Origin of the sequence: Chromohalobacter beijerinckii, from assembly GCF_023061185.1 — a bacterium.
Lineage (GTDB): Bacteria > Pseudomonadota > Gammaproteobacteria > Pseudomonadales > Halomonadaceae > Chromohalobacter > Chromohalobacter beijerinckii.
The window spans coordinates 288358-346028 of sequence record NZ_JAKGAK010000001.1; the positions used below are offsets into that span (position 1 = coordinate 288358).

The following is a 57671-nucleotide window of genomic DNA, read 5'->3' on the forward strand; positions in this document are numbered from 1 at the left end:
TGCTGATACATCTCGTCCGGGAAGCGCTCGACCAGCGTCTGCGGGAAGGCCCGTGCCATATGCCGCTGGACATGCGGATTGTCCGGCAGGTCGGAGGCGATCATGTCGGTCTTCAGCGCGCTCTTGGCATAAGAAATCAGCACCGACAGCTCGGGAAGCGTCAGGCCGTTTTCCGCATTGGAGCGCTCGACCAGCATCTCGTCGGAGGGCAAGAACTCCAGTTCGCGATCCAGCCCGCCCGCGGCTTCCAGCTCATTGATGAAGCGGCGATAGGGCCCCATGCCTTGCTGGCTGAGAATCTCCGACAAGGAGAGTGCCTGGGTCTGGCGATAGTTATCGCGCAGGACCAGTTCACTCACTTCCTCGGTCATGCTCGCCAGCAACTCATTGCGCTGCTTGTCGGTCATGTCGCCGGCTTTGACGATATCGTCGAGCAGGATCTTGATATTGACTTCATGGTCGGAGCAATTGACCCCGCCAGCATTGTCGATGAAGTCGGTCGTGACGCGTACGCCCTGCTCTGCGGCTTCCATGCGCCCGAGTTGGGTAAAGCCGAGATTGCCGCCTTCACCGATCACCCGGCAGCGCAACTCATGACCATCGACACGCAAGGCATCGTTGGCCTTGTCACCCACCTCGGCATGCGTCTCGTCGGACGCCTTGACGTAGGTACCAATGCCGCCATTCCAGAGCAGATCGCAACGCGAGGTCAGAATCGCGCGAATCAACTCGTTGGGCGACAATTTGCCGGCCTTGATATCGAAGGCCTTTTTCATCTGCGGCGTGATATTGATGGACTTGGCATCGCGCGAGAACACGCCCCCACCTTCGGAGATCAGGGCGGTGTCGTAGTCCTCCCAGCTCGAGCGCGCCAGCTCGAACATGCGCTTGCGTTCCTTGAACGAAGCCGCGGTGTCTGGGTCGGGGTCGACGAAGATATGCCGGTGATTGAAGGCGGCAACGAGGCGAATCTTGTCCGACAACAGCATGCCGTTGCCGAACACGTCGCCCGCCATGTCGCCGATACCCACCACGCTGAACGGCGTTTCCTGGGTATTGAGGCCCATTTCGCGGAAGTGGCGCTTGACCGATTCCCAAGCACCCTTGGCGGTAATCCCCATTTTCTTGTGATCATAGCCGTGCTCGCCGCCGGAGGCGAAAGCGTCGCCCAGCCAATGGCCGTATTCCAGCGAAATGGCATTGGCGATGTCCGAGAAAGTCGCGGTGCCCTTGTCGGCAGCCACCACCAGGTAGGGATCGGCCTCGTCGTGACGCACCACGCGCTCGGGCGGCACGGTCTCGCCACCTTCCAGATTGTCCGTCACGTCAAGCAGCGCGCGGATGAATATCTGATAGCAGGCGATGCCTTCTTTCTGCACCGTGTCGCGGTCGGCACCATCGGGCATGCGCTTGCAGATGAAGCCGCCCTTGGCGCCTACCGGAACGATGACGGCGTTCTTGACCTGCTGCGCCTTGGCCAGCCCCAGGATCTCGGTACGGAAGTCCTCGTGACGATCGGACCAGCGCAGCCCGCCGCGCGCGACCTTGCCGCTGCGCAGGTGGACACCCTCGACGCGCGGCGAGTAGACGAATATCTCGAACATCGGCCGTGGTTTGGGCATGTCCGGCACTTGCGTCGGCTCGAGCTTGAGGGCGATGTAATCCTTGGCCTCGCCATCTTCGCGCCGTTGATAATAGTTGGTCCGCAATGTCGCCTGAATCAGCGCCATATAGCGGCGCAGCAACAGGTCGTCATTGAGACTGGCGACTTCATCGAGCAAGCCCTCGATGCGCGTCACGCATTCTTCGATCTCGCTGTCGCCGGCGGCATCGTCGGGATCGAAGCGTAGTTCGAACAGCGTCACCAGTTCACGCGTGATTTCCGGGTGGCTGGCAAACGTATTGGCGATATAGTCCTGCGACAGACCGAAGCGCAATTGCTTGAGATAACGCGCATAGGCACGTAGAACCGCCACTTCGCGCCACGCCAGGTTGGCACCGATGACCAGGCGATTGAAGGCATCGCTTTCGGCATCGCCGGTCCAGATGCGCGTGAATGCCTCGATGAAGACATCGCGCATTTCCTGAAGATTGACGACCCCGTCGCCACGGTGCTCAAGCGTGAAGTCATGAATCCAGTACGTCTGGTCAGGACATTCGACTTCGTAGGGACGCTCGCTGATTACGCGGAGCCCCAGGTTTTCGAGCACTGGCAGCACATCGGAGAGCGGGATCGGCTGGTCGGCATGGAAAAGCTTGAGATTGACCCCGTCGATGTTCTCCTCGACCAGTCGATAAAGACTCAAGCTGATCGGCGCGTTCCCACCCAACTCACCGAGATGGTGAATATCGTAAACGGCAGTGCGGGCCGAAAAGTCTTCGCGATAGCTGTTGGGGAACGCCTCGCGATAATCTTGCATCAGGCGGTTAGCCTGTTCTTCGCCGTAGCCCTCGACCATGGCGGTCTGCAGGTCATCCCGCCAACTACGCGAGAGCGCCGTAATCTTCTTCTCTAGGCGCCGTATATCGTATTCGGCCGGGCGCTCGCCGTTGAAACGCAGGATGAACTGGATTCTCGCCAGCACCGACTCGGACAAATATGTATTGAAATCACCGAAGGTAGCGTCGAGCTCTTCGCAGAGCAGGTTCTGGATACGCACGCGCAATTCGGTGGAGAACACATCGCGCGGTACGAATGCCAGGCACGAATAGAACTGACCGAAACGGTCCTCGCGAATGAACAAGCGCACCTTGCGCCGTTCGCGGATATTGAGGATGCCAAAGGCAGTCTGCGCCAGCTCGTCGGTGTCGATCTGGAACAGATCGTCACGCGGATAGACCTCGAGGATCTGCGTCAGTTGTTTACCGTTATGCCCCTTGGGATTGACGCCCGCGGCCTTGATGACGGCGTCGATCTTCTTGCGCAACACCGGTACGTTGCGCGGCGATTCGTTGTAGACCGTCGACGTATAGAGCCCTAGAAAGCGCCGCTCACCGATGACGCGACCGTCTTCGTCGTAACGGTCGATGGAGATGTAATCCGGGTAGGCGGGGCGATGCACGCGCGCGTGATAGGCGCTCTTGGCGAAGGACAGAAGCTCCGGCACCAATACATACTGATCGTCTTCGACGCCCTCATCGGTACTGATGCGTTCGCGGTAACGCGGCTGGTCGAGCCTGAACACGCCCAGCTCGCTCTTGGGTATCTGGCGTAGACGATCCTGACCGTCTTCCTGCAACACCTCGTACTCGTCATAACCCAGGAAGGTGAAATGATCGTCGAGCAGCCACTCGAGGAAAGCGATGGCTTCTTTATGATCGTCAGCCTTGATCTGCTTCGGGCGCTGCGCCTTGAGCTCCTTGATCGACTCGCGCACCCGCTCACGCATGGGATCGAAGTCTTCCACCGCCGCACGCACGTCGCACAGTACTTCTTTGAGGCTGTCGTGCAGGTCGTCCAGGGTCGCCGTATCGGAATGGCGGTCGACCTCCACCAGGATGATCGACTCGCGCGATGCCGGCGCGTTCTTGGCCTCGGTCGAGGTTACGCGCTTGAGATGATGCTTGGCATCGCGTTCCACCGCCAGAACGGAGTTATGAATCGCATGCACGGTCAGTCCGCGGCGATTGAGCTCGATACGCACCGAATCGACGAGAAACGGCATATCTTCGTGCAGCACGGCCACTACGGTGTGCGGCGACTGCCAGCCGTGTTCCTCGAAGTCGGCATTGAAGACGCGCACCTTCGCCTCGCTGGGATCATGCGTTTGCATGAAGTGCCACGCTGACAACGTCGCGCCGTAGATATCATCCAAACCGCGCTCAGCGGCTTCCTCGAACGGCGCCGAGGCATACAGGTCCTCGGCGAAAGCAGCGATCCGCTCCACTTTTTCCTGGGGAAGCCGCTTGGCCAGTTGTTCTTTGAGCTGGGCGAGAAAATCTTCCTTGCCCTCGATCGCAACGTGTTGCATCAAGCACCTCGTCTACGACCGGCCGCCCTTCATGGCGACCGATGAATGATCCTTCGGCGGCACGCACGCGTATCGCGTGAGCCACCACGGTGACACGAGCTTACTCCCATCGCACGTCAGACCCCACCAATGTGACGCTCCCTCATGGCATATGCCGGTTGTGCATGGGCTCGTCACGCGCGTACTGGCGCTTCCCGGCGCTCCAGCAACACGCCACATTCGCAGTGGTCGGTATACGGAAACTGATCGAACAGTGCGAAACGGGTCACGACATGCGTAGCGCTCAATTGCTCGAGATTCGCCTCGAGCGTGTTCGGGTTACAGGAAATATAGACGATGCGCGAATAGGCTTTTAGTTGCTCGCAGCTATGCGCATCGAGGCCGGCCCGCGGCGGGTCGACCAACGCGGTGGTGAAATCATGCTCATCGAGCGCCAGCGCTGCTACGCGCCGCCCACTTTTCTCTCCGGCCAGGGCTTCGCTGAACTCTTCGGCGGACATCCGCGCCACCACGGCGTTAGCCACGCCATTGGCCTCGAGATTGACGTTGGCCGAGGCTACCGAGGTCCGCGAGATCTCAGTGGCCACGACACGGCGGAAGTTCTCGGCCAGCGCAATCGTGAAGTTGCCATTACCGCAATAGAACTCCACCAGATCGCCGTCGCGGCTCTCTCGAGTCACGTCCCTAGCCCACCCTAGCATCGACCGACAAATGGCTGCATTGGGCTGGGTGAAGCTGTTCTCCACCTGCTGATAGACGAACTCGCGGCCTTCGACGTTCAACCGCTCCCAGACATGATCGCGCTCAAGAACGAGACGCTGCTTACGTGCCCGGCCGATGATCGACACGTTCAGAGATTCCTGTAACGCTCGCGCTTCTTGCTCCCAAGCCTCGTCGAGTTGGCGGTGATAGATCAAGGTCACCAACGCTTCGCCATTCAGCGTGGTCAAGAACTCGACCTGGAACAACTTGCGCCGCAGGGTATCGCTTGCCAACAACGCATCACGCAAGGCGGGCATGAGCGCGTTGATACGCTCCCCCGCCACCGGATATTCATCCAATCGAATGACCGCCTTGCGTTTGGGATCGGCAGGATCGACTTCGAACATGGCATAGAACAGGTCGTCGCCGTCATGCCAGATACGAAACTCGCAGCGCTGCCGGTAATGGCTCGACGGCGAGGGAAACACCTCCAGCGGCGGCGGAGAGAAACGCGCGAATTGCGCCGTGATACGCTCGCGCTTGGCGTCGAGCTGAGACTCGTAACGTTCGGGGTCGACGACGGGTACGGCCACGAAAACTCCTTTCAGCAAAAACTCGCGATGTCGCCGCAACGACACCATCTCATGGAAATCAGAAGGTTAAAACAGGGCCAGGCAATGCCAAAGAACGCGGTGCGCTGAAGCCATAGCTCGCCAGGGTGCGTGCCAGACCCGATTGTTGCGGAGCGCTGGCCCAGCTTGCATCGCTACCCGGCGCATCACGCGTGGCCTCTGATACGATCGGAGAAACGACCTGCGCCACGCGCCGCGCAATGGCGTCCCCGGAATCGATCCACACGATTTCGCGCGGCGCATGCCGCTCGAGTGCCTCGCGCAGCAGCGGAAAATGCGTGCATCCCAGCACCACGGTATCGAGACGCGACGCTTCCCATAACGGCGCTAGGCTCGCGGCGATGATCGCATCGTCCCACGGCATCCCGGTCAGGACGCGTTCGGCCTGCGCGACCAGCGGATCGGCGGCCAGTCTTACCACCGTGCAATCCGGCGCGAACTCACCGATCAAACGCTGCGTATAAGGACGCGACACCGTCGCCGAGGTCGCCAGCAGTCCGAACACACCACTGCGCGAGGCATGAGCGGCCGGCTTTATCGCCGGTACAGTACCGATCACCGGAATACTCAGGCACTCGCGCAAGGCCTGTAACGCCAACGTGCTGGCCGTATTGCAGGCCACTACCAAGGCGCGCGCGCCACTCGCTTCGACCGCCGCGCGACACACCGCGACGATCCGCGCGACCAACCAGGCACCGGGCTTGGTGCCATACGGCAACGCAGCGTTGTCACATACATACGCCAGCGGTGCGCCCGGCAGGCGTGTGCGCAAGGCACCCACCACCGAGAGCCCGCCGACACCGGAGTCGAAGATCAGAATCGGCGCCGTCATGCGCGGGTCTCCGCGAAGTGCGCCAGCAGCGTATCCACTAAGGCCCTCAGGCGCGCGGGGATGAACTCACGCTCGGCATACAACAGATGGACGCTGATCGGCGCCACGCTGAAATCGTCCAGCACGCGGACCAGTCGCCCGGCCTCGACTTCCGGCTCCCCCAGGAACGCCGGCTTGTAAACCAGCCCCATGCCACGTATCGCCGCCTCGGTCAGGGCGCGTCCGTTGTTACAGGCCATGACCGGGCGGATGCGCACCCGATACGCTGCTCCGTCGACCTGGAAGTGCCAATAGTGCCCTTCCCGCGCCAGGCTATAGTGCAGGCAACGATGCCCACGCAGCTCGGCGGGGTGCGTGGGCGTTCCATGCCGCGCCAGATACTCCGGCGCGGCGTATACGTGGCGCGGCATGTCCATCAACGGCCGCGCGATCAGACTGGAGTCCTCCAGCTCGCCGATACGTACTACCAGATCGAAATCCTCGGCCACCGGGTCGACACGGCGATCCTCGAGCACGACATCGAGCATCACCGCCGGATGACGGCGCTCGAACGCCTGCAAGGCGGGTATCAGCGCACGCACACCGAAATCCAACGGCGCGGAGAGCCGTAACCGGCCGCGTATCTCGCCGCGTTGTTCGCCGAGCCCGGTCTCTAGCTCCTGCAACTCATCGAGCAAGCGACTCGCTCCATTGAGATAGCGTTCGCCCTCTGCGGTTAGCTGCAAACGCCGCGTGGTACGCGTCAACAACCGCACCCCCAGACTGGCCTCAAGCTTGGAGATCTGCTTGCTGACCATGGCATTGGAGAATTCCAGCTTGCGCGCACCGCCAGCAAAACTGCCGGCCTCGACCACGGCGCGAAAGATGTGCATCGCCTGCAGGCGGTCCATACGGCTTCCTCGAAAATACGTGCGCTCATTCTACCTTACCCGCCCACGCGATGAGATGGCTCGACTTGCCTCGAGGCAAAATACTGTTTATTTTTACAGTATTCGTCATTTCGTTTTCGAGGTTCCGCCATGTCCATGACGCCTATCGCCCTCGCCGCGTCCACCTCGGCGCCAGCATCGAGCGACACCCTGCCACGCGGCGCCAGCGGCTTTCCGTCTCCGGCCGACGACTACCGAGAAGCACCGCTGGATCTACATCACCATCTGGTTCGCCGCCCGGCCTCGACGTTCTTCATGCGCTTGGAAGGCGATGACCATCGCCACGCCGGCCTGCACCACGGCGATTTATTGGTAATCGACCGCGCCATTTCACCGCGCCCTGGGCATTGGTTGGTCGCCGCCATCGATGGCGAACTGAGCGTGTTGCACCTCGAACGTCGCGAGGCGCAGCTGTATCTCGCGCCGTCACGCCCCGGTCTGGCGACGCTGCCCTTCGAGGCCGACGATGACCGCTTGTGGGGCGTCATCTGCTACGCCATTCACGCCTTGCCCGCCATGGGCGAGGAACCGGCCGAGCCGTCATGTTTGCGCTGATCGACTGCAACAACTTCTACGCCGCCTGCGAGCGTCTGTTCGAACCGCGTCTGGAGGGCGTCCCGGTGGGCGTGCTGTCCAACAACGACGGCTGTGTCATCGCGCGCTCCGAGGAGTTCAAGGCGCTCGATATTCCCATGGGCATCCCCACCCACAAGATCGATCCAGCACTGCGGCGTCGCGTGGTGCTGAAGTCCTCCAACTACACGCTTTATGGTGACCTCTCGGCACGCGTGCAACAGGTTCTGGCGCGCCAAGTACCGACGCTGGAACCTTATTCCATCGACGAGTGTTTTCTCGATCTACGCGGCATGCAGGAAGACTGGCACGCCTTGGGCGCACGCCTGGTGCGTAGCGTGGCGCGGGAAGTCGGGCTGCCGGTTTCCATCGGCATCGCCCCGACGCGAACTCTGGCCAAACTCGCCAACCGTCAGGCCAAGACCCAGCCAACACGCCCTCAGGTCTGCGTGTGGCAAAGCGCCGACGCGCCCGAATTGGCAGCCCACCTGGCTCGGCTGTCACCCCGCGAGGTATGGGGCGTGGGTGAACGACTCAACGCGCGCCTGGCCGGCATGGGCGTGCTCACCGCCGCCGCGCTTCGCGAGACACCCGACAGCGAGCTACGACGGCGTTTCAGCGTAGTGCTGGCGCGCACCGCCACCGAACTCAACGGCCACCCCTGCCTATCGATGAGCGACCTGGAGACCCCACGCCGTAGCATTCTCTGCTCGCGCTCGTTCGGGCGCCCCTTGCGCGACCACAACGCCCTCGCCGGTGCCTTACGCCATCACTGCCAACGCGCCGGCGAAAAGCTGCGACGTGATGCCATGCAAGCCTCAGCCATCGGCGTATACATGCGTACCAACCCGCATCACGCCGGCACGTTTCGTCATGCCTGCGAGTGGACGGCATTACCGTTCCCCAGTGCCGACACGCAGCAACTCAACCGCGCGGCGCAACGTCTGCTAGCACGCTTATGGCAACCGGCGGCCTATCAGAAACTGGGCGTGATGCTCACCGAACTGACGCCCCGCCAGCAGAGCCAAACGACGCTCTTCGATGGCGCCGAGCCCGCCCGGCGAGAGGCGTTGATGGAGGCTTGGGACGCGATCCGCGCCCGCTACGGCCGCCAGGCGCTGACCCTGGGCCCGCAACCTTCCGACGCCCCCTGGCAGATGAACAGCGCCTACCGCTCGGCCTGCTATACCACGCGCTGGGACGAGCTGCCCCGAGCACGCGCCCGATGACCACTATGCCGTTCACGTGGCGACACAGCTCAATTCAACGGCGAAGGCGCCTCGCGGAATTCGGCGTAAAGCTCCGGATAGCCTTCCTGCAGGCGTGCCAGTTCAGCTTCGGCCCCTTCCGGCAGCGCCTTGGCCAGCCGATCCAGATCGTCTTCGTCGAAGTGCTCGCGGATCAACGGAAACAACTCCTCGCGTTCACCGCGCAGATAGGCCCGATGCGCCTCGAGATAGGCCCGGAGGTCTTCACTGAAGCGGTCCATGGGCACTACCGCATCCATCAGGATCATGTCGAGATCCTGAGAGAGTTTCGCCAGGCGTTCATTGAGCGCCCGATAGTCTTCGGACAACCGCTGACACAGCGCGTCGGCTTGCGGTGCCCGCACATTCAACTGCTCGGTACACATGCGTTCCAGCGGCTCGGTGAACCCACTCATGTAGTCGAGGATGTAATCCACGACCTCGCGTATCAATTGGAAGTTGGGTCGCTCACCTTCCGCCAGGGTTTTCTGCTTGAGCTGCAACACATGCAGCAAACGCGCCATGTTGGCGTGATCTTGGCGCAGTTGAGTCAGCATGGGCATGTACAGGCCTCCTTTGCTGTCGAAGCGTGGCAGCGCGGGGTATCCGGCAGCCTATTTGCCAGTTTAGGCGAGAGTCTTCAGTGACTCCCATTCTCCCGATGGGAAACACCCTACCGGGGCTCGAATGTTTTACCCTAGCGGGTATGACAGGATTACGCCTGTTCACCGAAAGTCTAGACATGGTTTTTGGCGACTCGACGCAGAGGGTCTTTACAAAACAGGCGAGCGAAGGCAAGACAAGGCAAAATTGGCCGAAAACGCGGAGTTTACATGGGGTAAATGAGCATTTTGACCGGGCTCGCGTACGAGGCCGATTTTAACGCCGGATTGTCAAGTGCAGCTCTTTTGTAAACGCCCTCTCACCCACGGTGGCATACACATGGACCTGTTCGCTTCATCCCAATCCGATAACACACCGCTGGCCTATCGCATGCGGCCGCGCCGCCTCGACGACTACGTCGGCCAGGAGGCGCTGGTTGGCCCCGGCAAACCGCTGAGTCGCATGGCAGAAAGCGGCGCGGTACGCTCAATGATTTTGTGGGGGCCACCAGGCGTGGGCAAGACCACCCTGGCGGATATCCTCGCCGATGCGTCGGGCGCCATGCTTGAACGTCTATCGGCAGTGATGGCCGGCGTCAAGGACATCCGTGCCGCCGTCGAGCGTGCGCGCGAGGGGCAAATGCGCGGCCAGCCGACGCTCTTGTTCCTCGACGAGATCCATCGTCTCAACAAGAGCCAGCAGGACGCGCTGCTGCCACACGTCGAGTCCGGACTACTGACGCTGATCGGCGCGACTACCGAGAACCCCTCCTTCGAAGTCAATTCGGCACTGCTCTCGCGGGCACGCGTCTATGTGTTGCGCAAGCTGGAGGTCGACGACCTGCTGCGTGTGCTGCATCAGGCCCTGACGGATACCCAGCGCGGCCTTGGAGAGCGCCATATCGAGGCCGATGAGGACGTGCTGGAAACGCTCGCGCGCTCAGCCTCGGGCGATGCACGACGCGCACTGGGCCTGCTGGAGACAGCCTGTGACTTCGCCGAGCCCACTGAGGGCGGCGAACGCCTGACCCTGCAGGCGCTGCATGAAGTGCTGGGGCATCAGGCTAGCGCCTTCGACAAGCAAGGCGATCATTATTACGACCTGCTCTCGGCCATCCATAAATCGATACGCTCGTCACGCAGCGATGCCGCGCTTTTGTACATCGCGCAATTCGTACAAGGCGGCGGTGATCCGCTCGATGTGGTGCGTCGCCTTGCCGCCATCGCCTCGGAGGATGTCGGCAATGCCGAGCCACGCGCTCTGCCGCTGGTGATGGCCGCCTGGGACGCCTACCTGCGCCTGGGCGACTACGAAGGCCAGCGCGCCATCGCGCATGCCGCACTGCATCTCGCCATCGCTCCCAAGAGCAACGCCATCGATCAGGCCTGGAACGCCGCCAAGCAGTTCGTCGCCGCGCACCCCGACTTCGAGGTGCCCACCTATCTGCGCAACGCCCCGACCAAGTTGATGGAATCCCTCGGTCACGGCGAAGGCTATCGCTACGCGCACAACGAGCCTAACGGTTACCCCGCCGGTCGGGCACACGACTGTTGGCCCGCGGAACTCCCCGCAGCCACCTTCTTCGCGCCCACGGAATACGGGCAGGAAAAACGTTTCAAGCAGATGCAGGCCTGGCGCGCCGAACTCGACGTCCAAGCCGACGGGACGTCATGAGCACCCACCGCTTTTTCGGCCTTAACGCCGGCGGCACATCTCGGCAGGGTGGCGTAGCTGAGTCAGTAGATAGCGCTTGAGGTCGTCCGCTGCGCCGACTTCATCCAGTGCCGTCGCCATACATGACAGCCAAGCATCTCGCTCCTCGGGGCCGATATCCAGGTGGCGATGCGCCGCGGGGATGGCGATCGGCCCGAAACGCTCGCGGTAACGGCTCGGCCCGCCCATCCAACCGATCAGAAACGTCGTCAGCTTATCGCGGGATTCGTCTAGGTCGTCGGGATGCAGAGCGCGAATCCCTCGCGCCTCGGGCAAGCGCTCCATGGCATCATAGAAGCGATCCACCAGCTCGCGTACCGCCGCCTCCCCGCCCACGGCGCGCAGCGTGCTGTCACCGACGCCGAATACCGGCATACTCAATTCGTCTCCTCTGCGCCCACGATACGCGCAATCCACTGCTGCTCCTGATCGAACTCGAGCGTTTCCCCCGCCAGCCGCTCGATATCACAATCACTTACCCACTCCTGATCGATACCCCGTGTCCAACCTTGCCCTTGACGCTGCCCTGCCTTACCCGTGGCCTGACTCAATGGGTGGCCGCCCCTTCCCTCCAACCGTTCCATCATCGGACCATAAAGTGCTGACAGGCGCATGGCCGGCAGATGCGTTTTCATGCGCAGATAAATCCGTAGCCCTTCGGGATCAAGGTCGCCCCAGTAGGTGATATTCGGTAGCTCCAGCAAATCCGCCAACACCATGGGGGACGGCATCTTGCCCACCAGACTAATATGCTGGGCATCCGAGAGCGCCTGACTCAGCGCGAGGCCATAACCAAACTCGCAGACCAGCGCAAAATGCATATCCAGTCCTACACGACAGGCAGCGGTAAAGCTTTGCGCATTTTCGATCAAGAGCACGCCCTGCGGCTCTACAGGAACATGCGCCAGTACCCGCGAATCCGATTGGGCAAAACGCGACGGCTCTATCCCGAAAGCACGTAACAGCTCATTGGGCAATACGGACAGCAATTTACTGCTTTCCAGTAAATAACGTGAACTGACCGTGTAACTCGTCAACGTATAGGCCGCGGGCAGAGCCCTCGCTAACGTCTTGAGCCCATCCACCAAACGCTGCTGGTCTTCACGTGACCATCCGGCCAAACATCCGTCCAGTGCCTGTCGCCAATGGCGCGCTTGTCTTTCGTTGAGTGCCAAACCAGCATCGACATTGGGCAATGTCTCCAACACCTGCTGAACATAGCGCTCCGCCAACCCCACACGTGGGTTCAAGCCGAGGCGAGGGTCGAGCATCGCCTCTCCACCCTCGCCTTTGACGCTAAGAATGCCCGCACGATAAAGCTCCAATAGCGTCCGCTGTGCATACAGTTCGGCTTCGCACCAGCCATTCTTGACCATACGCTTTCTCAGCGTTGCTGCCTGCTGACTCGGAGGATGGGCTTTTCCCTGAAGCGCCTGTCGACGCCAATCGGCACTCATCTTGTCAAAGACATGCCGAGCCGCCTCACTCAATTCAGTCATTTTCGAATGCATTCATGGGCTCCTTCACGTGAATGCCGAACAGGCTGGCCTCGCCGGGCGCACGGCCGAGTGCTTCGGGCGCAGTGACCTGGCCGTCGCGCACCATGACGTGCCCGCCCTGCCCCTGGACACCACCGATCACGCTCCCCACCAGATAGGTGGGGAAGATCGCCGGGTCGTTTTCGTAGTTGGGGTTGTGAATCAGGCCGATCATCTGGAAGCGCCCGCGGGTGTTGCGCAGCGACTCCAGGGAGTCCTGGATGAGCCGGCGATGGGAGAGCTTCGAGAACAGGCCATCGAGCAGGATCACGCTCTCGCGGCTGGCCCGCGCACGGCGCTTGTGATGGCCGGGCAGCTCGCGCAACTCGCGCTCGATGGCAAACTCGGAGAGCTTGACCAGCCACATCAGCGACACTGCCTCGCGCTGCCCTTCCGACATGTCCTCGTTGAGCGAGAACAGTCGCCCGTGCGGACGAATGGCGTCGTGCTTGAGGCGAATCGACACCTCATGGAACAGGCCACGATAGATGCGCCGACGAATCTGACGCACCAGGTCGTCGTCACGGCGTCGGCTATCGCCTTCGCTCATGCCGCCATCGCGCTCGGCACGGCGCTTGAGCGCGGCCTGATGCTCGTCGATATCGGCCAGCAGCGTGGTGATCAGTTCACGCAGCGACTCGCCGTCGATCAGCGCGGCCTTGACCTCGAAGTAGGCACCGCCCTCGCCATGGCTACGCGCCACGCGCTTGAGAATGTCCAGGTTGCCGGCAGCATCCGAGATGATCGAGCTCAGCCGCTCGACCAGCGTGCCTTCGATCTGCTCGCGCGAGGCATGCAGACGCGCCACGCGCTGGCGGTGCTCCTCGAGCTGCGTATCGAGCTGACCATGCAGTCCGGCCAGGTCGTCGAGGGCGTCGGCCGTCACGCCTTTCAGGGCCGCCAGACGAGCACGTTCGGTCTCGCTGAAGGCGCGACTTTCGGCGGCGGCTTCCAGCGCCTGGGCGAGGCGCCGCTCGAGACCGCGCACCGTCTTGTCCTGACGTTCGCGATTGCGCGCGCGCTCGCCCAGGTTGAGCTCCGCCAGGGCGTCGAGCAGAGTTTGCTGACAGGCCTCCAGGTCGGAAAGCGACAACGTCGCCGACATGCCCGCCTGGGCATGCCATGTCGCCAACGCGGCCTCGCGCGTCTCGTGCCGTGGGTCGTCGAGCGGCCAGTGACTCGCGGCGGCGAGATCGTCCAGAGCCGCCAGCCGCCGCGCCCATCCCTCGGGTAGTTCGCGCATCACGCCCAGCCAGGCGATGGCCAGCTGGTCGACCCACTCCATGGCCCGGCGCTGCTCGGCCAGCCGCGCTTCCACCTCATCACGTTCGCGGCGCTGTGCCTTGAGTCCCTCGCGGGCCTCGAGATATGCCCGTTTGGCCGCGGCGATGTCGCGCTCGAGCTTCTGGCTGCCGCCGCTGGCGTCGCGCACGTCGAGATAGGCACGCAGGCGCGAGAAATCGAAGCGCGCACGTCGGCTCGCCGTTTCCAGCGCGGCCTCGAGTTCTTCCTGCACCGCCTCGGCGGTGGCCATGAAGGCATCGCCGCCATCGGCCTCGAACTCGGCCAGGGCGCGCAATCGATCGCGTTCGCCATCGTCGAAGAGGCTGCGCCGCTCGGCATCGATCTCGTGCAGCCGGCGCGACACGGCCTCGTGATCGCGCTCTGCCTCGGCAAGCTGCTCGCGGATCTCGCCGAGTTGCGTCTCCAGCGTCTCCAGCCGCGCCTTCAAAGCTTCGAGACGCTCGATGCCACCGGCATCGGCGAAGCGCTCCGCGGCCAGCCAGGTCGCCCCGTGGGTCTCCAGCTCTTCCGCTGCTTGCTGCATCGCCGGACGGCAATCCGCGAGGTCGCGCTCGGCCTCCTCGAGTGCCGCCTCGGCCTGGGCCACGGCGGCCTGGCCGCCTGCCTGCAGATATCGCTGATAATCGTCGATGCAATTCAGTGCCGCCTCGGTCAAGCGCGGCGTCAGCTCCGCCTGACGGGCGTCGAGCTGCTGCTGGCGCTCGTCGAGCGTGGCCAGGGCCGTCTCGGCGTCCGCCTGTTGCGCCTCGCGGGCCTTGAGCGCCAGCGCGAAGACATCGCCATGCGGGTCGAGACGTTCGCATTCCGCCGCCAGGGCGGCCCGACGCTCGCGGTCGGCACTCAGGCGACGCTCGGTATCGCGACGCAACTCCTCGAGATAGCGTGGATCGAGCGCGGCCTTGACGGCCAGGGTTTCGCTGCCCTGCACCGCCCCCAGCGGTGGCTGATCGGCCTCGAGCAGAGCCGTCAGGCGTGCGCTCTCGAACACCGGCAACGCCAGCCCGGCGTCGATCAAGCAGCGCGCGGCACGCTCCGCTTCGTCGTCTCCCGCCACCACCGGCGAAAACAGCAGGCCGGCGGCCTGGCTCAGCCAGCCGCGACGCCGTTCGCGTTCGACCTCGGCGTCGTTGAGCACCGCATGCAGGGGCTGCCAGGCGATCTCCGCGGCATCCAGGCACTGCTGGGCCTCGGCTTCCACCGCCCGCCGCTCGAGCGGATCGCCCGCCAGGCTGTCGAGATAACGCCAGCGCTCCTCGATGGCGTCATCCAGGGCATCGGCCTCGCTGAGCAGGCGCGGGTAGCGCCGCTGGGCGTCACGCAGCCAGCGCTCGGGATCGGCCTCGAAACGCGAAGCGAAGTCACGCTGCGCCTGAGTCAACTCACGCAGACGCTGCTGCTCCTGCTCCAGGCGATGTCCTTCGTCATCCAGTGCGCGCGCACGCTCATACAGGGTTTGCCGCAGATGCACCGGCTCGTCGTCGCCATGATAGTCGGCGTAACGCTGCGCTGCGTCATGCAGGGGGGTCAGGCGCGCCTGCTCTCGGCGGGCATCCTCGGCGCGTTGCTCGGCTCCGTGACAGCGCGTTTCGAGTTCGGCCAACGCCGTCTTGCGGCGCGTCCAGAAGCCGGTGACGTCCTCCTCGGGCCAGCCGTCGACGAAGGCACGCCACGGTGCTTGCCCCTGCTCGAGCAAGCCCTGCTCGCCGGCCAGGCGTTGCTGTTCGTCGCGCAGCGCCTCGGCCTGATGGCGCAGCGTCTCGCAACGCGACGCCAACGGCTCACGCTGGGCCTCGGCCTCGGCATGCGCCTCTTCGAGCACCTCATCGCGCGCCTGTTTTTCGGCCAGCCGCTCGCCGGGCGATACCCCCGGGGCCTGTTGCTGGAACTCGGCATGCCAGGCGGCGACCTGCTTGAGCTCGCCGATGCGTCCCAGGTGGGCGTTCAAGGCTTGGCGTGCCGACTCGGCCTCGGCCTTCGCCGCCTCGGCGGTGGCTTCGGGTGCCTCCAGTTCGGCTTCGTCGAAGAGCCCCTCGCTCAGCGCCTGGGTATAGAAGCTCTGGTTGTCGACGAACTCGCGTTGCTGACCTTCCAGGCGTTCGCGTTGCTGCTCGAGCGTCTCGAGATGCCGCTCGGCGGCCTGAATGTCGGCGCCCAGCTCGTCGCGGTAGGTCTGATCGGCGATCACCTCCTCGCGGAAGCGGTTGCCGTCGCGTGCTTCGAAGACATCGGCGCCGGCATCCAGCGCCGCCAGGGCACGATGGCGCGCGGCATCGTCGTCGAAGTTCAGGGTCTCGGCCAGCCATTCACGCGCCGCGGTGAAGTCGACGTGACCGATTTCGCGACCGGCCGGCCAGGCGGCCTCGGGCAGATGCACCAGGCGCCGGTGGGCGTCGACCCGCGCGCCGCGCTCGGACAGCGCCTGACGAATGCTGCGCTCGCTGCCTCCCGAGAGACGCGCCAACAGCCATAGCGAGACTCGCGGCCGTCGTGTATCGCCACTGGCCCAGGCGAAACCACAGGGTATCGCGGCATCCAGCGTTTCGTCCTCGACCTCGGCGGGTGTCGCGGGAATCCCCGGCAAGCCCAGCAGTGCCTGTCCGCCGAGCAGACACTCGAGCCCCTGGAAGCCGGCATCGAGGCGCTCGAGCTCGTCGCGTGCCGCCAGCAGGGCTGCGCCGTCGTCGCTCAGCGTCGCCAGCCGCGCGACCTTGTCCTCGGCACGCCGCTGATCGTGCTCTGCCTCCTCGAGACGGTGACGCAACTCGGTGATGTTGGTACCGGAGTTGAGGATCACCTCCTCGATCAGTTCCTCGCTTTCGTCGGTCTCGCCCCGCGTCGCGCCGGAGAGGATCTCCGGGGCCAGCACCTCGAAGAAGAAGGCCTGGTCCGCCTTCTCACCGCCGCGCGGCTTGATGGCATTGAAGATCTGGCTCTTGTCGGCACCGCCCTCCTTCTGAAAGGCCGCCAACTGCGCCAGTTCCCGGCGCGAGACATGCGCGCCGACCGCGTCGAGCCATTCTTCGCGGTTGTGGGTCAGGCGCACGCCACGATTCGCCATGTCGGCCTTGACGTCGCTGTTGGCACTCAACGCCAGCTTGCCGTCGACGGTGTAATGATGAACGGGAATGTCTTCCAGGCGCCCGGCATAGTGATAAAAAGCGAGGCCGCTGCCGTCGCTGTAGCCGTAGAAGCCGAACACGAAGGTCTCGCCGGCGACTTCCTCGCCGGCGGCGGCGAGCATGTCGTCCTGGCGCTCGCTGCCGCTGCGGGTGCGGAATTCGACGCGCAAATGGCTCCAGCTACGCCCCTGGCCGGCCACCGTGGACGGCGAGCACTTGCGGCGCGTGCGCGAGATCAGGCTTCTGTCGCGGGACAGCAGACCGATCAGGGCTTCGGCCAGGGTGGTCTTGCCGAACCCGTTCTCCATGCTGATGGCGCTGGACTGACCGCGCAGATCGAGCAGCAGGTGACGCATCTTGGCGTCCCATGGCGAGGCGATATCGCCATGCTTGTTGAGCAGGTTGGCGACTTCGATGCGATTGATCACGCTCATGCCGTTTCCTCCGCGAGGCGTCCCTCGGCCAGCGCCTGAAGATGGCCCAATTGATGAATGCCGATTTGCTCGCACTCCAGGGCGCCAAGCAGGGTCTGCTGCCAGATATCGCCCGGCGAGGCGTCCTCGCCCGAGGCGCCGGACGCCTCGAGCAGGCCGGCGCGTACCTGCAGGTCGATGAAGGCCCGCACGCGGCGGTTGAGGTCCTCGCCGCGCTCCTCGAGCAGCGCGCGGTTGGTTTCCGGTGCCGCCTCGCCCAGCGCGCGCAACGCTTCGAGTTGATCGCGCAGCAGGTCGAGCAGCTCGTGACTGGCGAAGGTCGCCTCCTGGTAACGGCTGACGTCGGAAAGCGCGCGGTTGTACCGGGTGTACAGCAGGGTATTCATGAGCAGCCACAGTTGCAGATACCACTGCGCCAGCTCGCTGCGGCTTTCCTGACGCAACTTGAGGGCCTCGAACACCGGCTGACGGGTATACAACGGGGGCTGCTCGAGCTCCGGATCCGGCAACAGCGCGTAATACCGCGACCCCGGCGCGATACCCGGAAAGTCGCCCGCCTCGAACGTCTTGAGCCTCAGCCCCTGGCCGGCCAGAAAGTCACGCAGCGCCTCGCGCTCGAGATCGCTGGCATCGTCGATCAGCGCGCAGACATCGCGCTCGGAGAGCTGGCCCTCGCGCGCGGCGCGGCGCTTGCGGCCACCGCCCGGGACGCGTTCGGCGCTGCGGTAGCGCAGCAGGTAGGCGACGACCTCGCCCATTTCACTCATGTTCATCGTGATGCATCCTCGTTGACCGGGGACGTGCCCGCCGCCGGCGTGGCGACGCGCAAGGAAGGCGTGACGGCGGCCTGGACCACGCGGCCGTCGTCCAGTGTGACGTCGAAACTGCGGGCCTCGACCCCCACCCGCAGGTGGCTGTCGAGCAGCTCGGTGTCGACGAAGGTATTGAGCAACTGCGCCAGGCAGTCGTCTCCCTCGAACCGGTGCCAGCCCTCGGCCAGGGCCTCGGGCAGCGAGAGCGGCGCCTTTTGGATCCGGGCCCGTAGCGCCGGCCCGCGCGCCTCCAGAAAGCGTGCCAGCAGAGGGTCCTCGGGGGCCGCGTCCTGGGCTTCATCGAAGACCAGCGCGGCATGGCTGGTCTCGGCGCGACGGGTCTCGAGCAATGGGGTCAGCGGTGCCAGGCGCGGCATGGCGACGTCGACGTGAAACGGCATCAGGCGTGTCACCAGTGCTTCGCTCATGCGTGGCGCGGCGGGCGCGGCCAGCAGACCGCGCGCCACATCGGCGAAGTCGACCACGCCCATCGACTGAATGCGCCCCTCGGCGATATCGGCCAGCAACTCCGATAGCCGTCGCGAGAGGTTCTCGATCGCCGTGAGCACGCGGCCGATGGCACTCGACAGCATGCGCAGATCCCATTCCTCGCCGTGACGTGCCGCCTCGCGCTCGCGCCAGTCGGCGAAGCGCTCCATCAAGCGTGGCGTGGAAAGCTGCGCGCGTGCGTCGAGCAGCGTCTCCTGAATGCTCGACAAGGCATTGTGATAGTGGCGCTCGTTGTCGAGCAACGCCGCCAGCTTGCCCTCGCGGGTGGGGTTTTCGCGCACCCGGCGCAGTTCCTGGGTCAAGGCGCGGATCGCCAGCAGGATCTGGTTGGTGATGTCGGGAATGCGGGCGAAATCGCCCCGCGCCAGGGCGGCCAGCACCTTGGCGGCGTCGTATTCGGAATACAGGAGGTCCTCGACCTGACTGGCCAGCGTCACCGCCTGGCGGCCACTGGCGGTCAGGCGTACCTGGCCGGTCTGGCTCTGCTTCTCGATCAGGGCGGTCCGCTTGGTGCTGCGCATCGCGCGGCGCGCCTCGGCCGCCTCCCCGGCATCCGGTTCCGGCGGCGCGGATGCATCGCGCACCTCCGGTGTCGGAGGCGCATCGCGAAAGTGCACTTCACTGGGCGTGGCGAGCAGGTTGACGACGAAGCCGAGGTCATCATGCGCCAGTTCGGGATAGAACTCGCGCAGGTGCGCCAGGCAGCGCGTCTGCGACACGAAGGCGCTGTTGGTCGCGAAGTCCACATCGAGCAGATAGTCCAGCAGCAAGCAGCCGAGGTCCAGCCAGTAGCCGTCGCGCAGGCCACGCCGGCTTTCCTGGCTGACGTGCACGAACGGCGAGCCGGGCTCATGGCCACTGTCATGTAGGTCGAGCAGCCGCGTGGTGGCGACGAGAAGCTTGCTCCAGGCGGTCATGGGTCGTTTCCGTGGGCAAAAGACGCATTATGCCAACAGCGAGCGCCATGGGTCATGTCCGTGGCGGCATGTCGTGTCGATCACGCACGGCATCGGCGGTCTGCGCGCCATCCCGACGGCCACAGGGTGTAAGATGTCGCCTCAATCGTGGCAAGGAGCACCGCATGGCCGACATCGACGACACCCTGCAACGCGTCTTCGGCTATTCCGACTTTCGCCCCGGCCAGCGCCAGGTGGTCGAGGCCGTGACCCAGGGGCGTTCGGCAGCGGCCATTTTTCCCACCGGGTCCGGCAAGTCGCTGTGCTATCAGTTGCCGGCCCTGCATCTGCCGCACCTGACCCTGGTAGTGTCGCCGCTGCTGGCGCTGATGCAGGACCAGCTCGATTTCCTGGCTCGCCACGGCATCGCCGCGGCGAGCCTCGACTCCCGCCAGACCCGGGAGGAAGCCTCGGCGGTGATGGACGGCGTCAGGCGCGGCGATATCCGCATCCTGATGATCTCGGTGGAACGCCTCAAGAACGAGCGCTTCCGCGCCTTCCTGCAGCGGGTGCCGGTCTCGTTGCTGGTGGTCGACGAGGCGCATTGCTTGTCCGAGTGGGGCCACAATTTCCGTCCCGACTATCTCAAGCTACCTGCCTATCAGCGTGAATTCGCCATTCCGCAGGCGCTGTTGCTCACCGCCACGGCCACGCCGCGCGTCATCAACGACATGCGCGACAGCTTCGCCATCGACGCCCAGGATGTTGCCGCCACGGGCTTCTATCGCCCCAATCTCGATCTGCAGGTGCAGCCCACCGCCACCGAGCGACGCCCCCGCGCCCTGGTCGAGTGGCTGGGGCCACGCCTGGCCGCCTCGCCGCCCCAGCCCAGCATCGTTTACGTCACCTTGCAGAAAACCGCCGAGCGCCTAGCCGCTTACCTCGGTAAGGCAGGCATCGAGGCGCGGGCCTATCACGCCGGCCTCGACAGCGAGACCCGCGATACACTGCAACAGGCGTTCATGAGCGGCGAGGTGAATTGCATCGTCGCCACCATCGCCTTCGGCATGGGCATCGACAAGTCCGATATCCGCAACGTCGTGCATTACGACCTGCCCAAGTCGATCGAGAACTACAGCCAGGAGATCGGTCGCGCCGGACGCGACGGACAACCCTCGAGCTGCCTGATGCTCGGCGGCCGCGACGCCCTGGGTGCGCTGGAAAACTTCGTCTACGGCGATACGCCCGAGCGCGACGGCATCGAGCGCGTCCTGCGGGACATCCATGACGCCGCGCCCCAGGGTCAGTGGGAGGTACGCCTGAACGCCCTCTCCCAGCACAGCAACATACGGCCGTTGCCGCTCAAGACACTGCTGGTGAGGCTCGAGCTCGAGGGCGTCATCGCTCCGCGCTACGCCTATTTCGCCGAATATCGCTTCAAATATCTGATCGAGCCGGAGGCACTGATCGAGCGTTTCAACGGCGAACGCCGCGCTTTCGTCACCGCCCTGATCGAGGCCTCGCCCAGAGCCAAGACATGGTGCGCGCTGGACCATGAGGCGCTCGATGCCCTGGGTGCCGAGCGCGGTCTCGATACCTCACGGCGTCGCGTCATCAGCGCCCTGGAGTATTTCAACGATCAGGGCTTCATCCAGCTCGAAAGCAAGCAGATGACCGAGGTGTACGGGGTGCTGCAGGCCGAGTTCGATATCGCCGCGCTCGCGACGCATCTGACCGAGTACTTCCAGCGCAAGGAAGCCGCCGAGATTGAAAGGCTGCAGGCAATGCTCGCGCTATTCGAGTCGACGACCTGTCTCAGCCGCCGCCTAGCCGACTATTTCGGCGACGCCAATGCGCCCAAGCACTGCGGGCATTGCTCGGTGTGCCGCGGCCATATCGCACAGTGGCCCACGGAGACGACTCGCGCACCGCTCGACCCACGCCAAGTGGTCACCCTATGTACGCCTTTGCGTGAACGGGTCACCGCGCTACCCGAGGCGCCGCCACCCAGCGACGCGTTGTTCACACGCTTTCTAGCGGGGCTTACCTCCCCCTTGCTGACGCAACTCAAGGCACGCCAGCTCGACGGCTTCGCGGCGCTGGAAGACCGCCCCTACCCGGAGATCCACGCGGCCGTAAAGGCCGCATCTTTGAGCTAGGCGTAAATCATGTCCCGTTGCGGTAGGTCCGCCCTGGCGTTGGCTTCTACACTGATATAAATCACCGAAAGGAGGCGAAGAACACCATGAGCGAGCTTGCCGAGTTGAAATGCGAAGCCTGCAGCGCCGACGCTCCTACCGTCAGTGAAGCGGAAATGCATAGCCTGGGCGCTGATGTTCCCGAGTGGCGGATCGTGGAGCGCGATGGCATCATGCAATTGGAGCGTGAGTTCACGTTCCGCAACTTCAAGCAGGCCCTAGCGTTCACCAACAAGGTGGGCGATCTCGCCGAGGCAGAAGGTCATCACCCGGCGCTGACCACCGAATGGGGCAAAGTCACCGTTACCTGGTGGTCACACAAGATCAAGGGCTTGCACAAAAACGATTTCATCATGGCCGCCAGAACCGACGAGGTAGCGCAGTCCAATGTTCGAGCAGATTGAACGCGTGCCCGGGGATGCCATCCTCGGGCTTATCGAAGCCTTCAAAAAAGATCCCAACCCCCAGAAAGTCGACCTGGGGGTCGGCGTTTACCGTGACGCTCACGGCAATACGCCCGTCATGCGGGCCGTCAAGGAGGCCGAGGCGCGGCTGCTGAAGAACGAGACGACCAAGAGCTATATCGGCTCGCACGGCGATCCGCGCTATGGCCAGGCGGTGCTCGAGCTGGTCCTCGGCGCGCAATCCCCGGTGCTGGCCGCCAACCGCGCCAGCGCGACCCAGTCGCCCGGCGGTACCGGCGCGTTGCGTCTGGCGGCGGACTTCATCAAGTCGCAGCTGCCCGGCAAGGGCATCTGGGTCTCCGATCCGACCTGGCCCAACCACCTGGGTATCTTTCATGCGGCGGGCGTCGAGCTGAAGAAGTATCCGTACGTGGATGCCGATAACCGCCTCGACTTCGAGGGCATGTTGAGCGCCCTGCAGCAGATTCCCGAAGGGGATGTCGTGCTGCTGCACGCCTGCTGCCACAATCCGTCGGGCTTCGACCTGTCACGCGAGCAATGGCAGCGCGTGCTCGAGGTCGTGCGCGAGCGCCGCCTGCTGCCGCTGGTCGACTTCGCCTATCAAGGCTTCGGCGATGGGCTCGATGCCGACGCCTACGGGCCACGCCTGCTGGCCGAAAACCTCGACGAGGTCATGATCACCAGCTCCTGCTCCAAGAACTTCGGGGTCTATCGCGAGCGCACCGGCTGCATGATCATGATCGCCCGCGACAGCGAGCAAATGGAAAACGTCCGCTCGCAGATGGCCATCGTCGCCCGCGAGAATTACTCTAACCCGCCGGCCCATGGCGGCGCGGTCGTGGCCGAGATTCTCCACGACGATGCACTGGCCACGGTGTGGCGCGAAGAGCTCACCGAGATGCGCGACCGCATCAATGGCTTGCGCCGTGACTTCGTGGAAGCACTCAAGCCTTACGGGCTGGACGAGCGCTTCGCGTTCATCGCCGAACAGCGTGGCATGTTCTCCTACACTGGGCTGAGCCCGGAACAGGTGGACCGCCTGCGCGACGAATTCGGTATCTACATGGTGCGCTCCGGCCGCGCCAACGTCGCCGGCTTGGCACAGGAAAACCTGCCCTACGTGGCCAAGGCCATCGCTACCGTCGTCGGCTGACAGCGACGCCGCTGACCGGCACGAAAACGCCCGATGCGGTTCTCCGCATCGGGCGTTCTTGCTTTTCGCCTCGCCGCTGCACGGCTTGGCACACGTTTCAGGTCCGAGCCTGTCATCGGCGGATACACAAGCGTATTGCGAAAGGTGCGCCTATTCCGCCACTTCGGGTAGCGTGTCCGAGCCGACCTCATCCTGGAACGTCTCCCGCGTAACCTCGCCTTCGCCGTCATCGAGTCGCTGGAAGAGCTCGAGCTGGTCGGCCTGACGTGCCTCTTCTTCACTAAGCACGCCATCCTGGTCGACATCCATCTGCCCGAAGGTCACCGCGTTACGGCGCTGGTCGAGCGGGGTCTGTGCGCCCCCCTGGCCGAAGCTGGCATCCTCGTCGCTGACACCGGTGGCCTTGTCGCTTACCTCGTCTGCCTCGGTCGCTGTCTGTTTTTGATCCTCGGACGACGCGGTATCTTCCTGGGCCAGTGCCGACCCACTCACCAGCACGGAACCGCTCAATAACAACGCCAACATGCCGGCGCTCCCGACACGCCAGCCAGCGCGAATGGTCATCGCTCCCTCCTCAATGGCTCTCATAACATTCCAGAGCACCCGCCGCCCACGGCGAACCGGGTCTGGTGCCAATATTGGACAAGCGAAGCACGCAGGGATTCCCCTCGCGACGAACTTACGCGGCGTAGCGGGCGACATCCAAGCCATTCGGGTCGATGGCGGGTCGACGTCCGGCCATCAGGTCAGCGAGCAGGTGAGCACTACCGCAGCTCATCGTCCACCCGAGGGTGCCATGCCCAGTGTTGAGCCAGAGATTTTCATAGCGCGTGGCGCCGATGATAGGCGTCGAATCCGGGGTCATCGGACGCAGGCCGGTCCAGAACTCGGCCTTGGCCGCGTCGCCGCCTTCGGGAAAGACATCGCGCACCACCATGCTGATGGTCGCGCGCCGCTTTTCCAGCAGGCTCAAGTCATAGGAGGCTAGCTCGGCGGTACCGCCGACACGAATCCGATCATCGAAACGCGAGATGGCCACCTTGAAGGTTTCATCCATCACCGTGGACTGCGGCGCGCCGCCGTCGTCGACCACCGGCAGCGTCAAGCTGTATCCCTTCACAGGATAAATCGGCAAGCGGATATCGAGATCTTTCATCAAAAGCGGCGAGAAACTACCCAGGCACACCACGTACGCATCAGCACTCAAGGCGCCCGACGAGGTCATGACCCGTTCGACGCGACCGGCCTGACGTTCGATGCGCTGGATATCGACATTGAAGCGGAATTCGACGCCCAGCTGTTCGCGGCAGTGATCGGCCAAGCGCTGGGTGAACAAGTGGCAGTCGCCGGTTTGATCGTCCGGCAAGTGCAGGCCGCCCACGAATTTGCCCGGCACGCGCGCCAGTGCCGGCTCGGCCGTTGTCAGCTCCTCGGCCCCAAGCAACCGATGGCGTACTCCGCACTCGCTCAGCACGCGCATGTCCTTGGCCACCGCCTCGACCTGAGCTTCATGACGAAAGAGCTGCAGCAGGCCACGCTGGCGATCCTCGTAGCGAATCCCCGTATCGCGGCGCAACGCATCGATACACTGTCGGCTGTACTCGGCGACACGCACCATGCGTTCCTTATTGACGGCATAGCGCTCGGGCGTGCAGTTGTTGAACATCGCCATCATGAAGCGTGCCATGGCAGGGTCACGCTTGGGCTGGATCTTCAGCGGCGCATGTTCCTGGAACATCCACTTGAGTGCCTTGCGCGGAATGCCCGGGGCCGCCCAGGGCGAGGAAAATCCGAAGGATACCTGGCCGGCATTGCCGTAACTCGTTTCCATGGCGGGCCCAGCCTGGCGATCCACCACCGTGACTTCGTGCCCCTGCGATGCCAGGTAATAGGCGCTGGTGACACCGACGACACCACTGCCGAGAATGAGTACGTGCATGGCTTGCCCCTGCTTGGCGCTGAGTGGATGCTGAATCGAAGCGCCAGTATAGGACGGAAAAGCCAGTAAATTATGAGGTAATCAAATTCATCGCCAGATGATGAAATCGATTTTCACCCATATTCTGGTTTTTATAACTTAAAAAACGGCGTTTTCAAGTTTCTCCATTGACTGCCATGCGTTGCGTCAGAGAACGCCGGAAGATACTCCAGGCAAGACCGCCTGCCAGCACGTTGCCCAGTGCGGCTCCCCAGGCGACGCCAAAGATGCCCGACAACCAGGCGCCCACTGCCAGGCATGGCAAGTAACACACGAACAAGCGCATGAAGGACAGCAACATGGCGCGTACCGGCCAGCCCAGCGCATTGGAGGCCGAGACTACCAGCATGCAAAGGCCCAGCAGGCTATAGCTGGGTAGCAGCCAACGTATCAAGGTCGCGAGTTCATCGCGTATTTCCGGGTTGCCCGACAGAGCGACCGCCACCCAAGGCGCCGCCAATGTCATGATACATCCCAGTCCTAACTGCCAGATCACCGCTGTACGCGCCGCTAGCCTCATCAAGGCATCGATGCGCGGCCAGTCACCAGCGCCGTAACAACGTCCCAGCCAAGGCGGTAGCGACATGGTCAGCGCCAGTACCACCATCAACGAGAGCGTTTCCAGACGGCTGGCCAGTCCCCACGCCGCAACCGCTGTCTCCCCCAATTTGGCGACAATGGAGGTTGCCAGCATCGCCGAGAGCGGCGGCATCAACTGGCTGATCATTGCAGGCCCGGCGATCGCCATGAACGGCACGGCCGAGGCACGCATTTCGTCCCGTAATCCGTGACGCGCCAACCAGTCATGTGCACGCAGACGCATCACCAAGTGCCAGATGCCGATAGCAAACGCCAACGCTGTCGCCCAAGCCGCACCGGGCAGCCCCCAGCCCGACCAGTCGCCGACACCGAAAATCAGCAGTGGATCGAGGCCCAAATTGATCAGGCTGGTCAGCACCATCAGCTTACCCGGCAAACGCGTATCGCCGTGCGCCCGGAATAGGCTATAGCCGAAATACAGCACCGCCCCCAGCCAGTTGGCCACCAACTGCGGCCCCCAATAGGCGCGAATTAACTCCCGCGTAGGCGCATCGGCCCCCAACAACGTGAAGATCGGCGTCTGCGCGACCCACATGATCAGCATCAGCAGTGCCATAAATACGCTTCCACCGACCAACACAAGGCTGCCCAGGCGCCTGGCACGCGCTGTATCACCGGCCCCTAAGGTTCGCGATATCAACGCCGCGATGGCAATGCCCAGCCCCACTTGCACGCCGATGATCAGAAACGACAGCGGAAAGGTAAAGGATTGTGCCGCAAGCGGCTGGGTACCCAAGCGGGCAATGAAAGCACTATCGACAAGCTGAAAGCCCAGCAGCGAGAGCACGCCGATGGCCATGGGCCAGGTCTGCTGCCATAGCTGGCGACGTAGCGAGGACATGGATTCCGTCACGGAAACCTCATTGCAAATCAACGATCAAGGTATCAAACAGGGCGCCCCCAGTATCGGTCGATACCGGGGGCGCCAAGTCTAACAGGCTGTCAGCAAAAAGCGCCTTCGTGAGTGATGACGATTCAGGCGTCCCACTCAGGGGCAAAATCCGGATTGGCGATACGTTCGCCCCTATCCAGCGCATCGATACGCGCGATCTGCGCCGGACTCACGCCGTGCGCCTCGCCAACGGCGCGCTCGTTGTCGTAGAACTGAGTGGTATCGATATGCCGATAACCGAGTGACAGCGCTGACGTGACCGAGTCGATGACGTCTTGATCCTTGAGACGAAAGGTACCGAGACCAATGCGGGGCAACGTACGTTGGTTAAGCATGGTGACTCCTTGTCAGATGGCAAAAGACAGTACAAAAAACGCTTGGTTACAATATGAAACATCGCGTCAGGGGGTCTGTCTGATCAGTACAACACGTGGGGACCGTTAAATTGACTTTCAACACCTTCCTCACGCTAGATCGCCATTGAGATTGGCTGCCGAGTCCCGTTATGATCAACCAAAACGTAACCAAGTGTTACATTTTAAGGAAATTCCACCTCATGCCTCATTCACTCTATGCGCGCATGATAATCGCCGCCATCGTGCCTTTCATGATCATGTTGATCGGCTGCCTCGCCCTCTACCAGGCGTCTCAAGTCGAGCAGCGCACGGCTCGCAGCGTCGCCCAGGCCCTCGAGGTGATCGCCGATGCCAATCACTTGATGCGACTGTTCATGGACGCCGAAACTGCCCAGCGCGGTTACGCCCTGACCCGAGATGGCGATTATTTGGCGCCTTACCAGCGCGCCTTGAGCACTTTTCCGCGCACTCTGAGACGCTTGCAAGACGCCTCGAACGACGCGACACAGCACCGGCGCCTCGAGCAGGCCAACCAGCTCTTCCGGCAGTGGATAAAAAACGTCGCCACCGACAGCATTATCAAGACGCGTAACGCGAATGCCGCACTTCCCCCTATAGCCGACAAAGCCAGCAAGCGCATGGTCGATGAGTTCCGCACGGTCATGGGCAACTTCATCGATACCGAGCAGGAAGCTCTCCATACGCGCCAGGCCGATAGCCAGGGTGCCGCAAAACACGCGCAGTACATCATGGTATGGAGCATCTTGCTGGCACTGGCGAGCGCCCTGCTGACCTGGTGGCCGTTGTTTCGTCGCACCCGCCATGCTGTCTCGGAAATCACCCAGCGCTCGCGGCGTATGGTCGCGGGAGATCTTAGCCAACGCGTGGCGCTCCGGGGACGCGATGAGTTTGCCTGGATGGCGCATGCTTTCAACGCCATGGCAGCTCGCCTCGAGACTCTGGTAGCCACCGAAAAACGCACCAATCGCGAACTCGCCGAACGCGTCAATGTGCTGGTGCGTGACCGAACCCGCGATATGCGGGCGCGCCATGATCTTGTCGAAGCCCTGCAAGCCTGCCGCAGTACGCAGGAAGCACAGTCGACGCTGCGTGATCAGTTACCCACGGTTTTTGCCAATACCCTCGGTGGCACGTTGTGGTGCCTAGACGCACAAGCTACCGCGCCCCATCGAATTTGCCAGTGGGGCGAGGATCAAGGCGATGTCGACCAAGGTGAATGCCTGACCCTGCGTGATGGCGGAATACGCGATGTCACTCTGCCCGCGACGCACGCTGCAGACGTCTGCCCCCACCTACGCACCGCTCATCGCGGGCGCCATCTTTGCATTCCCTTGAAAGGCACGGAGGAGCCGGTGGGTGTCCTGCATCTTCATCTCGCCAGTGCCCTTGATGAGGCAGATAACGGCGACCCTCAAGCCGAATTCGCCCTGGGCGCCGCCGAGGATATGGCGCTATCGCTAAGCAATGTGCGACTGCGCGAGCAACTCGAGGAGGCCAGCATCCGCGACGCCTTGACCGGTCTCTACAACCGGCGCTTCCTGGACGATACCTTGACGCGCGAACTGGCACGTGCCGAACGCCAGTCAGCCCCCTTGTCGGTCCTCATGCTTGATATTGACCACTTCAAGCCAATCAACGATGACCACGGCCATGCTTTTGGCGACCGGGCATTGATCGAGGTCGCCGACCTCTTGAGCGATAACGTTCGGCGCGGCGATATCGTCTGTCGTTACGGTGGTGAGGAATTTGTCATCATCATGCCCGGCGCCGGCCTAGCCGCCGCACGGCAACGCGGCGAGCATCTTCGCCAAGAGGTCGCCACGCTGGATATAGACCTGGACGATGGGACACCGCTGCACCTTACCGTCTCCTTGGGACTCGCCTGTTATCCCCAGCACGGCGAGCATGCCGAAACTCTGCTGCATCACGCCGACATGGCGCTTTACGGAGCCAAGCAAGGCGGACGTAACCGTCTGGCGATCGCCCACGACTGAGCCCTAACGTGAATCGCCCCACACAAGGCGGGGCGACTCAGACTCGATCATGCGTGGCGAATTACTGGCGGATACCTTCGACCACGAGATACATATCGACAGTGGACGCGGTCGGCCCCAATTTGCTGGTATCGATGCCGAAGTCGGACAGCGTCAGCGTCGTTTCACCCTCGAAGCCATTCCGGTATTCGCCCCAGGGATCGTCGCCCCCACCGATATGATCGACATCGATGGTGATCGGCTGCGTTTCGCCATGCAGCGTCAGGTCGCCAGACAGCTTGCCTTCGCCTTCGCCAGTCGATTCGAAGCCGGTCGACTCGAACGTTGCGGTGGGATACTCCGACGCGTTCAGGAAATCGTCGCTCAGGATGTGCTTGTCACGCTCGGCGTGATTGCTGTCGAGGCTGGTCACGTCGATCTCGACATTGGCACTGGACGCTTCCGGCGCGTCGGGATCGTAAGAGAAGCTCCCCGAGAACTCGTCGAATGTACCCAGCACGTAGGAATAGCCCAAGTGGCTGATCTTGAACTGAATGAAGGCATGCTGCCCTTCGGTGTCGATCTGATACTCGGCGGCACTGGCCTGGGTCATCGGCAATAACGCGGCTGCGCCGAGGGCGGCACCGGTTACGGTCTTGAATAGCGATTTCGAGAACATTGTCATCTCCTAAGAGGAAGGTTTGCAGAACCAGAGTGGCGGCAACACCGCCACGTATATCGAACTCATTAACGTCGAGACCCACCGGGCCACCACATGCGGCGCAAGGTGTCCCGACGATCGAAAATATGATGTTTAAGCGCCGCCAGCGTATGGCCCACGGCCAGCACTATCAGTGCCCAAGCAGCGTACCAATGCACATCACCCGCCAGGGTCGCTTGATTCGGCAGCTCACTGATCAGCGCCGGTACCTCGAAGACGCCGAACACGCTGATGCCCTGGCCCTCGGCAGTGGAGATCAAATAGCCGCTCACCATTACCGTCAACAGCAAAACGTACAGCAGGCAATGGCCGGCATGCGCCAGCATTCGCTCCCAAGACAGGCCATGCGCTTGGGGCGTGGGCTGACCCAGGCGCCATGCCAACCGCAGCAGCGTGACACCCAGTAGCGTCAGACCCAGCGACTTGTGCCACCACGGTGCCAGTTGATACCAGCGATCATAATAACCAAGGCCGGTCATCCACCAGCCAAGCACGAAGAGCGACACGACCAGCACGGCACTCAGCCAATGCAAGAGAATGCTGGGCAAGCCCCAACCGTGTACCGAATTACGCCACATGCGTGTCTCTCCGCCGATTATGCCTTCAGCATAATGGCTATCGTGCGTCACGCCAGCACGCATCGAGGAAAGGCATTATTAACCCAAAAGAAATAATGACCCGCCAAGGCGAGCCATTACAAGAGAAGTGTATAAGGATCGAGGGTAATCTCAGCCTGTCAGAGCATCCAGAAGCAACTTGGCCGTCGGTGCGCTAGAGGCCGGGTTCTGACCGGTGATCAACAGGCCATCGCGCAATTGGAAGGCGTCGAAATCCGCGTCGGCGCGCTCATAGTGGCCACCTTTTTCTTTCAAGGCATCTTCCACCAGCAACGGCACGACATCGGTCAGCCCCACCGCGTCTTCCTCGCTGTTCGAGAATCCCGTGACACGATGCCCCTTGACCACTGACTGACCATCGCGACCTTGGGCATGCACCAACACGGCGGGCGCATGGCAGACCGCGGCGACCGGTTTACGGGCCACGAGGAAGTCGTGGATCAGCTGCTGGGAATGGCGGTCTTGCGTCAAATCCCACAGCGGGCCGTGGCCACCGGGATAGAAAACTGCATCGTAGTCATCGGCGCGAACCTCGGCCAGCTTGCGCGTATTGGCCAACTGCGCCTTGGCCTCGCTATCCGCCTCGAAGCGGCGCGTTTCCTCGGTCAGCGCATCAGGTTGCGTGGAGGTGGGATCGATGGGCGGTTGCCCGCCCTTTGGCGAGGCCAGGGTCAACTCGGCGCCCGCATCCTTGAACACGTAGTACGGCGCAACGAACTCCTCGAGCCAGAAGCCGGTGGCGTGGCCGGTATCGCCCATGCGATCGTGTGACGTCAGCACCATTAGAATCTTCATGCGAGCCTCCTTGGGTAAAGCGACATTCATGCCGATACCCATGAAGTGGAGACATCCAAGCGGACTTCAAGGCATCGCCGCGCCAAGAGCCACATTACTCGATCGCCACTTCCACCTCGTAGCCACCGAATTTGCGCAGGTTGATGACGCCGGTATCGAAGATCAGGTACTGCCCCTTGAGCCCCATCAAGCGGCCGCTGACCTCCGGGGATTTATCGAAATTGTGCGACACTACTTTGCTGGGAAATTCCAGAACGGGATAGTGCAGCGCGACCGGGGCCGCCGCCAGCGTACCGATTGCTTGATCGCCGACACGTCGCCGTAACGCCGCCAGCTCCTGATCGAGCGCGGCCAGGAGCCGGTCTCGCTCGGCAGGCAAGTCAAGGGGCGCCACGTCACCTTTCAACATTGCTCGCCAATTGGTGCGATCGCCCACCACCTGCTTGAACAAGGTTTCGACCAGCCCTGACTGCAGGCGATTGTCGACCTCGAGAATAGGCAGCGCCTGAATCGCCCCCTGATCGAGCCAGCGCGTGGGTAGTTGCGTCTTGCGGGTGATGCCGACCTTGAGCCCCGACGAATTGGCCAAGTAGACCACGTGCGGCTGAAAGCAATGCTGCTCGCCCCATGTCGGTTCGCGACACGTGCCCGCATGGTAGTGGCAGGTTTCCGGCTTGACGATGCAGGTATCGCACTGAGCAAGCGACTTGAAGCAAGGGTAGCAATAGCCTTGGGCGAAACTCTTGCGCGTGGTGCGCCCGCAGTGCACGCAGTGGATGGCGCCGGTGTGCACGAGCCGCAACGAGGCGCCCAGGTGCGCATTGAGACCGATGCGCTGTTCGCCGGCACGTAGGGTGTATTGCGCCGGCGTCTCCGCGTCGCCGGGCGCTATGTCCATCTTGCGCAGAGGCCCGCGCGCGGCGCTGACATCCGCCACGCTGAATAGATCGCTCATCAGTTCATCCACTTGATGGCATCGGACTCGCCGGTTTCATCGTTAGTCCCACAACCGCCGCGCTCGAGATAGCCTACTCGCTCATTTTCGGGGATACCGTGGGCGACTTCGTATTTCATCACCGCCTCGAGACACAGCTCGGTCTGCTCTTGGCTCAAGCGCTGTCCATCCGGCCACTTACGCAGTGCGATCGCCTGTTTGAAGCTGTCGTACATGGCGGGTGTCATCTGCGCCACCATCTTGTCGAAGGTCATGTCACTCACTAATGCTCTCCTCTCGCGGCACGTCCACCGGCCCACCATCCGACGACCAGTCCGACCAACAGACCGCCCAGGTGCGCCTCGTTGGCGACGTTGCCGAATCCAAACAAGCCCGCCATGTCGGTCATCGTGAAGACCATCCAGGCAAGCATGAACACCACCAGCATCTGGGGCACGAAAAACCCGCTTCCCGGGGCCCGACGAGCCATCAGCCAGACATACCCCAGCAAGGCATAGTCGACCCCGGACATGCCGCCGAACAGCACGGTCCCCGTGGCGTATTGCGCCAGGTTGGAGACCAGCGCCGCCACGACGGCGAGTGAGATAAGGCGCACGGGGCCTTGCAGCGCCTCGACCTGGCGTCCGAAATACCATAGCCACAGCATGTTGAAGACCAGGTGCATCCAGCCGAAATGCATCAACGCCGGCGACACCAGGCGCCATACCTGACCGCTCGCCAGGGAATCGTTCAGGGTGCCGACCGTTAGGCGTCCAGATACAGCATCGACGGGCACGAAGGTCAGTGCGACTACCACACGATCACCGAACAACGCCATCAAGGCGAAGACCGCCACACACAATGCCACCAAGGCAGCCGCCAGCGGTGCCTGAGTAAAGGCACTGCCGAGCATGCCAGACGAACGGCGTTTCGTGGCCTGGGCGGGACGCTCGGCCAACTCGCCACGATGCCATTGCTCGATCAAGTGCGCCGCCTCATCGCGCTGACGCGGATCGGCCAGCCATAGCACCTGAATCGCCTCCTCCTCGGTCACCTGATGGCCGATACGATGCGCCCACAAAGATCGACGCAGCGCGACGATATCCTGTTGAAGAGGCAATTCCAGCAGTTTGTACATGGGCGGGGTCCCTTTCAGTACTGCAGACGAACGCACAAAAGAAAAAGTCCGGCGGAGGGGGCCGCCGGACAAGAGCAAGGGATCATTCAAGGGAACACTTACTCTGACGACGCCCCACCGCGATGAGTTCCCGGCGCAACGAAATTTTTTTCAACTTTTTTCTGCCACTCACGCCAGCGCGATGTCAGGCGTCGGGGGCACCGATCCCTCACGCGCCACATCGACCCATACGAAGCGATTGGCATCCAGACGCTGTTCACCTTCCCAGCGATAGGCCACCAGACGCCCATATTTCACGGCACTGTAATCGAGACAGGCAATATTCGGCGCCGGTAACGCCGGCACCCCCTCGCACCAATAGTGGCCAATGAACAGCGGCGGCTCCTCCGGTCCGTAATACGGCAGCCGCTGTCGCTCCTCCGCACTCAAGGGCTGATTCTCGAGATCGTCGGGAAGGTTATCGGGCTGGAAGACCACATCGCCATAGATCAGAGGATCGCGTGCCCAGAAATGGGCGCGGAAACTCGTGCGCGTGAAACCGTCACCGGAATAGATCCTTAGGCCCGCCGGCAGCGGCAGAGAGGGGCCCCGCGTCAGTCGATCCATGACACGAAAGGCGAAGGTACCCGGGCACGCCGAATCGTAAAAGAAATCCTCACTCATGCGCCCATCGGGACATTGCGCCAAAAATGGCGCGATGAGGTCACGGTCCCAGCAGGCATGCACAACCCGTAGCCCATCACGTTCGAGGCACAACGGCATCGTCATGAACCAGTCGAGATGGGACTGCCATTCTTGGGGGTGATCGCGAAACTGTGCCAACGTCTCATTGATGATGCGATTGTGGCGCGGCGAATGCTCACGCAGCCATTCTCCCGTCCAGTCCGGCGGCGACCGGCGACAATACGCCAAGGCATTGTATTCGTGATTGCCCATCACGATATCCGCCTCGCCCGCTTCGACCATGTCACGCGCGATATTCAGCGCCAACCGAATGCGCGGGCCGCGATCGATCAAATCGCCCAGGAAGATCACTCGACGACGCGGATGACGATACACGCCCTCTCGATAGGAATACCCGAGCTTTTCCAGCAACACGGCCAGCGAGGCGCCACATCCGTGCACGTCGCCGATCAGATCGTAACCCTCGAGGTCTTTTCGAGCCAGCGTCATGTCACTCCCCCATCCGGCTGCTCCAGCCGAGCTTGGTGCGACAGGCCTCGAAATAGTTGTGACCATGCGGATGAAGGAGTGTCAGCCGTTCCCGTTTGCGGCGCACGACCAGGCGGTCGCCGGGCTTGGATACCACCTGGGTCTGGCCGTCACAACTGACATGCGGATACGCGTGATTGGTTTCGCCGATATGCACCGTGATCTCGCTGGCCGCATCGATGACGATCGGCCGACTCGACAACGTATGCGGAAACATCGGCACCAGCGTGATGGCCTCGAGCCGTGGATGCACGATCGGGCCGCCTCCCGACAAGGCATAAGCAGTAGAGCCGGTCGGCGTGGCGATGATCAACCCATCGCTGCGTTGGCTGTAGACGAACTGACCGTCGATGAACAGCTCGAACTCGATCATCCGCGCAGCCTTGCCGGGATGGATGACCACATCGTTGAGTCCCGATGCCGTACCGACCTGTTCGCCGGCGCGGAACACTTCCGCCTCCAACAGAAAACGACGCTCGCTCTCGAAGTGCCCATCGAGCACTTCGCCGATTCGCTCTTCGACTTCATCCGGCGAGATATCGGTCAAAAACCCCAATCGCCCTCGATTGATGCCCAATACCGGCGTACCCGTAGCACACAACTCCCGCGCAGCGCTCAACAGACTGCCATCACCGCCTACCACGATCGCCAAATCACAGCGCTCACCCAGTTGGCGACGGCTCGCCTCAGGATAACCATGATTGAGCAATACCGTGGCGGTGCGTTCCTCGATGATCACATCGAGCTGGCGAGCGCCGAGAAAGCGGAGCAACCGCTTGAGCGTCTCTACCGCGTTGGGGCTGCCTAATCGCCCGATCAGGCCAATGGTCTTGAATGGCTGCATGAAAGCGTCTCGTTGCCGGCGTCGCGGCCCGTCATTATGCGGACTGGCGAGCAGCGGAGCAAACCGCGCCCGACCGAAACGCTTGCAATATTAGTGGTCTTCGTTCACTGCCTGGGGTCGTTGTACTGATCCGACTCGGGCGTCTGCACGGGGTGCAACTCCCACCAGTAGAGATACAACGCCACGGGCGACGCGAAGATCGTATTCAAGATCATGAAGGTCACCAATGCTGCCTGCCCCTGCCCATCGACCTCGCCGTAATAGAGCATCATGAAGGCGATGCCAGCGACGCCCACAATCACGTTGATCACCAAGATAGCCGCAAAGAATTTGAATATCGCTTTAAGTTTACGCGACATTGGCTTCTTACTCATGGTATCGCTCCTTGCTGGATTTCATCTGTCGAGTGGTCCCCGCACTCCAGCTGCTGGGCAATCAGGCGCCCGAGAATTTCCATGCCGGTCTGCAAGCGCTCATCCCAGGGATGGCCATAGTTCAAACGCAGACAGTGGTGAAAACGCTCGTGCGAAGAAAAGATACTACCCGGCGCGATACTGATACCTTCGGCCAGCGCCATCTGGTGTAGCCGCGAAGTGTCCACACACTTCGGCAACTCGACCCATAAAAAATATCCTCCAGCGGGATATGTAGTCCGGGTACCTTCAGGGAAATGCGCCGTGATCGCTTGCAGCATACAGTTACGCTGCCATTCAAACCTGTGCCTAAGCGTTCTCAAATGCCGATCAAACCCGCTTCGTGACAGGTAAGCCGATAGCGCTACCTGAGCCGGCGCTGATGCCGATAGAGAAAGTGAAAGTTTGTCGCGCATGATGTGTTGGGTATAGCGCCCCCCTGCCACCCAGCCAACACGCCAGCCAGGTGCCAGACTTTTGGAAAATGAGCTGCAGTGCATGATCAAACCTTCCTGGTCGAAGGCTTTGGCAGGCAGCGGCCGGCGGCTATCGAAATAAAGCTCACCATAGACATCATCCTCGATCATCGGCAAAGCATAGCGTTGCAGTAGCGCGACAAGATCACGTTTCTTGTCTTCTGGCATCAGGCTACCCAACGGGTTCTGGAAGTTGGTCATCAACCAGCATGCCGCCGGCTTATACCGCTGTATCGCCCGTTCCATCGCCTCTAGGTCAACACCATCGCGTGGATGTGTCGATACCTCGATTGCCCGTAGGTGATTCCGTTCCAGCGCTTGGAGCGCCGCATAAAAGGTAGGGGACTCTACAATGACCGCATCCCCCGGCTGGGTGACGACACCCAGGCAGATATTGAGCGCTTCCAGTGCGCCATTGGTCACCACGAGATCATCCGCATACACTTGCATACCATCCGCGTGATAGCGCAGTGAAATAGCATGACGCAGTTGAGCACTACCCGGGCTCAAATCATCCACCGTGTGCCAGACACTCAGCTTGGGTAGCGTGGATGCCATGACCTGAGAAAGCCTCGGGATAGGATAGAGCTCAGGACTCGGCAGTGCAGACCCCAAAGGCACCAGATCGCGGCGCATAGTGGCGCCTAGCACCTGGAGAACACGGTCGCTGACATCGACATTGAATACACGCTCGTCAGGCGCGCTGGTCATCTCGATTTCCGGCGGACGGGTGCCTTCCGGCCCAACGACATAGAACCCTGAGCGGTCACGCGCCCGGATAAGTCCTTTGGCTTCCAGTAGATAATACGCCTTGAAAACAGTCGTGGGACTGACATTACGGCTGATGCTGGCAGCACGAATCGAAGGCAGACGATCCCCGGCATGCAACGCACCGGAGAGAATTGAAGACTCAAGTGCTTCAGCCAGATGTTGATAACGCTTCATGTCCACCTCCGACAACACTCACTACCTGTTTAAACGCAACGGCAACGGGTTCGCATTGTCTTGCAACTGGAGATATTGTCAGGGGAATACCATGGAGAGTACAGATTCAGATAAGTATGAAAAAAGCATATCAGTTGACGACAGGCGCCTTACACATGACGACGAAATGACGCAAGCACTGCTCGATGCCGCCATGCCCGCGCTGGAAGACGAATGGGCATCGTTTGACCACCCCTGGGTGCGTGATCTCGCTTGGCTATTGCATGCACCGGATATCATCGACAGCGATTACCCGGGCCGGCCGACACTCGAGGAGCTCGGGCTTGAAGACGCTTCGTGCAGAAAGGCTTGGCTGCATGCACTCGACGCCGAGCCACAACGGCTCATATCGTATATCGGCGCGACGCCACCGCGACGTCTGGGGCATTATCATGAGCGCCTCTGGCACGCCCTTCTCGACCTTGCCCCGGCAACTCACCTACTGGCCACCAACATCGCGATTCACGAGGCCAGCCGCACCCTCGGTGAGCTAGATGTAATCTATGCCGATCGACAGGGACAGCCCATCCATCTTGAATTGGCCATCAAGTATTATCTGGGCCTTCGCGAAGGACCCGGCGACGAACGCAACCCGGCACGCTGGATCGGCCCCGGCTGCGTCGACTCGCTGGCGCGCAAGCATGCCCATACTGATCATCATCAGTTGCCCCTGGCACATCATCCGCGCTCGATGGCACGCTTGAACGCGCTGGCTATTGACCCAAGATCACTTCGGCAGCGAGCAGCCATGCTCGGGATGCTCTTTTATCCTTGGCCCATCACGATAGCGGCGCCGCATCCGGCACACACCACCGCCACGCATGGCAATTGGCTGCCATGGCAAGACTGGCCGATACTGCGTGACAACTTGCCAACGGGGACCCTGGGCGCCCCGCTTCACAAGCCACATTGGCTTGCGCTTCCCGGGGGCGAGTCCTATCGCTCGCTAGAGAGCGTAGACGCCGAACTCGAGACACACTTCACGGGTACCGGCGCGCCACAGCAATATCATCTGCAAGCGCCCGACGGCACCCAGCGGCGTTTTTTCATCGTACCCGATGACTGGCCGCGAAGCCTGCCACTGCCACCCATTACGTCCACTATATGAGGAGGAGAGCCCACCATGCTACGGATCGGAGAACTGGCCGAGCGTAGCGGCGTCAGCGTCGATACGTTGCGCTACTACGAAAAGGAAGGATTACTCCCGGATGCCCAACGCGGCGACAACGGCTATCGCTACTACGCTGCGGACAACCTCGAGCGCCTACATTTCATCCTGCGCGCCAAGCGTCTGGGCTTTACCCTGGCCGACATTCGTGAGCTGCTCTCGCTGCAGGTCGATGCCGATGCGCACACCTGCGAAGAGGTCAAGCATGTTGCCGAGGACAAACTCGCCGCTATCGACGCACGCCTCGCGGAATTGCATCACATGCGCCAGGCGCTGGCCCACCTGACCGATGCCTGCTGCGGCGGCCCGCACGCAGCCACACAATGCACGATCCTAACCGCCTTCGCCAACGGCAAGGCCGCCCCCGAGCCGCACCAGCACCGTCATGACGCCTGAAAAATGCCTCTACGCGGCCGTCGACCCACTCGTTGCATCAGCCACCTGCATGGGGGCGAAGCTCTTGGCCTGCGCCATGCGCCAAATACGCCCATAGAACGGGCGCTGACCGGGGTCGCGCAACAACTCGCCAGGCTCCAGAAACGGATGTAGATGAGAGAATAGCTTCACCTCGTTTTCCGAGACCCGGTGCACGAGGTGGTCCGGGGTGATCTGCCACGGGCGCGTCAGCCCCGCCGCGGCGATCATCTCTGCCAGGGCATGCAGGGTATTGTGATGAAAGTGATACACCTGCTCGGCCTTGTCGCCGACCACCAATGCTTTCTGACGTAGCGGATCTTGGGTGGCCACTCCCGTCGGGCAGCGGTTGGTATGGCAACTTTGCGATTGAATACAGCCCAGCGCAAACATGTACCCACGTGCGGCATTAACCCAATCGGCACCCATTGCCATGACCCGAGCGATATCGAAAGCGCTGATGATCTTGCCGCTCGCTCCGAGGCGAACCTGCTCACGCAACCCTACGCCGACCAGCGTGTTATGCACGAACAAGATCCCTTCACGCAGTGGCGCTCCCAGATGATCGGAGAACTCGACCGGAGCCGCGCCCGTGCCCCCTTCACTGCCATCGACGACGATGAAATCGGGCACAACCTCGGTTTCAAGCATTGCCTTGACGATGGCCATGAACTGCCAGGGTTGGCCGAGACACAGCTTGAAGCCGACCGGCTTGCCGCCGGAAAGCTCACGCAATTGCGCGATGAAATCAAGCATCTCGAGCGGCGTCGAGAACGCCGGATGGCTGGCCGGCGAGAGACAATCCTCGCCTTGAGGGATCTCCCGCGTCTGGGCGATTTCCGGGGTGATCTTGTCCGCCGGAAGCAGCCCTCCGTGACCGGGCTTGGCACCTTGGCTGAGCTTGACCTCGATCATCTTGACCTGCGCATCGCTGGCCTGCTCGGCGAAGCGCTTCGGGTCAAACTCTCCAGCCGGCGTACGACAGCCGAAATAACCACTGCCGAGTTCCCAGATCAGATCACCGCCATGTTCGCGATGATACGGACTGATACCCCCTTCCCCAGTGTCATGCGCGAAGCGTCCAAGCCAGGCGCCCTTGTTGAGGGCGCGAATCGCATTAGCGCTCAATGCACCGAAACTCATCGCCGAGATATTGAATAGCGAAATCTCATAAGGCTGGGCGCACTGGCCGTTACCGATGGTCAGACGAAAATCGTCCGGCTCTGCCACAGATGCCGTTTCCATCGAATGGCCGATGTACTCATAGGCATTGGCGTAGACATCGCGCAGGGTCCCGAAGGGCTTGGCATCGTTATGCTGGCGCGCTCGCTGGTAGACTAAACTACGCTGCACATGGGAAAACGGCAGCTGCTCGGTATCAGCCTCGAAAAGATACTGACGCAACTCCGGACGTAATGCCTGAAAGACATAACGCAAGTTACCAATGATCGGGTAATTGCGACGTACCGCATATCCACGCTGTGAAAGATCGGCAATACCCACGAGTACCAGTACGCCACTCACCAACGGCACCAGCCACACACCATGCCACTGTATGGCCATGAGCGTCGTCACCAGCGTGATCACACAGCACACCGTGAAAAAACCGTAACGCGATAACAAAGAATGCTTCATGAAGATGTCCTGAACGAAAGGCGTCATCACCATGAAAACACGAAACGTCGTCCGGGTTTAGAGCCGCCTGGCTCAACAGGCGGCCGCAACGCGATCAAGTAATACCAAGCGACGCCTGATGACGCCGGCGCCACCAAGTATTGATCAGTAACGAGGCCAGCAATATTCCCCCGCCCAACATCAGACGCGGCACATCCGCGTCGCGGTTCCAGATTAGCAGATTGACCAGCAACCCGGCGGGCACCAGCGCATTGTTCATGATCGCCAGCGTCCCAGCATCGACTCGACAAGCCCCCTTGTTCCAGAGGAAGTAACCAAGCCCCGATGCAACGACGCCCAGCCATAGCAAGACGCCCCACTGTAGCGAGGTCGTCGGCAACGCCGTGGTATCGCCAAACAGCCAGAACGCCGGTAACGCCACACACAACGCTCCCAGGTAGAACCAGCCGAAGACATGGCGATGCGCTACCTCCTGTGGCAAGCGCGGCGCCAAATGACGATAAGCGACCTGCCCCACGGCGAAGCATAGGTTCGAGCTCTGTACGACCAGGAACCCGGCCCAATAGGCGTCGCTGATGTCAGCGTAACGAATGACCGCCGCCCCGAACACGGCAAGCGCAGCAGTGAGCAGATAGAATGGCGTAAAGCGCCCCTTGAGTATGTCGTCGATCAAGGTGATATAAAGTGGTGTGAAGATCGTGAACAGCAAGACTTCCGGCACGCTCAACAACAGAAACGACTGATAGAAACCAATATACATCGCTCCCAGTTGCACAGCGCCAATGGCCATCAGTCCCAATACATGCTCGAGCGGCAAATGTCGCGGACGTAGCCAGATCAGAAAGACCAGCGCCGCCAACCCAATGCGGGTGAGCACCGCGAAATAACTATCGACCTGGCCAGAGAGGTAGACGCCGATCAGGCTGAAAGAAAATGCCCAGAGCGTCGTCACGCCAATCAAATATCCCATTTATAGTTAACCTACGGATTTACAGAAGTTGACTGCCATTATACGCCTGTCACGCTTGTTGCCTAGTATTCACCGATTGAGCTTCACGTCTCGCTCGGGACATGCCTCCGAAGTGGCCTGGTCCGGTCAGGGTGCAGGAACCGTAGCGCCCGAGACACATACCGACTGGGTACGCTTCGTCGAACAAGGCCATTTTCTGCCTCAAGGTCAATCCCACGAGGTAGCGTTTCGCAATGTCTATCGCTGGGACCTTCACCCTGAACATATCGCGCTCTATCACGAGCGCCGGGGCCCCGACGCTGCGGTCTGGCTATTCGATCTCGTCGCCGACTCCGCAACCACATTGACCAGCAAGTCGCCTCATCTCTGCGGTGCTGATACCTACCAGGCCCGACTCACTTTTGAACCTCATGGTTTTCGACTCGAATGGCATATAGTGGGGCCTCGCAAGGATGAGCGACTCGTCTACCATTATCGGCAGCCAGACGATTAATGCAGCGCAGTGACGCATCCTCGTCGACAGCACTGGCCGGCATCGTAACAACGCGCTAGAATAGTTTGAGAACGCTGTTTTCAAACAGCACGAAAAGTAACGGAGGTCGCATGAAAGCACTACTTCCTTTAGCACTTATCGGGTCATTGGCACTCGCCGGATGTGCCAACACATCACCTTATTCGGGCGATGTGTATCGCAGCGGGCAGGCCGAAACCGCGCAGTCGGTGACTTACGGCACCATCACGTCGGTGCGTCAGGTGCAGATTCAAGCCGGCGATCAGAACGAAGGCATTCTGGGTGGCCTAGGCGGCGCCGTGCTGGGTGGCTTGCTCGGTAACCAAGTCGGTGGCGGGTCCGGGCGTACCATCGCCACCGCAGCCGGGGCCATCGGGGGCAGCGTCGCCGGCAGCAAGGTCGAAGATGCCGCCAATCGTACCAAAGCCTGGGAGATAGAAATCCGGCGCGATAGCGGCGACTCCGTCGTCGTGGTCCAGAACGCTGACCGCAACTGGCAAGTAGGACAAAAAGTACGCATGGTGGGCAGTGGAGCCAACCTGAGTGTCGCACCTTATTGATCGCCCATAAGCGATAGCCAAGCAGGCAATGTGCCGCCCGAGTGTTTTCACGACCCGGGCGGCATTAGCAGGGCCAAATTTTCCTATCCGACGTCGCTTACATACGCTATCGTATGTGACGTGATACGCCACGGATAGGAAAATCGTCTTATGAACCCAGGACGCTCGCTCGCTTACCTCGCCTCGACCCTCGCCTTTGCGGCCTTTTCCAGTCCCGTGCTGGCTGACGGAATGCTTACGATCAAGAGCGAAAATGATCTGTTCGCCAGCGGCGACGACGGGCATTACACCAATGGACTGGAAATAAACTGGTCATTCACACCCGACGAAAGACATTGGACACGACGCCTCGCCGACGCCGTGCCCGGCTGGTCGGGCACGGAGCTCGACGGCGTGGCTTATCGCGCCGGGCAGCAGATCTACACACCCAACGACATCGACCGCTCAGACCTCGTCGAGAACGACCGTCCCTACGCGGGCCTGCTCTATGCTGGCGTGTCACTCTTCGATGACCGCCAGTACAGCGGCTGGCGCCAGGCGGACGATCTCCACTTCGACGCCGGCATCGTGGGGCCGGCATCGGGGGGGAAAGCCATACAGAAGAACTTTCATCACCTCATCGGTAGCGACGAACCCAACGGCTGGTCGAACCAGATTCATAACGAACCGGTGCTGAACCTGACCTACAAGCGCAGTTGGTGGCTGCAAGACTCGCTCGGTAACCTGGACGTGGAGTATGGCCCCAACGCCGGCTTTGCCCTCGGCAACCTGTATACGTATGCCGCAAGCGGCGTGGGCCTGCGTATTGGCGATAACCTACAAAATAGCGCCGGCATGCCTGCCGTAGCCCCCGCCCAAAGCGGTAGAAGCCATTTCACACCCGGCCAAGGTTTCAACTGGTATGCGTTCGCGAGCCTTGAGGGCCGCTTCATGGCTCATAACCTGCTGCTGGATGGCAATACCTTCGAGGACAGCCACTCAGTAGACCGCCGGCAATGGGTCGGCGATGCGCTAGCCGGTATCGCCTTGACGTGGGACAGCTGGCAGCTCACCTACACCAGCGTCTGGCGAACCGATGAATTCGAAGCCCAAGACGAAAATGACCAATTCGGCTCATTGACGCTTTCGCTATGGCTGTGACGTCCCCGACGACAATGCCCCGCATCAGCGGGGCATCGATCTAACGCAGAACAGCTTTTCGTCAATGTAACTTGACGCGGCGCATCAGCCAGCATCCCACGCGCTTGGCGATCCAGTAAAAAAGCGCCAGGATGATCAACGTCAATAACATCGAGATCGGATTGACGATAAAAGTGGCGCCCAACACGGCCAAGGCAATACTCCACACCCAGCGATCGTCACCGTCCAGCTGCAACGCCGCCGGGATGCGGCGCATGACCACCTTTCCGAGAGAGCCGTCCCACGCACGCAGCGCCAGGAAAAGAATCACGGCGAAAGCGATCAGCCAGATCAGCGTTACGGTCATGTTGGCCTCCTGATAGGCAACGTCGGTAGTCTTTCAATTACACCAATTGACGGCAGGGTACCGCCACCCCCCTTACCGCGCAACCGGCGCGACGTCCTGACGCAGGGCGCTACTCAAGAGACCGTTCGGCGGCGAATTCGTTCCCGATGCACCTTGAAGTGTCGTCATGCAACTCAAAGGGCATATGAAAACCCCGAGAGGCCCCTGACACACTTGGGTGAGCGCGTTACCATGGGTAGCGACATACACCCAGAAAGGTCTTCAACATGCAGATTGCCCAGAATTCCGTGGTTTCCTTCCACTACACCCTCACCAATAACGAGGGTGAAGTGCTGGACAGCTCGGAAGGCCGCGATCCTCTGACTTACCTGCACGGCGCGGGCAACATCATTCCAGGGCTGGAAAAGGAACTGGAAGGCCGTCAGAGCGGCGAGAACCTCAAAGTCACCGTCGAGCCGGCAGAAGGCTACGGTGAAACACAGCCCGGCCTGATGCAAGAAGTGCCGCGCGATGCCTTCCAGGGCGTCGACGAAATTCAACCGGGCATGCAGTTCCAAGCGCAGACCCAAGGTGGGCCGCTCATGGTCACGGTCACTCAGGTCGAAGGCGACACCGTCACCGTCGATGGTAACCATCCGCTGGCCGGTCAGACCCTGAATTTCGATGTCGAGATCGCTGAAGTGCGTGAAGCTTCCGAAGAAGAAGCCGAACACGGTCACGTACACGGTGAAGGCGAGCAAGAACAGGAGCACTAAGCGCTCTTTCGCAACACCTGACGTGAAAACGGGCGGCCCTCAGGCCGCCCGTTTCATGTCTACGCCCCGCCTACCTTGGCTCGACTTTCGATGAGCCAGCGCCTTTTTCGAACGCCCCCTCGGATGTACCTTCAGCTCTGGACAAGGCACGGTAGCCTCCCCCGATGCGCGTTGCTGTCGTGAGCAGGCACGCCAACGCGAAGAAGACCGCCCACCTGGGAAAGTATGCCGGCCACAAGCAGAACACCATGAAGGCAATGATCGTCTCGGTGCCTTCGGTCAAGCCATCCAAGTAATAAAATGCCTTGTGTTCAAAGTGCGGACGCTCCAAATCATGGCGTGTCGCGGCGATCGCAAAGGCCAGAAACGATGCGCCGGTCCCCATGAAAGCGAAGAGCAAAAAAGCCGCAGGCAAAGCGTTTGGCACCGGGTCGGCAAGCGCGAATCCCAATACCACGGCGGCATAGAAAACAAAGTCCAGGACAATATCGAGAAATCCGCCAGCATCGCTTTGACATTGCAGGTGACGCGCCAAGGCGCCGTCCAGCCCGTCACACACACGGTTGAGGACAATCGCCACCAGTGCCAGACCATAGGCCTGATAGGCCAATAACGGCAACGCCAGCATGCCGATTGCAAAACCACCCACCGTCAGTTGAGTCGGCGTCATACCGCGACGCCCCAAGCCAGTGGCACAGCGCGCCAGTACCGGCGCGACCCAAGCGTTCGTCCATTTATCCAGCATACGGGCTTCCGCTATTTTTCGAGTAGACTTGATGTATGTTCACCGCAGCAGCATGGCACATTAACCCGACGCTCAGGAGCTTCCCGATGCGCTTTCCCGTGATGGCGTTAGCCCTACTCGCAACGCTTGCATTCATTCCCATTTCCCAGGCACATGCCGCACAGCGCGAGGCCATCTTCGCCGGTGGCTGTTTCTGGTGCATGGAGCCGCCTTACGACAAACTCGAGGGCGTCGTCTCGACCACCTCCGGCTACATCGGCGGTGAAAGCGAGCGCCCTACTTACGAGCAAGTCAGCGGCGGCAATACCGGCCATGCCGAGGCGGTCAAGGTCGTCTACGATGACGAGGTCGTGGGCTATGACACGCTGCTCGACGTGTTCTGGCACAATATCGATCCCTTTGCCGAGGGACGCCAATTCTGCGATGTCGGCAGCCAATACCGTAGCGCCATCTTCCCCCTCGATCAGCGTCAGCGACGTCTCGCCGAAGCGTCCAAAGAAGCCGTGGAAACGCGCTTCGAGCGCGACGTCAAGACACGTATCGAGCCGAAGGCTCCCTTCTGGGACGCCGAGGAATACCATCAGAATTTCTACAAGAAAAACCCCGTGCGCTACCGCTTCTACCGTGCCGGCTGCGGTCGTGACGACCGACTCGAGGCCGTATGGGGCGATGATGCCGGCAAGCCTTGAAAGTACGCGCTCAGGTCGCCGCTGGCATGTCGGCTATGCGTCGCTCGCGACGCCACAGCCAAGCCGCCACGTTAAAGGTTCCCAGCAATACCAGTAGCGAGGCAGCGATCACCCCGCTCCACTGCCAACGCGCCCAGAACGGCTCCAGATAAAAACCGCCGAGGCTGGCGCCCAAATAGTAGAACACCAGATACAACGACGACGCACTGCCCCGCGCGCGCAGTGCGTGCCGCCCTACCCAGCTCGAGGCCATCGAGTGCGCGAGAAAGAACCCCACGGCATTGACTGTCAGCCCCACGATGATCGTGATCAAGGAGGGTATCAACGTGAGTAACGAGCCGCTCATCAGGATGCCAATGCCCAGCATCATGCAGGTCGGCTGCGACAAACGCTGTGCGATACGCCCAGACAGCGCCGAGCCCACGGTGCCGCCGAGATAGGTCAGGAAGATCAAGCCCAACCATTGCGAGGTGAGAGAAAACGGCACCCCACTGAGCCGAAACGTCACATAGCTGTATTGATTGATGAAGATGAAGAAGTTGAACCCGCCAATCAGGTAGGCGGCAATCAACCGGGGATCACGCAAATGCCCCTGCATGTCGCGCGCAGCCTGCCCCACCCGCAACGGTGAAGGGCGGAACTGGCGGGCTGGCGGCAAGGCGCGCCAGAAGACCCAGGTGCATGCCAGGCTCAGACACGCGATCGCCACGAAGCTACTATGCCATCCCCAATGTTCGGCAACCGTACCGCCGATGACGCGCCCGCCGATCCCACCCAGCGTGTTACCGCTGATATAGAGCCCCACGGCCAGCAAAAGCGCCGGCTTGTTGAATTCATCGCCCATCCAAGCGATCGCCACCGCCGGCAACCCGCCCAGCAAGAATCCCTGCAAGGCACGCAAGGCCAGTAAACTCGCGAAGTTGGGCGCAAATGCCATGACCAAGGTGCAGAGACTGGCGAGTACTAGCGTGACACGCATGATGGCGGCTCGGCCGATGGCATCGGAAAGCGGCCCGTAGAACAGTAGCGACAGTGCCAGCGTCAACATACTCACCGACATCGCACTGCCCGCGGCCAGCGTCGAGACCTCGAAGCTCTCGCGAATGGCCGGCAGCAAGGGCTGGAGAACGTATAAGTTGATGAAGACAGTAAAGGAGCCCAGGCACAGTGCCAGGGTTGCGCGCCACCAGGCGCGGGTCCGCGGTTCGATCATGACGTCCTCCATGAATGCATCATGATCTCGTTCGGCGCACCGCTATACAAACCAGACGCGAGCCGAACCTGTCGGCCAGGCATGACGAAAACTGCGAGCCGCTCATCCTTCGTGGGGTTGGCGCTCGATACGCGCCGCCAACTGGGTCCTGTCCATGGGCCGCCGTGACTGCCAGTAGTGACGATTCCAGTAGACGTTGTCGAGGCGTGACAACTTGACGCCCTGTGACGTCGAGGCATGCAGAAAATAGCCATCATCGACATAGACGCCAACATGATTGTACGGGCCGGGGGAATGGAAGAAGACCAAGTCGCCAGCTTCGAGCTCGCTGCGCTGAACTCGACGCCCCTCTTGCATTTGTTGCCCGGTGGTACGCGGCAAAGAGATATGGAACGCATCGCGATAGACATGCTGCATCAACGCCGAACAATCGATGCCGCGTTGCGTGGTCCCGCCAAGACGATACGGGGTGCCTACCCAGCGCTGGTGTTCGGAGAGTAGTGCCTTGCGAATACGCACCGGAGATACGAGCGCACGCTGAACATCGCTGGCGCGAAAGGTGGCCAACGGAGATCTGCGGCCCGCGTCGGACAGCGCGCCTTCACCGGCCTTGGCGGCCGCGGACAGGGAAGACGATTGCGGAGCGGGATGTTGTGGGCTTTGCATGGCGCAGCCCCCCAACAAAGCAGTCAGTACCCATCCCAATGCCATGGTTCGAAGCATCCAAGCGACCTCATCACACGTATTCAACCTCGCGGATGCCTCGGGGCGTTTGCATGAATGCAATACGGCGCCCTGCCTTACTAGGCATTACCTGGCGAGGGGGTCGCTGTGGTGGTGGCGCACATCGCAGGTGCCACCGCCAAAGCGGCCTAGACTCGACTCGTTAACATGCCATGTGCCCGCTGGAGAGCATCAAGGCCGAGATGATGATAGAGAAACTCCCGCCTTTTGACGAGAGCTCTCGAAAGCGGGATACGAAATGTTTCATCCCGGCGCCCCATCCGGTCAGTGCAGCGTCCGCGCATCGCCCGGCAATGTATCGATATGCAGAGGCGCCCAGTGACGTGCGGGGGCACCCGGAAAATCGAGACTCGCCCAGCCACCGGACAACGGTGGCGCGGCCGTCAACCAAGCGGTCAGCGCCTCGCCGAATCCCTGCAGGAACGCCTCGCGCTCATCGGTCTCGCCCATGAAGAAGGAGAATCCCGCATAAAGCCCCCGGGCATAATCGTACCAACTCGCATAGTGCGATTGCGCCAAATGAGCGGCGCGCTCCACCAAGGTGTCGAACTCCACTGCCGACAGCCAATCCATCTGTCGCCCGGCAATGGCGAGATCGACGGCCTGCGCCACATCCCAGGCGGCCATATCATACTCGTTGCACCCCGAGGCGTTATTCTCGACGCGCCGCAGGCGCAGTAGATGATTGCGATCATCCTCACTGCACTCGCCAGACTCGATGATCGCGACTTCCTCACGCAAGCGCGCGGAATTGAGCGTATAAGGCGCATAGTTGATCTGATATTCCTGACGGTCGCCTGCTTCGATCAAGAAATCCAGGAACTCCTTGAGCGCCTCCGCCGACAACAACCCATAATGACTATCAAGCCATTCACGAAGCTCTTCACGCTCGCTGCCAACTTCAGGGCCCGGAGCACTCCAGACAGGGGCATTGAGAGGCCCGACCAACGCCAGGGCCGTAAAGCGTGGCAACGACAAACGCTCGCCGGGTTCAAGCCAGGTACCATGTCGCCAGTCGAGCCAATGGAAGGGACTTCCAGGGTCATCGCGGTGCCAACGTATTTCTGCCACCAGGGATGGCTCATCCGCCTCGGGCAACGCCGCTTCCCATGCCGCCCACGCCTCGATCAGCGCCTTGGGGCCACTATAAAAGCGGCTCAGAACGCCGCGCAGCGACTCCGCCAGCGTCTCGAGCTCGCGCCGGTCGTAATCACCGCTGTCGGCACACATCATCAGGTAGAAGGCGTATTTCTCCGCCATGAAGATCGTCGCCGCATGGCGCGTACAGTGCTTGAGGCCGTTGCGTAACCGCACGGCCTCCGGCATGGCGTTTCCAAAGGGCGTTTTCGCCGCGGGCAATGCACCGTGAGCGGCATCGGCGGCCAGTTGATTGAGATGATGCACCTGCCCGGGCAACCATAAGCTGGCCAGGCCGGCCGTCCCCATGGAAGGCTCGAGACCCAAGGTGTCACGAAGATAGCGACGCGCTTCGTCTCGCTGCTGTGAATCTGGGGTGCGGTCAATGCCCTGTCGGTACAACAGATCAGGTTCACGCATCGCCGCCAACGCCAGGACCCAGTGCCACGCCGGCGCGCGCCAGTCGCGTATCGCCTGCCGCGCTGCCTCTCGCTGGGCGTCGTCCAGCAGTGCCTCGAGCGTCATCTGCCAAGGACTCGACCGTGAACGCAACAAGACGTCCCAGTCACGCGCGAAATCCGCACGCCGATCAGCCCCTTCGAAAAGACTACGACCACGCTGGTACGCCTTGGCGACGGCCGTCCAGCCGCGATACCGGCGCATCAGCAGGTCGCCCGCGTGTGTGGCGAAAGCCTCGGCTTCCTGCGCATCGAGCCAGCCCGCGTTCCAACCCGCATAGGCTAGATCCGCCAGCCGCAGCCAATCCCACGCCGCCCATTCCAGAGGCTCTCCGCTGTCGAGAAATGTCAGCATCATATGGCCGTAGTCACTCGCCTCACCGAGCGATGCCCACCACTGACGTCGAGCACTCTCACCTTGTGAAGTCAAACGCGCGGCATCGAGATCCCATGTGTAACGATGCCCTTGCCCGCTCAGCCACAGCAGCATGCGAATCAATTCATCGCGTCCGTCGATGCGCCAGACATCGGCCAACCAGCATTTTACCTCAGGCCAGTCCAAGCGCGCGTCACACGTCGCGGTCAGCACAGGGGCAAAAATGGCGCGCAGACGCCATACGCCACTATTCTGAGTGACCGGCCACGGCAGTTGGCAAGGTCGATCGGACAGCCACTCGGCAAGCGCCTCCCAGGTAACGCCAGCCGCTTCGCGCTCAAGTTGCGACAATGCGTCGCATGCCTCGAGAAAACCGTCATCGTCTTGTGTCCAATCGATTTGTCCCCGCTCGTGACGCAATACCGTCAGCCATGCGTCCAGAGAAGCATGATGCGCCTGGATATCGGCGGCAATCCACTCCGCCCAAGCGTGGGCTCGCGGAGCGTCCAGCCAGCCGGCAGCACCCGACAATGCCAGCAGCTCAAGTGCTTGTAGCTGGCGCAAGGCCTCGCCCTGCCCTGGCATGCACGCTTCGGCCAAGCGCCAGCCGAGCTCTCCCCGTTCGCGCACGTCCAACAACGCTAGGCGTGCCTGCGCCGTCTCGGGCGGCACACTCAACGGTTCGGGATCAAACGCCCAGCCGCACAGCACCAATTGCTGCGCCCACCAGGCGTTAAGAGGATCGATCAAGACGCACCTCACTCATAGACTCGGCATTCATACAACGGCGCCATAGTGTACCGGAAAGAGGCTGGTGTCGCCGATACACAAGGCACGATAACCTGCCCGTGCGAGATGCGAAAAATCGCTGGACGCCACCCTGATCAAGTGTTTTAAATAATGCACACACCGTCAAATAATAGGCGATGAACCACGCTTCATCCGGAGGCTTCCATGAGTCAACCAACACCCAACATCTTAATCGACCGCGCCTACATCGGCGGCGAATGGCGCGATAGCGAGCACCGTTTCGCGGTCACCGACCCTGCCACGGGCGAATGCCTAGCGCAGGTTCCCGATCTGGGCGCGGACGAGGCACACGACGCCATCGCCGCCGCCGAAGCCGCATGGCCGCAATGGCGTCGACGCCCTGCCAAGGAGCGCGCCTCCTTGTTGCGCGCCTGGTTCGAGCGTGTCATGACCCATCGCGAGGCACTGGCGCAACTCATGACCTTGGAACAGGGTAAGCCACTCACCGAATCGCGGGGCGAGGTCGCCTATGGGGCGAGCTTCATCGAATACTATGCCGAGGAAGCCAAGCGCATCGCTGGCGAGACCTTACCCGGCCACGGCGCCGATAAGCGTATTCTTGTCATGCGCGAGCCGATCGGCGTGGTTGCCGCGATTACGCCCTGGAACTTCCCACTGGCGATGATCACCCGCAAATGCGCCCCGGCCTTGGCGGCCGGCTGCCCAGTGGTGATCAAGCCCGCAGAAGCCACACCGCTGACTGCCCTGGCGTTGGCTAAGCTCGCCGATGATGCCGGGCTACCCCCAGGCGTTATCAACGTGCTCACTGCCGAGAAGCCCGCCGAGATTGGTCACGTACTGACCACCGACCCAAGGGTACGCAAGGTTTCGTTCACCGGCTCGACACCGGTCGGCAAACGCTTGTTGGCGCAGTGTGCGGAGACCGTCAAGAAAGCGTCTCTGGAACTAGGCGGAAATGCGCCCTTCGTGGTTTTCGACGACGCCGATCTGGATGCCGCTGTGGAGGGCGCCATCGCCTCCAAGTTTCGCAACTCCGGTCAGACCTGCGTGTGCACCAATCGCTTTCTGGTACAAGACGGCATCTACGACGCCTTCATCGCTAGGTTCGCCGAGCGCATCGCGGAACTCAAGGTCGGTAACGGTCTCGATGACGACGTGACCCAAGGCCCCTTGATCAACGCCGCGGCCATCGACAAGGTGCAGGCACACATTGCCGATGCCCGGTCCAAGGGCGCACGCTTGGTGTGTGGTGGCGAACCGCACGCGTTGGGCGGCACCTTCTTCCAACCGACCCTGCTCGCCGACGTCACCGCAGACATGCATGTCGCCCGCGAAGAGACATTCGGTCCCGTGGCGCCGGTATTTCGTTTCACCGACGAGGCACAAGCCATCGCCATGGCCAACGCCACCGAATTCGGCCTTGCCGCCTATGTCTATGCGCGCGACTATCGACGTATATGGCAAGTGATGGAGGGCCTCGAATACGGCATGGTCGCCATCAACGAAGGGCTCCTATCGACCGAACTAGCGCCCTTCGGCGGCATCAAGGAGTCCGGATTGGGACGCGAAGGTTCCCACCACGGCCTCGAGGAATACACCGAGCTAAAATACGTCTGCATGGGCGGACTTTAACAAGGAGGCAAGCATGAACAACGCACAGCTCAATGAACTCAAGACACGTTACGTCGCCAGCGGCGCCGCGAGCCCGGCGACCCAGTTTGCCGAGCGTGCCGAAAACGCCCTGATCTGGGACGCCGATGGCAATCGCATCATCGATTTCGCCGGCGGTATCGGCGTGCTCAACGTCGGCCACCGCCATCCCAAGGTGGTGCAGGCAGTCAAGGACCAGCTCGACAAGGTGATGCACACCTGCCAGACGGTGATGCCCTATGAGGGCTACGTGAAGGTCGCCGAAAAACTCAGCCAGCTCACTCCGGTACGCGGCCACGGCAAGGTGATGCTCGCCAACTCCGGTGCCGAGGCACTTGAGAACGCCGTCAAGGTGGCCCGCGCGGCAACGGGGCGCGACAACGTCATCTGCTTCACCGGCGGTTATCATGGCCGGACGTTCATGACCATGGCCATGAATGGCAAGGTCGCGCCCTATGCCACCGACTTCGGCAGCATGCCGGGTAACGTCTTCCGTGCGCCCTACCCAGTGCCCTATCACGGGGTCAGCGAGGAAGACGCGCTAAACGGCCTGAAGATGACGCTCAAGACCGACGCCAACCCCCGCGACACTGCCGCCATCGTGCTTGAGCCGGTACTCGGCGAAGGTGGCTTCTACGCGGCGTCGACCAGTTTCCTCGAGGCAGTCCGCGAGATCTGCGACGAGCACGGCATTTTGCTGATCGTCGACGAAGTCCAGTCCGGCTTCGGGCGCACCGGCAAGCTGTTCGCCATCGAGCACAGCGGCGTTGAGCCCGACATCATCACCATGGCCAAGAGCATGGCCGACGGCATGCCGATCTCCGCCGTGGTCGGCACCGACAAGGTCATGGACGCCTCAGGTGGTAATTCGCTGGGCGGGACCTACACCGGCAGTCCGGTCTCCTGCGCCGCTACCCTTGCGGTACTGGAAGTCTTCGAAGAAGAGAAGATCCTCGAGAAAAGCCAAGCACTGGGCGACAAGCTGGGTGAGCGCTTCGCAAAATGGCAGCAAGACTTCGCCTGCGTCGACAATGTCCGTCATCTGGGCGCCATGGCCGCCTTCGACGTGGTCGCCGACAAGACCAAGCACACGCCGGATGCTGAACTGACCGGGGCGCTGTGCAAAAAAGCGCGCGAGAAGGGATTGGTCCTACTTTCCTGCGGGCTCTATGGCAATACCATCCGTTTCTTGATGCCGGTGACCATCGAAGACGATATCCTCCAGGAAGGTCTGGATATCATCGAGGCCTGCCTCAAGGAATTGAGCCACGCGTAAACGCGCGAGCGTGATCGCATGACACAAGAGGGGCGCCATCTACATGGCGCCCCTCTTGTCGTTCATACCAGACGGCAGCTGACGTCAGCGCGCCACCTTCTCGGTATGCGACGGCGGCGACCCTGCCCTCGGCAGCAGCCAACGCTGCATGGCATTACGCACCCGCAGCACGAACTGTTCTTGAAACATTACGCAGAACAACACCGTCAGCAAGAGAAACAACGGATAGAACGCCAGCGAGCTGTCACCGGCGGCATCGAAACAAGCGCGAAATCCGCTCGTACACAGGGCTGGATCGCCCGCGAGCACGCGCTCGATTCGGGTGAAGATCACGAACAACGGAACATGCAGTGCAAACATCGGCAGCGACGCGCCGCCCAGCCGACTCGCCAAGCGACGGACACGGCGGCTCTCGGGCGTGCGCCATTGTGTAGCGAGTAGAATCAATGCCAACTGCGCGGGCAATAATAGGCCATTATGCAGCAGGTAGTACCAGGCATGGCCCTGACCCAACAACCAGACCGCCACCACCACACAGCCCGCCACGAATACCATCAGCATCAGACGCTGCCTGACATTCAGCCAGCCGCCTGAGGCGCGATAGCGGGTATACCACACACACAACAGTATTCCCGCCACGAACTCAGGCAAGCGAATCAATGGATTGCGGTGCAGGATCCCCGTTTCAGGCATACCGAAATCGGTCATGGCGATGACCAACAAGGGGGGGATCAGGTACAGCAAATTGTTCAACGCTAGGGCCCGACCCACGCGACGGATACGAAATAGGCGCGGCGCTATCCACGGGAAGAACAGATAAAAGCCCATCAACGCCGAAATCGACCAGGACGGCGGATTGAAGGTCAGGTAATACGGATTCCATGCATGCAGTAGCCCGGCATTGAGCACCAGGTTGAGCGCAAGCTCTGCGTTGCCCATGAAATGCTCCAGGGCACCCGGCGTCGCTTGTCCCAGATCATTATTGACATCGTAAATGACGAAACGAGGCGACATCCCAGCGTCTTCAGGTGATATCGCCAAATACCCTATTAAAGCGGACATGCCAACCGCCAACACCAGCGACCCGATATGAATCGGATACAAGTTCGAGAAGCGTTTGATCCAGAAGCTACGTGCCGGCTCACGTAGTTGGCGACGCTCATCGAGGTACACGTGGGTCAGCAAGAAGCCCGACAGCACGAAGAACGTACTGGTCGAGAAAAAACCGATATCTGTCACGTAATGCGACCAGTCGCTGATCGACGGGTAGGTGTGCAGAGTGTGGAAGATAACGATATAAAGTCCGAGCGTGAAGCGTAACCACTCCAGACCTATAAAGCGTTCCTTCTGGCCTGGCTGTTGTGTCTTGTCCATAAGCACGAATCTCACAGCAGTTCCGAGGACACGGCATCCACGAAAAACCCCGACCTCTCAAAGGGGCCGGGGCAAGGAATCATTCGTTTTCCATATTCAACGGACACTCTTCAGGGCATCGGTAACCCACGACGCGCTACGACTTCCGGATCTTGGCTACGATCCACAGCAACAGCACGGCACCAATCACGGCCATGATCAACGAGCCGATGATATTGGTCTGCGCAAGTCCCAGTAGACTGAAGAGAAAGCCGCCAATAACCGCGCCCACGATGCCGACACCGATGTTGCCGAGGATACCGAAGCCGCCACCGCGCATGATCTTGCCGGCAATCCAGCCGGCCAAGCCCCCGATGATCAACCACAAAATGATGCTCATTCCTTCATCTCCTTCTTTCCTTGAATGCGACGCTAAACGAAAGGTCACTCACAGACCTCATCTCCAGCATAGCAGCTAGGCCAGCGGCGATGACGTCATAGCCCATCGCCTCATCCCGGTACACGCCATGAGACAGGCATCGGCGTACCGAGTTCGCGCCAGTCCGGGTGTGCGTCGGGCGATGTCCATACCCAGTAATGCAGCATCGACAGCAACACGGGGTCATCGAGAAAGTTCAGCTTGGCCGAAGGCTCCACCTTAATGGGGTTCTCGGTGACGACCGCCCTGACCCGTTCCTCGCGACGCTGTCTCAGAAGCGCCGATATGCCATGTCGGCTCGTGGCCAACGCACACCCTAGCGCATTGGCCATAGGATCGACGACCACTTGCACGAATGTCGGTGCTGCCGCCTGCTGGGCACGCATACGTTTCAGATGACGCACCATGCGCCGCAACACACGCGGGGGATGCGTCTCTTCGGGAATACGAAACAAGCGCGCATGCTGACACCAGCGCCCCAGCGACACACGGCTGGAAAACACCGAAACCGGGATCGACACCATCAAGGCGCCCACGATCGGCGCCAGCCACCAGAGAAAGGTCGGCTCCATGTAATACACGCCCGCGGCCCACACCGCTCCGATAAGCGTCTGAAAGCCGTGGTGACGCACGGCATCGCCCCACGGCGTATCGCTGTTGTCACGCGACGGAGAGCGCCACTGTATGGCGCGTCCTAGAAGCGCTGTCAGTACGAAGCGAGTATGGAAGAGCATTCGTACCGGCGCCATCAGCATGGAGAACAGCGATTCCAAGACCATGCCCACAAATAGCCGCAAGCCGCCGCCGAACTCCTTGGACCCTTGCGCGATGACCAATATCACGCTGAGCACCTTGGGCAAGAACAAAAGCGTGGCCGTCGCCGCGAACAGTCCCACCGCCATGGTCGGATTCCACTGCGGCCAGACAGGAAACATCATGCCGGGCTCGGGGAAATACTGCGGCGTACTCAACGTATGTACCGCCAGCAAAGCGGTCGACAAGATCAGGAACAAGCACCACAACGGCGCCGATATGTACGACATCACTCCAGTCAGGAAGACCGCGCGATGCACGGGATGGATGCCCTTGGCCAGAAACAGGCGAAAGTTCATCAAGTTGCCATGACACCAGCGACGATCGCGATTGAGTTCGTCGAGGAGGTTGGGGGGCATCTCTTCGTAACTGCCATCCAGGTTGTAGGCGATCCACACGCCCCATCCCGCCCGGCGCATCAATGCCGCTTCGACGAAATCGTGAGACAGAATTTCCCCGGAAAGCGAACCTTTCCCAGGCAGCGGTGCCAGCATGCAGTGACGCATGAAGGGGGCCAGGCGAATGATCGCGTTATGCCCCCAGTAATGCGATTCGCCTAACTGCCAGAAATGCAGCCCCGCCGTGAAGAGAGGTCCATAGACACGCGTCGCGAACTGCTGCATGCGTGCATAAAGGTTCAAGCGGCCAGAGGCGCGCGGCGCGGACTGGATAATCCCAGCCTTGGGATGCGCTTCCATCAACCGCACCAAACGCGTCAAGCAAGCGCCGCTCATGACGCTGTCGGCATCCAGCACCACCATATAGCGATAATTGGCGCCCCAACGACGGCAAAAGTCATCGATATTGCCGCTTTTACGCTTCATTCGACGCTGTCGGCGTCGATAGAAGACGCGGTCGAAGGCCTCCAACTCACGACATAATGCCAGCCAGGCGTGCGTCTCCGCGATCGCCAGTTCGGGATCGAAGGTATCGCTCAAAATAAACAGGTCGAAGTGGCGCTC

The 57671-nt window shown here is 61.5% G+C and carries 50 protein-coding genes (2 of these 50 only partly in view); 16 read left to right on the forward strand and 34 right to left on the reverse strand.

Translation table 11 applies throughout. The annotated features are described in order from the left end of the window. From L1075_RS01305 to L1075_RS01320, 4 genes are all read right to left on the reverse strand, one after another. On the reverse strand, nt 1-3971 hold the 5' portion of the coding sequence (locus L1075_RS01305) for an NAD-glutamate dehydrogenase (RefSeq protein ID WP_246939326.1). It extends 868 nt beyond the left edge of the window; only the first 3971 of its 4839 coding nucleotides appear in the window; the start codon lies at nt 3969-3971; its stop codon lies off the left edge, out of view. 173 nt (nt 3972-4144) lie between these two features. After that, complete coding sequence (gene trmA / locus L1075_RS01310) at nt 4145-5266, reverse strand: tRNA (uridine(54)-C5)-methyltransferase TrmA (protein WP_246939329.1); 1122 nt, start codon at nt 5264-5266, stop codon at nt 4145-4147. A 58-nt stretch (nt 5267-5324) separates the two neighbouring features. Next, nucleotides 5325-6137 (reverse strand): glutamate racemase, encoded by an 813-nt coding sequence (gene murI / locus L1075_RS01315; protein WP_246939332.1) that lies wholly within the window; start codon nt 6135-6137, stop codon nt 5325-5327. Further along, a complete protein-coding gene (locus L1075_RS01320; protein ID WP_040243912.1) occupies nt 6134-7027 on the reverse strand; it encodes a LysR family transcriptional regulator in 894 nt (297 codons plus the stop codon). Before L1075_RS01320 ends, murI begins: the two co-directional genes overlap by 4 nt. Before the next feature lie 129 nt (nt 7028-7156). Here L1075_RS01320 and L1075_RS01325 point away from each other — a divergent pair, with 129 nt between their 5' ends. Both L1075_RS01325 and L1075_RS01330 read left to right on the forward strand, forming a co-directional pair. Then, nucleotides 7157-7621, forward strand: coding sequence for a LexA family protein (locus tag L1075_RS01325; RefSeq protein ID WP_246939335.1), 465 nt, complete (start codon nt 7157-7159; stop codon nt 7619-7621). After that, the gene (locus L1075_RS01330; RefSeq protein ID WP_246939338.1) at nt 7609-8868 is read left to right on the forward strand and encodes a Y-family DNA polymerase; all 1260 of its coding nucleotides are present in this window, start codon (nt 7609-7611) and stop codon (nt 8866-8868) included. Before L1075_RS01325 ends, L1075_RS01330 begins: the two co-directional genes overlap by 13 nt. Nucleotides 8869-8897: 29 nt before the next feature. Here the strand turns inward: L1075_RS01330 and L1075_RS01335 are convergent, their stop codons facing one another. Continuing rightward, the gene (locus L1075_RS01335; RefSeq protein ID WP_075367860.1) at nt 8898-9443 is read right to left on the reverse strand and encodes a hemerythrin domain-containing protein; all 546 of its coding nucleotides are present in this window, start codon (nt 9441-9443) and stop codon (nt 8898-8900) included. A 385-nt stretch (nt 9444-9828) separates the two neighbouring features. On the opposite strand from L1075_RS01335, the gene L1075_RS01340 reads away from it, so the two are divergent. Next, the gene (locus L1075_RS01340; protein ID WP_246939341.1) at nt 9829-11163 is read left to right on the forward strand and encodes a replication-associated recombination protein A; all 1335 of its coding nucleotides are present in this window, start codon (nt 9829-9831) and stop codon (nt 11161-11163) included. A 21-nt stretch (nt 11164-11184) separates the two neighbouring features. Here L1075_RS01340 and L1075_RS01345 read toward each other — a convergent pair whose 3' ends face one another. From L1075_RS01345 to L1075_RS01365, 5 genes are read right to left on the reverse strand one after another with little or no spacing between them, the layout of a single operon-like run. Then, entirely contained in the window at nt 11185-11577 is a 393-nt protein-coding gene (locus tag L1075_RS01345) for a group II truncated hemoglobin (RefSeq protein ID WP_040243918.1), read from the reverse strand. A 2-nt stretch (nt 11578-11579) separates the two neighbouring features. Further along, complete coding sequence (locus L1075_RS01350; protein WP_083632609.1) at nt 11580-12713, reverse strand: Wadjet anti-phage system protein JetD domain-containing protein; 1134 nt, start codon at nt 12711-12713, stop codon at nt 11580-11582. Next, nucleotides 12694-17598, reverse strand: a complete 4905-nt coding sequence (locus L1075_RS01355; protein ID WP_075367844.1) for a coiled-coil domain-containing protein — start codon at nt 17596-17598, stop codon at nt 12694-12696. The genes L1075_RS01350 and L1075_RS01355 overlap by 20 nt, the downstream gene beginning before the upstream one ends. Continuing rightward, nucleotides 17595-18371 carry a hypothetical protein gene (locus L1075_RS01360; RefSeq protein ID WP_075367843.1) on the reverse strand — a complete coding sequence of 259 codons (777 nt, stop codon included), beginning with the start codon at nt 18369-18371 and terminating at the stop codon, nt 17595-17597. The genes L1075_RS01355 and L1075_RS01360 overlap by 4 nt, the downstream gene beginning before the upstream one ends. After that, entirely contained in the window at nt 18368-19837 is a 1470-nt protein-coding gene (locus L1075_RS01365) for a hypothetical protein (RefSeq protein ID WP_040243928.1), read from the reverse strand. Before L1075_RS01365 ends, L1075_RS01360 begins: the two co-directional genes overlap by 4 nt. Before the next feature lie 164 nt (nt 19838-20001). On the opposite strand from L1075_RS01365, the gene L1075_RS01370 reads away from it, so the two are divergent. From L1075_RS01370 to L1075_RS01380, 3 genes are all read left to right on the forward strand, one after another. Beyond that, on the forward strand, nt 20002-21975 hold the full coding sequence (locus L1075_RS01370; protein WP_040243929.1) for a RecQ family ATP-dependent DNA helicase: 1974 nt from the start codon (nt 20002-20004) through the stop codon (nt 21973-21975). Nucleotides 21976-22061: 86 nt separating this feature from the next. Then, entirely contained in the window at nt 22062-22418 is a 357-nt protein-coding gene (locus tag L1075_RS01375; protein ID WP_040243932.1) for a 4a-hydroxytetrahydrobiopterin dehydratase, read from the forward strand. Beyond that, nucleotides 22402-23592 carry an amino acid aminotransferase gene (locus L1075_RS01380; RefSeq protein WP_040243934.1) on the forward strand — a complete coding sequence of 397 codons (1191 nt, stop codon included), beginning with the start codon at nt 22402-22404 and terminating at the stop codon, nt 23590-23592. The genes L1075_RS01375 and L1075_RS01380 overlap by 17 nt, the downstream gene beginning before the upstream one ends. A gap of 150 nt (nt 23593-23742) precedes the next feature. Here the strand turns inward: L1075_RS01380 and L1075_RS01385 are convergent, their stop codons facing one another. From L1075_RS01385 to L1075_RS01400, 4 genes are all read right to left on the reverse strand, one after another. Further along, on the reverse strand, nt 23743-24156 hold the full coding sequence (locus L1075_RS01385) for a hypothetical protein (protein ID WP_040243936.1): 414 nt from the start codon (nt 24154-24156) through the stop codon (nt 23743-23745). Between the two features lie 115 nt (nt 24157-24271). After that, nucleotides 24272-25531: a D-amino acid dehydrogenase gene (locus L1075_RS01390; protein WP_040243938.1), complete on the reverse strand. Its 1260-nt coding sequence runs from the start codon at nt 25529-25531 to the stop codon at nt 24272-24274. Nucleotides 25532-25685: 154 nt separating this feature from the next. Next, nucleotides 25686-27011, reverse strand: coding sequence for an MATE family efflux transporter (locus tag L1075_RS01395; RefSeq protein WP_040244807.1), 1326 nt, complete (start codon nt 27009-27011; stop codon nt 25686-25688). Between the two features lie 134 nt (nt 27012-27145). Continuing rightward, the gene (locus L1075_RS01400) at nt 27146-27397 is read right to left on the reverse strand and encodes an aldo/keto reductase (RefSeq protein ID WP_246939344.1); all 252 of its coding nucleotides are present in this window, start codon (nt 27395-27397) and stop codon (nt 27146-27148) included. Between the two features lie 221 nt (nt 27398-27618). On the opposite strand from L1075_RS01400, the gene L1075_RS01405 reads away from it, so the two are divergent. Continuing rightward, nucleotides 27619-29433 (forward strand): sensor domain-containing diguanylate cyclase, encoded by a 1815-nt coding sequence (locus L1075_RS01405; protein WP_246939347.1) that lies wholly within the window; start codon nt 27619-27621, stop codon nt 29431-29433. Between the two features lie 61 nt (nt 29434-29494). Here L1075_RS01405 and L1075_RS01410 read toward each other — a convergent pair whose 3' ends face one another. The 10 genes from L1075_RS01410 to L1075_RS01455 all read right to left on the reverse strand — a co-directional run bounded on the left by L1075_RS01410 (nt 29495) and on the right by L1075_RS01455 (nt 37507). Beyond that, the gene (locus L1075_RS01410) at nt 29495-30091 is read right to left on the reverse strand and encodes a YceI family protein (RefSeq protein WP_075367836.1); all 597 of its coding nucleotides are present in this window, start codon (nt 30089-30091) and stop codon (nt 29495-29497) included. A 68-nt stretch (nt 30092-30159) separates the two neighbouring features. Further along, the gene (locus L1075_RS01415) at nt 30160-30711 is read right to left on the reverse strand and encodes a cytochrome b (RefSeq protein WP_246939350.1); all 552 of its coding nucleotides are present in this window, start codon (nt 30709-30711) and stop codon (nt 30160-30162) included. A gap of 150 nt (nt 30712-30861) precedes the next feature. Further along, nucleotides 30862-31545: a type 1 glutamine amidotransferase domain-containing protein gene (locus L1075_RS01420; protein ID WP_040243945.1), complete on the reverse strand. Its 684-nt coding sequence runs from the start codon at nt 31543-31545 to the stop codon at nt 30862-30864. Nucleotides 31546-31639: 94 nt separating this feature from the next. Further along, on the reverse strand, nt 31640-32500 hold the full coding sequence (locus tag L1075_RS01425) for a DUF2797 domain-containing protein (protein ID WP_040243946.1): 861 nt from the start codon (nt 32498-32500) through the stop codon (nt 31640-31642). Then, nucleotides 32500-32763: a YeaC family protein gene (locus tag L1075_RS01430; RefSeq protein ID WP_040243947.1), complete on the reverse strand. Its 264-nt coding sequence runs from the start codon at nt 32761-32763 to the stop codon at nt 32500-32502. Before L1075_RS01430 ends, L1075_RS01425 begins: the two co-directional genes overlap by 1 nt. Beyond that, entirely contained in the window at nt 32763-33617 is an 855-nt protein-coding gene (locus tag L1075_RS01435) for a rhomboid family intramembrane serine protease (protein ID WP_040243949.1), read from the reverse strand. The genes L1075_RS01430 and L1075_RS01435 overlap by 1 nt, the downstream gene beginning before the upstream one ends. Before the next feature lie 168 nt (nt 33618-33785). Continuing rightward, the gene (locus L1075_RS01440) at nt 33786-34790 is read right to left on the reverse strand and encodes a metallophosphoesterase (RefSeq protein ID WP_040243951.1); all 1005 of its coding nucleotides are present in this window, start codon (nt 34788-34790) and stop codon (nt 33786-33788) included. Between the two features lies 1 nt (nt 34791). Further along, a complete protein-coding gene (locus L1075_RS01445) occupies nt 34792-35673 on the reverse strand; it encodes an NAD(+) kinase (RefSeq protein ID WP_246939352.1) in 882 nt (293 codons plus the stop codon). Nucleotides 35674-35777: 104 nt separating this feature from the next. Then, nucleotides 35778-36047: a hypothetical protein gene (locus L1075_RS01450; RefSeq protein WP_075367830.1), complete on the reverse strand. Its 270-nt coding sequence runs from the start codon at nt 36045-36047 to the stop codon at nt 35778-35780. Continuing rightward, nucleotides 36044-37507 (reverse strand): aminotransferase-like domain-containing protein, encoded by a 1464-nt coding sequence (locus tag L1075_RS01455; protein ID WP_052445098.1) that lies wholly within the window; start codon nt 37505-37507, stop codon nt 36044-36046. Before L1075_RS01455 ends, L1075_RS01450 begins: the two co-directional genes overlap by 4 nt. 166 nt (nt 37508-37673) lie before the next feature. On the opposite strand from L1075_RS01455, the gene L1075_RS01460 reads away from it, so the two are divergent. Both L1075_RS01460 and zntR read left to right on the forward strand, forming a co-directional pair. Further along, the gene (locus L1075_RS01460) at nt 37674-38654 is read left to right on the forward strand and encodes a DUF1853 family protein (protein ID WP_246939355.1); all 981 of its coding nucleotides are present in this window, start codon (nt 37674-37676) and stop codon (nt 38652-38654) included. A gap of 15 nt (nt 38655-38669) precedes the next feature. Next, nucleotides 38670-39110, forward strand: a complete 441-nt coding sequence (gene zntR, locus L1075_RS01465) for a Zn(2+)-responsive transcriptional regulator (protein WP_246939358.1) — start codon at nt 38670-38672, stop codon at nt 39108-39110. 9 nt (nt 39111-39119) lie between these two features. On the opposite strand, the gene L1075_RS01470 is transcribed toward zntR, so the two are convergent. Further along, nucleotides 39120-40763, reverse strand: a complete 1644-nt coding sequence (locus L1075_RS01470) for an FMN-binding glutamate synthase family protein (RefSeq protein ID WP_246939361.1) — start codon at nt 40761-40763, stop codon at nt 39120-39122. A 94-nt stretch (nt 40764-40857) separates the two neighbouring features. After that, the gene (locus tag L1075_RS01475) at nt 40858-41733 is read right to left on the reverse strand and encodes a carboxylate/amino acid/amine transporter (protein WP_246939387.1); all 876 of its coding nucleotides are present in this window, start codon (nt 41731-41733) and stop codon (nt 40858-40860) included. 28 nt (nt 41734-41761) lie between these two features. Here L1075_RS01475 and L1075_RS01480 point away from each other — a divergent pair, with 28 nt between their 5' ends. The 3 genes from L1075_RS01480 to L1075_RS01490 all read left to right on the forward strand — a co-directional run bounded on the left by L1075_RS01480 (nt 41762) and on the right by L1075_RS01490 (nt 43944). After that, entirely contained in the window at nt 41762-42226 is a 465-nt protein-coding gene (locus L1075_RS01480; protein ID WP_246939390.1) for a DUF6314 family protein, read from the forward strand. A gap of 110 nt (nt 42227-42336) precedes the next feature. Further along, on the forward strand, nt 42337-42804 hold the full coding sequence (locus tag L1075_RS01485) for an outer membrane lipoprotein (protein ID WP_246939392.1): 468 nt from the start codon (nt 42337-42339) through the stop codon (nt 42802-42804). A gap of 150 nt (nt 42805-42954) precedes the next feature. Then, nucleotides 42955-43944, forward strand: a complete 990-nt coding sequence (locus L1075_RS01490; RefSeq protein ID WP_246939395.1) for a lipid A deacylase LpxR family protein — start codon at nt 42955-42957, stop codon at nt 43942-43944. Between the two features lie 61 nt (nt 43945-44005). Here the strand turns inward: L1075_RS01490 and L1075_RS01495 are convergent, their stop codons facing one another. Continuing rightward, nucleotides 44006-44290 carry a hypothetical protein gene (locus L1075_RS01495; protein ID WP_246893763.1) on the reverse strand — a complete coding sequence of 95 codons (285 nt, stop codon included), beginning with the start codon at nt 44288-44290 and terminating at the stop codon, nt 44006-44008. Nucleotides 44291-44556: 266 nt separating this feature from the next. On the opposite strand from L1075_RS01495, the gene L1075_RS01500 reads away from it, so the two are divergent. Continuing rightward, nucleotides 44557-45045, forward strand: a complete 489-nt coding sequence (locus tag L1075_RS01500; RefSeq protein ID WP_040243966.1) for an FKBP-type peptidyl-prolyl cis-trans isomerase — start codon at nt 44557-44559, stop codon at nt 45043-45045. A gap of 70 nt (nt 45046-45115) precedes the next feature. Here L1075_RS01500 and L1075_RS01505 read toward each other — a convergent pair whose 3' ends face one another. Beyond that, nucleotides 45116-45790: a CDP-alcohol phosphatidyltransferase family protein gene (locus L1075_RS01505; protein WP_052445101.1), complete on the reverse strand. Its 675-nt coding sequence runs from the start codon at nt 45788-45790 to the stop codon at nt 45116-45118. 86 nt (nt 45791-45876) lie between these two features. On the opposite strand from L1075_RS01505, the gene msrA reads away from it, so the two are divergent. Then, nucleotides 45877-46479: a peptide-methionine (S)-S-oxide reductase MsrA gene (gene msrA / locus L1075_RS01510; protein ID WP_040243968.1), complete on the forward strand. Its 603-nt coding sequence runs from the start codon at nt 45877-45879 to the stop codon at nt 46477-46479. Between the two features lie 10 nt (nt 46480-46489). Here the strand turns inward: msrA and L1075_RS01515 are convergent, their stop codons facing one another. The 3 genes from L1075_RS01515 to L1075_RS01525 all read right to left on the reverse strand — a co-directional run bounded on the left by L1075_RS01515 (nt 46490) and on the right by L1075_RS01525 (nt 51157). Then, complete coding sequence (locus L1075_RS01515) at nt 46490-47692, reverse strand: MFS transporter (protein WP_246893766.1); 1203 nt, start codon at nt 47690-47692, stop codon at nt 46490-46492. A gap of 102 nt (nt 47693-47794) precedes the next feature. Beyond that, nucleotides 47795-48358: a C40 family peptidase gene (locus tag L1075_RS01520; RefSeq protein ID WP_246893767.1), complete on the reverse strand. Its 564-nt coding sequence runs from the start codon at nt 48356-48358 to the stop codon at nt 47795-47797. A 342-nt stretch (nt 48359-48700) separates the two neighbouring features. Continuing rightward, nucleotides 48701-51157, reverse strand: coding sequence for a DUF1266 domain-containing protein (locus L1075_RS01525; RefSeq protein ID WP_040243971.1), 2457 nt, complete (start codon nt 51155-51157; stop codon nt 48701-48703). A gap of 204 nt (nt 51158-51361) precedes the next feature. Between L1075_RS01525 and L1075_RS01530 the strand changes: the two genes are divergently transcribed. Both L1075_RS01530 and gabT read left to right on the forward strand, forming a co-directional pair. Then, on the forward strand, nt 51362-52810 hold the full coding sequence (locus tag L1075_RS01530) for an NAD-dependent succinate-semialdehyde dehydrogenase (protein ID WP_246939398.1): 1449 nt from the start codon (nt 51362-51364) through the stop codon (nt 52808-52810). A 13-nt stretch (nt 52811-52823) separates the two neighbouring features. After that, nucleotides 52824-54104 (forward strand): 4-aminobutyrate--2-oxoglutarate transaminase, encoded by a 1281-nt coding sequence (gene gabT, locus L1075_RS01535; protein WP_075367820.1) that lies wholly within the window; start codon nt 52824-52826, stop codon nt 54102-54104. A gap of 84 nt (nt 54105-54188) precedes the next feature. Here the strand turns inward: gabT and L1075_RS01540 are convergent, their stop codons facing one another. From L1075_RS01540 to mdoH, 3 genes are all read right to left on the reverse strand, one after another. Next, nucleotides 54189-55478 carry an acyltransferase family protein gene (locus L1075_RS01540; RefSeq protein WP_075367819.1) on the reverse strand — a complete coding sequence of 430 codons (1290 nt, stop codon included), beginning with the start codon at nt 55476-55478 and terminating at the stop codon, nt 54189-54191. 136 nt (nt 55479-55614) lie between these two features. Beyond that, nucleotides 55615-55857, reverse strand: coding sequence for a GlsB/YeaQ/YmgE family stress response membrane protein (locus L1075_RS01545; protein WP_246939400.1), 243 nt, complete (start codon nt 55855-55857; stop codon nt 55615-55617). A 110-nt stretch (nt 55858-55967) separates the two neighbouring features. Continuing rightward, on the reverse strand, nt 55968-57671 hold the 3' portion of the coding sequence (gene mdoH, locus L1075_RS01550) for a glucans biosynthesis glucosyltransferase MdoH (protein WP_246939402.1). 774 nt of this gene lie beyond the right edge of the window; the window shows 1704 of its 2478 coding nt (coding positions 775-2478); the start codon falls outside the window, past its right edge; it ends in the stop codon at nt 55968-55970.

Bases quoted from the DNA above. Each gene is read 5' to 3' on its own strand.
- murI (WP_246939332.1), bottom strand. From the start codon at position 6,137: ATGACGGCGCCGATTCTGATCTTCGACTCCGGTGTCGGCGGGCTCTCG.
- L1075_RS01320 (WP_040243912.1), bottom strand. From the start codon at position 7,027: ATGGACCGCCTGCAGGCGATGCACATCTTTCGCGCCGTGGTCGAGGCC.
- L1075_RS01325 (WP_246939335.1), top strand. From the start codon at position 7,157: ATGTCCATGACGCCTATCGCCCTCGCCGCGTCCACCTCGGCGCCAGCA.
- L1075_RS01330 (WP_246939338.1), top strand. From the start codon at position 7,609: ATGTTTGCGCTGATCGACTGCAACAACTTCTACGCCGCCTGCGAGCGT.
- L1075_RS01335 (WP_075367860.1), bottom strand. From the start codon at position 9,443: ATGCTGACTCAACTGCGCCAAGATCACGCCAACATGGCGCGTTTGCTG.
- L1075_RS01340 (WP_246939341.1), top strand. From the start codon at position 9,829: ATGGACCTGTTCGCTTCATCCCAATCCGATAACACACCGCTGGCCTAT.
- L1075_RS01345 (WP_040243918.1), bottom strand. From the start codon at position 11,577: ATGCCGGTATTCGGCGTCGGTGACAGCACGCTGCGCGCCGTGGGCGGG.
- L1075_RS01350 (WP_083632609.1), bottom strand. From the start codon at position 12,713: ATGCATTCGAAAATGACTGAATTGAGTGAGGCGGCTCGGCATGTCTTT.
- L1075_RS01355 (WP_075367844.1), bottom strand. From the start codon at position 17,598: ATGAGCGTGATCAATCGCATCGAAGTCGCCAACCTGCTCAACAAGCAT.
- L1075_RS01360 (WP_075367843.1), bottom strand. From the start codon at position 18,371: ATGAACATGAGTGAAATGGGCGAGGTCGTCGCCTACCTGCTGCGCTAC.
- L1075_RS01365 (WP_040243928.1), bottom strand. From the start codon at position 19,837: ATGACCGCCTGGAGCAAGCTTCTCGTCGCCACCACGCGGCTGCTCGAC.
- L1075_RS01370 (WP_040243929.1), top strand. From the start codon at position 20,002: ATGGCCGACATCGACGACACCCTGCAACGCGTCTTCGGCTATTCCGAC.
- L1075_RS01375 (WP_040243932.1), top strand. From the start codon at position 22,062: ATGAGCGAGCTTGCCGAGTTGAAATGCGAAGCCTGCAGCGCCGACGCT.
- L1075_RS01380 (WP_040243934.1), top strand. From the start codon at position 22,402: ATGTTCGAGCAGATTGAACGCGTGCCCGGGGATGCCATCCTCGGGCTT.
- L1075_RS01385 (WP_040243936.1), bottom strand. From the start codon at position 24,156: ATGACCATTCGCGCTGGCTGGCGTGTCGGGAGCGCCGGCATGTTGGCG.
- L1075_RS01390 (WP_040243938.1), bottom strand. From the start codon at position 25,531: ATGCACGTACTCATTCTCGGCAGTGGTGTCGTCGGTGTCACCAGCGCC.
- L1075_RS01395 (WP_040244807.1), bottom strand. From the start codon at position 27,011: ATGTCCTCGCTACGTCGCCAGCTATGGCAGCAGACCTGGCCCATGGCC.
- L1075_RS01400 (WP_246939344.1), bottom strand. From the start codon at position 27,397: ATGCTTAACCAACGTACGTTGCCCCGCATTGGTCTCGGTACCTTTCGT.
- L1075_RS01405 (WP_246939347.1), top strand. From the start codon at position 27,619: ATGCCTCATTCACTCTATGCGCGCATGATAATCGCCGCCATCGTGCCT.
- L1075_RS01410 (WP_075367836.1), bottom strand. From the start codon at position 30,091: ATGTTCTCGAAATCGCTATTCAAGACCGTAACCGGTGCCGCCCTCGGC.
- L1075_RS01415 (WP_246939350.1), bottom strand. From the start codon at position 30,711: ATGTGGCGTAATTCGGTACACGGTTGGGGCTTGCCCAGCATTCTCTTG.
- L1075_RS01420 (WP_040243945.1), bottom strand. From the start codon at position 31,545: ATGAAGATTCTAATGGTGCTGACGTCACACGATCGCATGGGCGATACC.
- L1075_RS01425 (WP_040243946.1), bottom strand. From the start codon at position 32,500: ATGAGCGATCTATTCAGCGTGGCGGATGTCAGCGCCGCGCGCGGGCCT.
- L1075_RS01435 (WP_040243949.1), bottom strand. From the start codon at position 33,617: ATGTACAAACTGCTGGAATTGCCTCTTCAACAGGATATCGTCGCGCTG.
- L1075_RS01440 (WP_040243951.1), bottom strand. From the start codon at position 34,790: ATGACGCTGGCTCGAAAAGACCTCGAGGGTTACGATCTGATCGGCGAC.
- L1075_RS01445 (WP_246939352.1), bottom strand. From the start codon at position 35,673: ATGCAGCCATTCAAGACCATTGGCCTGATCGGGCGATTAGGCAGCCCC.
- L1075_RS01450 (WP_075367830.1), bottom strand. From the start codon at position 36,047: ATGAGTAAGAAGCCAATGTCGCGTAAACTTAAAGCGATATTCAAATTC.
- L1075_RS01455 (WP_052445098.1), bottom strand. From the start codon at position 37,507: ATGAAGCGTTATCAACATCTGGCTGAAGCACTTGAGTCTTCAATTCTC.
- L1075_RS01460 (WP_246939355.1), top strand. From the start codon at position 37,674: ATGACGCAAGCACTGCTCGATGCCGCCATGCCCGCGCTGGAAGACGAA.
- zntR (WP_246939358.1), top strand. From the start codon at position 38,670: ATGCTACGGATCGGAGAACTGGCCGAGCGTAGCGGCGTCAGCGTCGAT.
- L1075_RS01470 (WP_246939361.1), bottom strand. From the start codon at position 40,763: ATGAAGCATTCTTTGTTATCGCGTTACGGTTTTTTCACGGTGTGCTGT.
- L1075_RS01475 (WP_246939387.1), bottom strand. From the start codon at position 41,733: ATGGGATATTTGATTGGCGTGACGACGCTCTGGGCATTTTCTTTCAGC.
- L1075_RS01485 (WP_246939392.1), top strand. From the start codon at position 42,337: ATGAAAGCACTACTTCCTTTAGCACTTATCGGGTCATTGGCACTCGCC.
- L1075_RS01490 (WP_246939395.1), top strand. From the start codon at position 42,955: ATGAACCCAGGACGCTCGCTCGCTTACCTCGCCTCGACCCTCGCCTTT.
- L1075_RS01495 (WP_246893763.1), bottom strand. From the start codon at position 44,290: ATGACCGTAACGCTGATCTGGCTGATCGCTTTCGCCGTGATTCTTTTC.
- L1075_RS01500 (WP_040243966.1), top strand. From the start codon at position 44,557: ATGCAGATTGCCCAGAATTCCGTGGTTTCCTTCCACTACACCCTCACC.
- L1075_RS01505 (WP_052445101.1), bottom strand. From the start codon at position 45,790: ATGCTGGATAAATGGACGAACGCTTGGGTCGCGCCGGTACTGGCGCGC.
- msrA (WP_040243968.1), top strand. From the start codon at position 45,877: ATGCGCTTTCCCGTGATGGCGTTAGCCCTACTCGCAACGCTTGCATTC.
- L1075_RS01515 (WP_246893766.1), bottom strand. From the start codon at position 47,692: ATGATCGAACCGCGGACCCGCGCCTGGTGGCGCGCAACCCTGGCACTG.
- L1075_RS01520 (WP_246893767.1), bottom strand. From the start codon at position 48,358: ATGCAAAGCCCACAACATCCCGCTCCGCAATCGTCTTCCCTGTCCGCG.
- L1075_RS01530 (WP_246939398.1), top strand. From the start codon at position 51,362: ATGAGTCAACCAACACCCAACATCTTAATCGACCGCGCCTACATCGGC.
- gabT (WP_075367820.1), top strand. From the start codon at position 52,824: ATGAACAACGCACAGCTCAATGAACTCAAGACACGTTACGTCGCCAGC.
- L1075_RS01540 (WP_075367819.1), bottom strand. From the start codon at position 55,478: ATGGACAAGACACAACAGCCAGGCCAGAAGGAACGCTTTATAGGTCTG.
- L1075_RS01545 (WP_246939400.1), bottom strand. From the start codon at position 55,857: ATGAGCATCATTTTGTGGTTGATCATCGGGGGCTTGGCCGGCTGGATT.